Source organism: Sphingomonas sp. JC676, assembly GCF_014489075.1.
Taxonomy (GTDB): domain Bacteria; phylum Pseudomonadota; class Alphaproteobacteria; order Sphingomonadales; family Sphingomonadaceae; genus Sphingomonas.
Map to the genome: position 1 here is coordinate 1 of NZ_JACTGR010000003.1, position 57,121 is coordinate 57,121.

Below are 57,121 nucleotides of genomic sequence, written 5' to 3' on the forward strand. Positions count from 1 at the left end.
ATTCTGGCCATTCCTGTTTTTACACAGGACCGCCGGTCAGACGCTGGTCTCGAGCGCCTTCAGGACAAGGCCGGCCTGCGCACGGTCGCTGGTGACATCCTGGAACACGATGCCGGTGGCGCCGGCCGCCAGGACGCGGCCCGCAAGCGCATCGTCGACAACGATCGCACCGCTATGCACGACCCGGAACAAGGGCGCGTCGGCCACGAAATCGGTGCGCCAATATTGGCGGCGCTCCGGGGTCAGCAGGATATCCTCGCCGATCGATCCGTCGGCGCGCTGCACCGGGATGCGTTCGTACAGCGTGCGCTTGAGATCGACGAGCGGGCGGACGACATGGGATTCATCACGCGATAGTCGCGCGCAATCACCTCAGGACGCGATCGGCTCGCATCGACCGGCAGATATTCGACCACGCCGGGCGGCAGCGCCAGTGTCTCGCGCAGCGCCGAGACGAGGCTGAGCCCGCCCCACGCGAAATAATCGGGCGCGAAATCGGGGCAATCCGCGACCAGCTGGACCGGCGGCAGCGCCGCGAAAGGGTCGATGAAAGGGAGTTGCTTCCGATATCCAGCGACATGGCGATGCTCCGGCGGTCCGATGCCGAGCCTTATCGCCCATCCGGCATGCCGGCGCGCTAGACGATTCGATTAGGACGGATATTTCCCTCCATCGCCTGATCCAGAGCCCTTTTGTCGTCCCCCCGGACTTGGTCCGGGGTCCACCTGGCATTTCAGCGAAGCCGTGGAGCCTCGAGCCCATCCCGTGCGGCACGGTAGACCCCGGACTAAGTCCGGAGTGACGGGAGGAGAAGGTCCGCCGCTGGTCCCTACAATGTCGATCCGCCGTGCCGGCTCTCAGCCGTCGCCGACGCGCTCGATATCGGCGCCGACGCCCTGGAGCTTCTCCTCGAGCCGCTCATAGCCGCGATCGAGGTGATAGACGCGCTGGACCTGGGTCTCGCCCTCGGCGACGAGTCCAGCGAGGATCAGGCTCATCGACGCGCGCAGATCGGTCGCCATCACCGGTGCGCCGACCATCTTGTCGACGCCGCGCACCACCGCCGTGCGCCCGTGCACTTCGATGTTCGCGCCCATCCGCGCCAGCTCGGGCACGTGCATGTAGCGGTTCTCGAAGATCGTCTCGGTCAGCACGCTGGCGCCGTCGGCCTTGCACAGCATCGCCATGAATTGCGCCTGCATGTCGGTGGCGAAGCCCGGGAACGGCGCGGTGTTGAGCGTCAGCGGCCTGATGCCGTTGGCCGCGGCAATGCGGATGCCGTCCTGCGTCTCCTCGACGGTCACGCCCGCCTCGATCAGCGCGTCCAACGTCGCGCGCATGTCGCCCGCAGCAGCGCCGACCAATTCGACATCGCCGCCGGTGATCGCCGCGGCGCAGGCATAGCTGCCCGCCTCGATCCGATCGGGCATCACTGCATAGGTCGCGCCGTGCAGCCGATCGCGGCCCTCGATCTCCAGCGTCTCGGTGCCGATGCCGTGGATCGACGCGCCCATCGCGACGAGCATGTTGCAGAGATCGACGATCTCGGGCTCGCGCGCGGCATTCTCCAACACGGTGCCGCCCTTGGCGGTCACCGCGGCCATCAGCGCATTCTCGGTCGCGCCGACCGAGACCACCGGAAAGCGGTACTTGCCACCCTTCAGCCGCCCGCCGGGTGCGCTTGCCTTCACATAGCCCGCCGCGAGCTCGATCTCCGCGCCGATCGCTTCCAGCGCCTTCAGGTGCAGATCGATCGGGCGGTTGCCGATCGCACAGCCGCCGGGCAGCGACACCGTCGCCTCGCCCGCGCGGCCGAGCACCGGACCGAGCACCAGGATCGATGCACGCATCTTGCGGACAATGTCATAGGGCGCGACCGTCGAGCTGAGCCGCCCCGCGCGGATCGTCATCACCCGGCCGAAATCGGTGGGACGCGTCCCCTCGATCGCGGTCGATGCGCCGAGCTCGTTCAGCAGATGGCCGAAGCTGTCGACATCGGCGAGCCGCGGCAGATTGCGCAGCGTCAGCGGCTCGTCGGTGAGCAATGCGCAAGGCATCAGCGTCAGCGCGGCGTTCTTGGCGCCCGAAATTGCGATCTTGCCGGAAAGGCGGTTGCCGCCACGGATGAGGATACGGTCCATGACCGGGCTTCTAGTTCCTCTTGCGCCTCGCGCAAGCACAGCTCTCTTGCAGGTGCTTGATCGATTTTAATGCATTGATTCCTTTGGACTGCTTTGCATGCGCGGTGGGGGGAAGTCCAAAGCGTGTCTGGTAGTTGTTTCGCCGAAGTGTTGAGCGAGCTGGTTGATTTGACGCCGCCGGAAAGGGCGGCGCTCGAAAGGCTGGAGGAGCGTCAGCGGCACGTGCGCCGCGGCGCGGTGTTGCAACGCGAGAACGAGGCGTGCGGTGAATTGTTCATCCTCCGCAAGGGGCTGATCATGAGCTATGTGCTGCTCGACGACGGCAGCCGCCAGATCCTGCGCTTCCTGTTCCCGGGCGACATGCTCGGCGTCTCCAGCGCGATGTACCGCGAAGCGCCCGAGACCTTGTGCGCGCTGTCCGATTGCGTGGTCTGTCCGTTCGATCGCTCGGTGCTGTCCGATCTGATGGTCGAGCATCCGCGTCTGGCGGGGATGATCCTAGTCTATAGCCAGATTGAGCGCGTCGCATTGACCGATCGGCTGGCGGCGCTCGGCCGCACCAGCGCCAAGGCGCGCGTCGCCGCGCTGCTGCTGGAATTGCGCAATCGCCTTCGCGCGATCGACAAGAGCATCGCCAATGCATTCGCACTGGGCCTCACCCAGGAAGAAATCGGCGACGCGACCGGGCTTACCGCGGTCCATGTCAACCGCATGCTCCGCCAGCTCGAGGAAGAAGGGCTGATCGCCCGCGAGGCGGGCCGCGTCACCTTGGTCGACGAGCGGGCTCTCGCCCGAGCCGCGAATTATGTGAACCGGTATGAGGGGCTGGACCTGGGCTGGCTGCCCAAGCCGCGTAGCTGATCGGTTCAGCCCCTTCCCGTCACCCCGGAACAAATCCGGGGTCACGAAGGAGCTACTATCCCGGAACGCTCACGCCTTTTCGAGCGTGCATTGCAGCGGGTGCTGGTTCTGCCGGGCGAAGTCGATCACCTGGCTCACCTTGGTCTCCGCCACTTCGTAGCTGAACACGCCGCACACCCCCACGCCGCGCTGATGGACATGGAGCATCACCCGAGTCGCCTCTTCCATGTTCATCCGGAAGAAACGCTGCAGGCACAGCACGACGAACTCCATGGGTGTGTAGTCGTCGTTGAGCATCAGCACGCGGTAAGGCGTCGGTTTCTTGGTCCGCGTCCGCGTGCGCGTGGCGAGACCGACGGAGGGATCGTTGCCCTGGTCGTCATTGTCGCCGTCTTCGGCCATGCGGATCAGTGTTTCGGGGGTTTCAGCCATCTGTCTCGTGAAAATATGATGGCGCTGCGGTGAGGGCAAGGCCGGTGCTGCGCGATAACCCTGATTTCTCCCGCACCCTAACGCAGAAGGGGCGGCTGCCTCTCGGCAACCGCCCCTCCACGCTTTTTCCCGGATACGCGGGAAATAACTGTTACGCGGCGGTCTTCACCTTCTCGGCCGCAACCGCAACGCGGTTCGAAAGCGGCTGAGCGGCGTCGCCGGCGAGCTTGAGCAGCGCTTCGGTGTTCTTCGAAGCTTCGGCGACATACGAGTCGAACGCGCCGCGGACGAAATCGCTCTGCAGCTTGAAGAAGTCGGCCGGCGACTTGACGGTCGCGAGGGTCTTCATCGCGGCGGTCGCGGTCTCGAACGACTTGCGGCTGTACTCGGCGGCATCCTGGCCGAACGACTCGAAGCCCTTGGCGGCGATGCGGCCGCTCTCGACGAGCGCCTCGACATTGCCCTTGGCGAACTCATTGGCTTCTTCGACCAGCTTGGTCGACTTTTCGACGGCCGCCTTGGTGCGGTCGTTGAAGTCGGCGAAGAAGGCCTGCGCCTTGGCGGTGGTGTTCTCGACGGTGTTTTCGATGGTAGCCATTTTCACGGTTTCCTTGACGGTTTCCGCAGCCGTTTGCCCAACGGCGGCGGCGGTGGTTGCGGTTTCCGTGACGGCCTCGACAACGGGCTCGCTCACGGCTTCGACGGTCTCAATCACTTCCTGCGGTGCTGCTTCCACGGGCGGGACCGGCTCGGCGACCACGGCCGGGACGATCGGAGCGATCGTTTCGGCAACGGGAACCGGCGCGGGCTTCTCAACCGCGGGGGCAGCAATCTTAGCCACGGGCGCGACCGGCTTCTTCGAACGCGCCGCGGGCTTCGGAGCGGCAGGCTTCGCCGTACCGGACTTCGGACCCTTGCTCGCCATGATATGGCTCCCCTAGCTAATTGCTGCGTTGCAACATTTAAGGGATCGTTGCGCGGATTGCAAGAGGAAAATGTTGCACCGCAACATGAGACATTTCCGTTACGGAACCGTGGCTTCAGCGTGTCCGAACGTAGCTGCCGGGCGCATCCTCGATCGGCTTCAATTTGCCTTTTCCGGGTACACGTGCAGCTTTTGCAGCCAGCTTCGCGCTATCCAGTGCATCGATCCAACCGATCCAGTCGGGCCACCAACTCCCCTTGGTTTCTTTTGCTCCCGCAAAAAATTCGGAAAGCGTGCTCGCAGGCGCCTCGTTGGTCCAATATTGGTATTTGCCCGCCGCCGGCGGATTCACCACGCCGGCGATATGGCCCGAGCCCGCGAGCACGAACTTGAGCGGTCCCTTGAAATAATGAGTGATCTTCCAGACGCTCTGCGCCGGCGCGATATGGTCCTCGCGGCCCGCCTGGATATAGGTCGGCGTAGAAACCTTGGTCAGGTCGATCGGCGTGCCGGCGATCGAGAGCGAGCCCGGCGTCACCAGCTTGTTGTCGCGGTAGAGGTCGGTCAGGTAGCTCAGATGCCAGGCCGAAGGCAGGTTGGTGACGTCCGAGTTCCAGTGGAGCAGGTCGAACGGCGCATAGTCCTGCCCCATCAGATAATTGTTGGTGACATAGTTCCAGATCAGGTCGCGGCCGCGCAGCAGGTTGAACGTCGTCGCCATGTAGCGCCCGTCAAGGAACCCGTCGGCGCCCAAACTCTTGATCAGCGCGAGCTGATCGTCGTCGACGAACAGGTTCAGGTCGCCCGCTTCGGAGAAATCGACCTGCGCGGTGAAGAAGGTCGCGCTCTTCACCTTGTCGGCCTGCTCGCGGGCGGCAAGCACCGCCAGCGTCGCCGCGAGCGTCGTCCCCGCCACGCAGTAACCGATGGCATGCACCCCATCGACCTTGAGCAGATCGCGCACCGTGTCGATCGCGTCGATCTGGCCGCGCTCGACATAATCGTCCCAGACGACGTCCTTCATGCTCGCGTCAGCGGATTTCCACGAGACGACGAATACGGTCAGTCCCTGGTCCACCGCCCAGCGGATGAAGCTCTTCTCGGGGGTCAGGTCGAGGATGTAGAAACGGTTGATCCAGGGCGGGAAGATGATCAGCGGCGTCTTGTAGACCTGCTCGGTCGCCGGCGCGTACTGGATCAGCTCGTAGAGCGGGGTGCGCTTGACGACCTTGCCCGGCGTCATCGCGAGATTGCGGCCGAGCTCGAACGCACCTTCGGCGGTCTGCGTCATCTGCCCCTTGGCGAGGTCCGACAGCATGTGCTGCAGGCCCTTCAGAAGGCTCTCGCCCTTGGTCTCGACGATCTTCTCGATTACCTGCGGATTGGTCGCGGGGAAGTTGGTCGGGCTGACCGCGTCGATGAAGCCCTTGGTCGCAAAGCGGATCTGATCCTTCTGCTTGGGATCGATGCCCTCCAGCGAGTCCACGCCCTTCAGCAGATGATCGGCGATGACGAAATAGCTCTGCCGCAGGAAATCGAACACGGGCTCCTCGCGCCATTGCGGCGCCTTGAAGCGCTTGTCACGCGCCTGTTCGGGCGTTTCCTCGAAGGGCTCGGCATGCGCCGGATCGAGGAAGCGCTGCCAGAGCTGCATCGTGTCTGCCCAGAAGCCCGCGCTCGCGCGCATCGCCGCGGTAGGATCAAAGGCGCCGAACGACGGCGCTGCGGGCGCATGCTCGAACATGTCCAGCCCGTTCTCCAGCATCATCTGCTGCGCGCGGCCGAGCACCCAGGTCCAGTGCTGCAGGTCTTCGAGGCTGGTGGTCGGCGGAGTCGCGGTTTCTGCCATGCTATCCTCTTCAAGCCATGCTTTAGCGCACCCCGCGCAACTCGTCATTCCCGCAGCGCCGCATATCGCGTAGAAACCGCCTTACGACACATTCGGGTGTCGCGCTCCAACCCCTGAGAGACGAGGAAATGTCCGAAGAGTTCTACCGCATCAAGCGCCTGCCCCCTTATGTCATCGCCGAAGTGAACGGGATGCGGGCAGCGGCGCGGGCGGCGGGCGAGGACATCATCGATCTCGGCATGGGCAATCCCGACCTGCCACCACCAGAGCATGTCATCGAGAAGCTGATCGAAGTCGCGCGCAAGCCCGACGCGCACGGCTATTCGCAGTCCAAGGGCATTCCGGGTCTGCGCCGCGCCCAGGCGAACTATTATGCCCGCCGCTTCGGCGTCGATGTGGATCCCGAGACCGAAGTCGTGGTGACGATGGGATCGAAGGAAGGGCTGGCCAGCCTCGCCACCGCGATCACCGCGCCGGGCGACGTCGTGCTGGCGCCGAACCCGAGCTATCCGATCCACACCTTCGGCTTCATCATCGCCGGCGCGACGATCCGCGCGGTGCCGACCACCCCGGACGAGCATTATTTCGAGAGCCTCGAGCGCGCGATGAACTTCACCGTGCCGCGGCCGTCGGTCCTGGTGGTCAACTATCCGTCGAACCCGACCGCCGAAACCGTCGACCTCGCTTTCTACGAGCGGCTCGTCGCCTGGGCGCGCGAGAACCAGGTCTGGATCATCTCAGACCTCGCTTATTCCGAGCTCTATTTCGACGGCAAGCCGACCACCTCGATCCTCCAGGTCAAGGGCGCGAAGGACGTCGCGATCGAATTCACTTCGCTCAGCAAGACCTATTCGATGGCCGGCTGGCGGATGGGCTTCGCGGTCGGCAACCAGAAGCTGATCGCAGCGATGACGCGGGTGAAATCCTATCTCGACTACGGCGCCTTCACCCCGATCCAGGCTGCCGCCTGCGCAGCGCTGAATGGTCCGCAGGACATCGTCGAACGCAACCGGCAGCTCTATCACAAGCGCCGCGACGTGCTGGTCGAGAGCTTCGGCCGCGCCGGCTGGGACATCCCCAGCCCGCCCGCATCGATGTTCGCCTGGGCGCCGCTGCCGCCGGCACTCGCCCATCTCGGCAGTCTCGAATTCTCGAAGCAACTGCTGACCGAGGCCAAGGTCGCGGTCGCGCCGGGCGTTGGGTACGGCGAAAATGGCGAGGGCTATGTCCGCATCGCCATGGTCGAGAACGAGCAGCGCCTGCGCCAGGCTGCGCGCAATGTGCGGAAATATCTGCAGTCGATGGGCGTGAACACGCCGAACGTGACCGCGGGCTAGGCCACTTCGTGCTCCTGCGAAAGCAGGAGCCCAGGAGTCGCGGGCGCTCGGTTTGTAGCCCTGGGCCCCTGCTTTCGCAGGGGCACGGGTTTCGCTTTACCGATCCCGCCGCCCCAACAGCCGCAGGCGCAGCGCATTGAGCTTGATGAAACCCGCCGCATCGCGCTGGTCATAGGCGCCTTGGTCGTCCTCGAAGGTCACGACCTTCTCGCTGTAGAGCGAGTAAGGCGACTTGCGGCCGGTGACGATCACGCTGCCCTTGTAGAGCTTGAGGCGGACGGTGCCGGCCACCTTCTCCTGGCTATGGTCGATCGCCGCCTGGAGCATCTCGCGCTCGGGGCTGAACCAGAAGCCGTTGTAGAGCAGCTCCGCATAGCGCGGGGCGAACTCGTCCTTCAGGTGCGCGGCACCGCGATCGAGTGTGATCTGCTCGATGCCGCGATGCGCGAGGTGATAGATCGTGCCGCCGGGAGTCTCGTACATGCCGCGTGACTTCATCCCGACGAAGCGGTTCTCGACCAGGTCGAGCCGGCCGATGCCGTGCTTGCGGCCGAGCTCGTTGAGCGCGGCGAGCAGGGTCGCCGGGCTCATGCCGACGCCGTTCAGCGCGACGCCGTCGCCGCGCTCGAAATCGATCGTGATCGTCTCAGGCTGGTCGGGCGCGTCCTCGGGATTGACCGTGCGCGAATAGACATAGTCGGGAACCTCATCCCACGGATCCTCGAGCACCTTGCCCTCGGACGAGGTGTGGAGAAGGTTGGCGTCGGTCGAGAACGGCGCCTCGCCGCGCTTGTCCTTGCTCACCGGGATCTGGTGCTGCTCGGCGAACTCGATCAGCTTGGTGCGTGACGTCAGGTCCCATTCGCGCCACGGCGCGATCACCTTGATGTCCGGATTCAGCGCGTAATAGCCGAGCTCGAAGCGGACCTGGTCGTTGCCCTTGCCGGTCGCGCCATGGCTGACCGCATCGGCATTGACCAGTTTGGCGATCTCGATCTGGCGCTTCGCGATCAGCGGCCGGGCGATCGAGGTGCCGAGCAGGTACAGTCCCTCGTACAGCGCATTGGCGCGCATCATCGGGAAGACGAAGTCCTTGACGAACTCCTCTTTCAGATCGTCGATGAAGATATGTTCGGGCTTCACGCCTGCCATCTCGGCCTTCTTGCGCGCGGGCTCGAGCTCCTCGCCCTGGCCCAGGTCCGCCGTGAAGGTCACGACCTCGCAATTATAGGTCTGTTGCAGCCATTTCAGGATCACGCTCGTGTCCAGCCCGCCTGAATAAGCGAGGACGACGCGGTTGATCTGATCGGACATGGGCTTGCGACTCCGGATGGGGGAACGGGGGGCGCTCTAGGGTCCACGTGCCGCTTCCGCAACCTTTGCAGCGGGCGCATCCTGTAACCCACGCGACTCAGGGGAAAGAGCGATGGCCGAACTCAAGACCAAGCCGACGGAGGTGCGCGTCGACGCCTTCATCGAAGCGGTGCCCGACGCGACTCGGCGCGAGGATGCAAAGACGCTCGTGGCGCTGATGGAGCGCCTGACGGGCGAGCCGCCGGTGATGTGGGGTCCCTCGATCATCGGCTTCGGCAGCTATCGCTACAAATATGACAGCGGCCATGAGGGCGAGATGTGCCGGATCGGCTTCAGCCCGCGCAAGGCGGAGCTCGTGCTCTATGTGCTCACCGCCTATGCCGACCAGAGCGCTGAGCTGGCGAAGCTGGGCAAACACAAGACCGGCAAATGCTGCCTCTACATCAAGAAGCTCGCCGACGTGGACATGGCCGTGCTCGAAGGGCTGGTCCAGGGCGCGCTCGACCGGATGAACGCGGTCTATCCGGCCTGAAGTCCAAGCTTCCGTTCGCCTTCGAACATATAGTCGCGGGTGATCGGCAGCGTGTGGCGCGAGCGCGAGAACTGGAGCTGGTAATTGACCATGCCGCCGGTGCGGAACGCCACGCACGAGCCCGCCAGGTAGAAGGTCCACATTCGGAAGAAGCGCTCATCGTAGAGCGCGACCACCTGGTCCTTCGCGGCAACCGTCCGCTTGAACCAGTGCTCCAGTGTATAGCCGTAATGGAGCCGCAGCACTTCGAGATCGGTCAGGAAGAAGCGCATCCCCTCATAGCCGCGCGCGATCTCCGAAAGCGCCGGGATATAGCCGCCCGGGAAGATGTATTTCGAGGTGAAGCGATCGGTGATCCCCGGCCGTCCCGCGCGTCCGATCGTGTGGAGCAGCATCACGCCCTCCGGCGTCAGCAGCCGACGGCATTGCGCGAAGAAGGCGCGGTAGAATGCCGGGCCGACATGCTCGAACATGCCGACCGAGACGATCCGGTCGAACTGGCCGGAGACGTTGCGGTAATCGATCAGCTCGAACTTGACCTTGTCGGCCACGCCCGCCTCGTCGGCGCGGCGCCGGGCGACCTTCAACTGCTCTTCGGACAAGGTGACGCCCAGCACTTCGGCGCCGGTCTTTTCGTGGAGATACAGCGCCATACCGCCCCAGCCACAGCCGATATCGAGCACCTTCATCCCCGGCTCGAGCGCCAGCTTGGCGGCGATATGCGCCTTCTTGTCGAGCTGGGCCTGCCCGAGGCTGTTGGCCGGATCGGTGAAATAGGCGCAGCTATATTGGCGATCGGCATCGAGGAAGAGATCGTAGAGCCGGTCGTTCAGGTCATAGTGATGCGCCACATTGCGCTTCGAGCGACGCTGCATGTTGAAGCGCCCGATCCGGTGGGCCACGCCGTCGATCGCGCTGCGGATCGGGCCGGGCATCAGATTGGCCGATCCCTGCTCCCACAGATTGTTGCCGGTCATCAGCGTCAGCAGGTCGAGGATGTCGCCCTGTTCGATGACGAGCTTGCCGTCCATGAACGCCTCGGCCGCGCCCAGCGACGGATCGCGCAGGATCGCCCGTTCGGCGCCCGGTCCAAAACGGATCGTAACCGGCTTGAATGCCGGATCGGGTACGCCGTAGCTTCGCGTAGAGCCGTCGGTGTGGATGACTGAGAGCGGACCGCGCGTGATGGCGCGCGTGAGAAAACGATCGATCAACGCCATGAGCGGAAGTTAGGCACTCGTGCTGCGCCGCGCCACAAGGATTTTATGTCCGACCGATATCAAATTCCGGCGTACCATTCGTAGCCGGCCACATCCTCCCAGAAGCCGCCCTTGCCGCCGCCGATTCCGGCGAGCGAAGCGACCGCTTCGATCCGCATGACATATTTGGCGTGCTTGTAGCCGAGCTGCCGCTCGACGCGCAGCCGTATCGGTGCGCCATGCCCGACCGAAAGATAGCGGTCGTTGAGCGCCCAGGCGAGGATGGTCTGCGGGTGGAAGGCGTCGACCAGGTCGATCGACTCGTAATAGGGCCTCCCGCCGAGTAGATCTGCGCAGTGGAAGACGAGATAGCGCGCGGTGTCGCGCATGCCCGCCAGGTCGAGCACCGTCTCGAGCCGCGGCCCCTGCCACTTGCCGATCGCGCTCCAGCCCTCGACGCAATCGTGCCGCGTGATCTGCGCGCGCTGGGGCATCGACTGAAGCTGCGCAAGCGAGAGCGAGAGCGGCCGCGCCACCAGCCCGTCGACCTTGAGCCGCCAATCGGCGAAGCGGCCCGCAGCGAGCGCTTCATATTCGGGCGTGTTGGGGTTGGCGGTGCCGTTGGTCCGGAAGAACGGGCTGCGCTGCTCGGCGCGGAATTCACGCGCCTTCGCCGCGCGGCCGGTGATCGAGCGCTGGAGAAAGCGGTGCGCGTCCTCGGCGCTCAGGAGCCAGGGATCGTTGGTGAAGCGGTCGCAGCCTGCCAGGAGCCCGCCCGCACCGAGGATGAGCGCGTTGCGGCGCGTGATCATGCCGCGTCCTCCGGCACGCGCCACCAGCCGGTGATCATCGAACGCACTTCGTTGATCGGGCCGGCGAGCAGCACCAAAGTCAGGTGGACGAGGATGAACAAGGTCGTCAGCGCCATCGCGATGAAATGGACCGAGCGCGCCGATTGGCGGCCGCCGAATATCTCGGTCAGCCATGGCCAGGCGGCATCCATGTTGGGCGACAGCGCCAGGCCGCTCAGGATCAGCAGCGGAATCAGCACGAAGATCATCCCGGCGTAAGAGAGCTTCTGGAAGATGTTGTAGGCGCGCGGGTTCTCCGGATCGTGGAAACGCAGCGCCAGGTGCGCCTTGAAATCGGCCCATAGATGGCGCGGTCCCAGCTCGGCGCGGCGGATGCGCAGGTCGCGGGCGAAATGCCGGTTGAGCAGGCTCAGCGCCATGTAGATCAGCAGCCCGAACGCCAGCACCAATGCGAAGAACAGGTGCCAGTGCCGCGCGCCCGACAGGCTGTAGTGCGAGGGGATCGTCGCCCAGCCGGGGAAGCGCGGAAGCGCGAGCCAGGCATGGTCCCAATTCGCGCCATATTGCCCCCAATAGAGCCGGGGATGCGCGTTGAAGATCATCAGCCCGCTGCCGATCATGATGAAGATCGCCAACGCATTGATCCAGTGCCAGAGCCGAGTGGCGAGGGCGTGGCGATACAGCATGGGTGGGGGCGCCGGATCGGGATCGTCTGCCATTTCCGCGCTCTCCATGGGGCGGCAATATAGGCTATCCGGCCGCGGGCCAAAAGGTCTCCTCCCGAATCACTCTTTTCCTGCGAAAGCGCCGATGACCGCGGATTTCCACTTCTACGAACCCACCCAGGGCCACCGCCTGGCCCATGATCCGCTCAACGCGATCGTCGCCCCGCGCCCGATCGGCTGGATCAGCACCGTCTCCACCGACGGCGTGCGCAACCTCGCGCCCTACAGCTTCTTCAATCTGTTTAACTATCGTCCGCCGCTCATCGGCTTCTCGTCGACGGGGTGGAAGGACAGCGTCGCCAATGTGGAGGCGACCGGCGAATTCGTGTGGAACCTGGCGACTCGCGCCCAGGCCGAGGCGATGAACGCGAGCTCGGCTATCGTCGCGCCCGAGATCGACGAGTTCGTCCACGCCGGTCTCGCGGCGCTGCCGTCACGGCTGGTGAAGCCCGATCGTGTCGCGGGCAGTCCGGTCCAGTTCGAGTGCAGGCTTACCCAGCTTATCCGGCTGGAGACCAAGGAAGGCCATGCGATCGACCAGTGGCTGGTGATGGGCGAGGCTGTGGCGATCCATATCGATCGGGCGATGCTGGAAAACGGCGTCTACCAGACCGCGCGCCCGCACCCGATCCTGCGCGGCGGCGGACCGGCCGATTATTTCGAGATCACCGAGGGTGCGCTGTTCCGGATGCGCCGGCCCGGCTGAGCGGCGCTATCCATAGGCGCGCAGGAAGAAGACGAGCGTGGTAACCCCGGTCACCGCGAGCGTCCACCACCGCACCAGCCCGTGCGGTAGCTTCTTGCCCAGCTTGGCGCCCAGCCACCCGCCGAGGATCGCGCCGACCAGCATCGGCAGGCAGAACAGCCAGCGCACCAGCCCCGCCGCGACGAAAACGATCGCGGCCGCCAGATTGGCGATCGCCAGCATGAGCGTGCGGATCGAGAAGAGCGAGCGCGGATGCGCGCCCGCGAGCAGGCCATAGGTGGCGGTGGTCATCAGCCCGACGCCGCCGCCGAAATAGCCGCCATAGATGCCGAGCAGCGACTGGACGATCATCAGCGTGCGCGGGCCGATCGTCACGCGGGCGCGCAGCCAGTCGGACGCCTTGCGCCCGAGCAGCATCGCCAGGAAGCCGATCAGCAGCAGCCAGGGAATGATGAAGTCGAAGGCGCGCGACGGCGTGATCACGAGCAGCACGCTGCCGACCAGCCCGCCGACAAAGGTGATTCCCGCCAGCACGCGGACGTCCAGGCCACCCACCGGCGCGAGCTCGTCGCGAAACTCCCACGCGCTGGCCGCCGCGCCGGGCAGCAGCGCGACGTTTGAGGTCGCGTTGGCAATATTGGCCGGCAGCCCCAGCGCGATCAGCGCCGGCAGGGTCGCGAAGGTGCCGCCCCCGGCAAGCGCGTTCATCGCGCCGCCGAGCATGCCGGCCGCGAGCGGCAGCGCTATATCTCCGAGACCAGACAAGCTTTGATTCCGTTTGCCCTGAGCTTGTCGAAGGGCCCTAGCCGTTATCGCCAGCCGCGCAAGGAAGACGGTGCTTCGACAGGTTCAGCACGAACGATATTGTAAGCTCACCCGAGCGCGGCGAGTTTTTCCTCGGCCTGCCGATCGAGCTCGGCGCGGCTCTTCTTCTCCGACGCGGTCTTGAGCTGGCCGCAGGCGGCGTCGATGTCGCGGCCGCGCGGCGTGCGCACCGGGGCGGATATGCCCGCTTCGAATACGATGCTCGAAAAGGCCCGCACCCGCTCCGGCGTCGACGTTTCATAGGGCGCACCGGGCCAGGGGTTGAACGGGATCAAATTCACCTTGGCGGGCAGCTTGTACTTCTTGATCAGCCGGACGAGCTCGTGCGCCTCGGCGTCACTGTCGTTCTTGTCCTTCAGCATCACATATTCAAAGGTGATGCGACGGGCATTGTTGGCGCCGGGATAATCGGCACAGGCCTGGAGCAGCTCCTCGATCCCGTATTTGCGGTTCAAGGGCACGATCTCGTCGCGCACTTCCTTGGTCACCGCGTGGAGCGAAACCGCGAGGTTGACACCGATCTCCTCGCCCGCGCGCGCCATCATCGGCACGACACCGGAGGTCGACAGCGTGATACGGCGGCGCGACAGGCCCAGCCCGTCGCCGTCCATCACGATCCTGAGCGCATCCCGGACATTGTCGAAATTATAGAGCGGCTCGCCCATCCCCATCATCACGATGTTGGTGAGCATGCGCCCCTCGGGCTGGCTCGGCCATTCGCCCAGCGAATCGCGCGCGAGCATCACCTGGCCGACGATCTCGGCCTGGGTCAGGTTGCGCACCAGCCGCATCGTGCCGGTGTGGCAGAAGCGGCAATTGAGCGTGCAGCCGACCTGCGAGGATACGCAGAGCGTGCCCCGATCCGCATCGGGGATGAAGACCATCTCATAGTCCTGGCCGTCGTCCGAGCGGAGCAGCCATTTGCGCGTGCCGTCGGTCGAGACCTGCGCCTCGACCACTTCGGGCCGCGAGATCACGAAGCGCTGCTCCAGCCAGGGATGCATCGCCTTCGAGATGTCGGTCATCCTCGAGAATTCGGTGACGCCGCGATTATAGATCCAGTGCCACAGCTGCTTAGCGCGCAATTTGACCTGTTTCGGCTCAAGCTGCGAGGTCTCCAGCGCCATGCGGAGATCGGCCTTGGAAAGTCCGAGCAAGTCGATTCGGCCGTCCTGGCGCGGCACGAAGGCGCGCGGGACGGGCACGGGATCGATGTGCCCGGGGATGGGCATAAGGGCGGCCGACACTGTCTGCATGGCGCGCCATGTAGGCGATTTCGCGCCGGAATTCCACTCCCCGCGCCGCGTCATAATTTCTACGCCCGCATTTACCTTGTCCTGCATATGCAACGCCATGCCGCGTAGTGGGTTGTCTAGCAGGACACCCGCTGTCCAGCTTGGCGCGGGGCAACCCTAGTTGGAGTAGGATATGAAGCTTCGCAATTCGATGATGGTGCTGGGCGCTACGCTGTTGTGCGCACCGGCAGCCTTCGCGCAGAACACCCCGCCGGCCCAGCCGGCAACGCCTGCGCAGACCACGCCGGCGCCCACCACACCGGCCGCTCCGGCCGCGGTGACGGACGCCGAAGTGACCCAATTCGCCACCGCGGCGCTGGCGGTCGAGAAGGTCCGCAAGGACACGACGATCCCCGAAGCCGACAAGAACACCAAGATGGCCGATGCGGTGAAGATGGCGGGTCTCGACCCGAACCGCTTCAACGAGATCGGTCAGGCGATGCAGGCCGATCCGGCGCTGAACAAGAAGATCCAGGCGGCAGCGGCAGCGCAGCAGCCCGCTACGCCGGCACCGGGCGCTTCCTCGCCGGCTCCGGCACCGGCACCCAAATAAGCTGTGGGCGGCGGCATGACCGCCGCCGCCCCGGCTTTCAGGCGGGAGTGCAGCCGAGCGCTTCCAGCGTGACCGGCAGCGCTTCGGCGAGCGGCGTGTGCGGTTCCTCGCCGAGGAGTTCGACGAGCTCGCGATTGTCGAGCCGCAAGGGATGGCGCCAATAGGTGCGCATCTCGATCAACTCCTTCAGCGTCGTGCTGAACAGCGCCGCCAGGGGCAGCAGCGCCCAGGGAAGCCCGCGCACCTTCGCGTCATTGCCCGACGCGTGCGCCACCGCCGCGGCGAACTGTGCGCCATCGGCGTCCCAGGTTCCGGCGAAGTGATAGCGCGCGAAACGCGGTAGTTCACGGTCGCGGTCGAGCAGCCGGGCGAAGGTCTCGCCGACATCGGGCAGATACGCCCAGGCATGCCCGACCCCCTTGCTCGCCGGATTGGTGACCGCACGCACCCGCTTGCCCGGCGTCACCATGCCCTGCGACAGCCAGCTATTCCCCGGCCGCGGCCCGAAGAAGTCGCCCGCCCGCAGAATCACCACCCGGGCGCCCGACGCCTCCAGCCTCTTCTCCATCTCGCCCCGGATGCGGCCCTTGCGCGTCGAGGGATGCTGCGGCGAATCGGGCTGGGCCACCGGCGTTTCGGCGGCGTCGTAATTATAGATGGTGCCGGGCAGCGCGACCCGGGCATCGTTGGCGAGCGCTGCGGCGATGCTGTTATCGATCATCGGCAGCACCAGCTTTTCCCATTCGCGATAGCCCGGCGGGTTCACGGCATGGACGATCGCGTCAACACCCTTCGCCGCGCGCAGCACGGCGTCGCGGTCCATCGCGTCGCCCTGCGTCCATTCGATTTCCGTATCCATGCCCGGCTTCATCTGGCGAGCGAGCCCGCGCACCTTCCAGCCGTGCCGCAGCAATGCCCGCGCGGCTTCGCCGCCCACGCCGCCGGTCGCGCCCAGCACCAGAACCGTCTTTGCCATTTCGACCTCCTTCAGTGGTGGCCACGAGATGGCCCAGGCGAGCTTCAAAGAAAATTGCCTAACCTTTGCGAGCGGCCTATAAGAATTTTATGAGCCAGATCGATTGGGAGCAGCAGCGCGCCTTTCTCGCGGCGATCGAGGAAGGCAGTCTCTCGGGCGCGGCAAGGCGCCTCGGCCTCGCGCAACCCACCGTGCGCGTGCGGATCGAAATGCTCGAAAACGCCCTCGGCACGCCGCTTTTCACCCGCTCGCCGGGCGGCTTGATCCCCACCGAACGCGGCGAGGCATTGCGCGAGCACGCCCGGGCGATGGCGCTCGCCTCGGATGCGTTCGTCCGCTCGGCTTCCGCGGCGCCGGACCAGGTGGCAGGCACGGTGCGGGTCAGCGCCAGCGACATGATCGCGATCGAGGCACTCCCGCCGATCCTCGCCGATCTCGCCACGCGGCATCCGTCGCTGGTGATCGAGCTCTCGCCCACAAACCGCAACGAAGACGTGCTCCGCCGCGAGGCCGATGTGGCGGTCCGCATGGTGCCGCCGAACCAAGACGCTCTAGTTGCGCGACGCGTTGGCGTGGTCGCGCTGGGCCTTCACGCGCATCCGGCTTACCTGGCGGGGCGCGAGATCCCGCGCCACTATGCGGATCTGGCCAGGCACCGCATCATCGGTCCGGCAAGCGATTCGCCGGTGCTCCGATCGGTGCAGGAGCAGGGCTTCCCGGTCGGTCTCGCCGATTTCGGTTTCCGTACCGATAGCGACATCGCCCAATATGCCGCGATCCGCGCGGGGCTGGGGATCGGCGTCTGCCAGGTGCCGCTGGGCAAGCGCGACGGGCTGGCGCACCTGCTCCCCTTAAGCTTCTCGCTCGATCTCGAGACCTGGGTCGTCTGCCACGAGGACCTGCGGAATGTTGCCCGCGTCCGCGCGGTGTTCGACGCGCTGGTGGTCGGCCTCACGGCCTATATCGCCGGCAGCTAGCGCCCGGCGCAGCCCAAAGCCGCCGCGTCGATCGCGCTCGCCGCGCCCTTCAGCGCGTAGCTGTCGGCAAAGGGCGCGCCGTTCGCGTCAACGCTCTCCACGCTCATGCTGCGGCCGTCGCGCATCGCCGCGACGATCGCCGCGTCGGTGCGAGCGTCGGGCGCCCAGGCATCGCTGTCGCCCGCCATCAGCTCGAATCGCCGCTCGCCCACCGACAGCGTGACGCGCGCATTAGCGGCGCGCGCGCGGCTCAGGCGGATATGGAGCTGGTCACGCACGCGGTTGCGCGGCCAGGTGGCGATGCTGACGAAGGGCTGGGCCTCGCGATATTTCTCGACCGGCCGCGCGATCGCGAAGCAGCGCATCGGCGCCGCGTCGCGGAATGCGCCCCATCCGTCATAGACGCCGAGCGCTTCGCGTCCCTGCCCCTGCAGGGCGGCCGCCAGCGCGAGAAGCGCCACGATCATGCCGGAGCCGCGCCACGGCCCGATCCCCGATGGACCACGGTCTCGACGCCCTGCTCGATCCGCACGATCGATCCCTGGGGCAGGTCGGGCGCCACCGGCGCGCCGAACTGCGGCATCGCGTCGCGCGCCGTCATCACGCCGCGCAGGATGCGGCTCGACATGCCGTGCATGATCACCAACCGGTCGCCGGGATCGTCATCGGTGTCGGCGAGCCAGCCCGAGACGCGCATCGCAATCGCATCATACCATTCGCCGCCCGGCGGCGGCCGCGTGTAGAGCCCATGCTCGAAATCGAGGAAGCCCGGCGCCTCCTCCAGCAGATCGGCATAATAGCGCCCGCTCCATTCGCCCATGCCGATCTCGACGAGCCGATCATCTGTCTTCGCCTGGTGCCAGTCGAGCTCGAGATGCTCAGCGACGACCGCCAACGTCTGGAGCGCGCGGCCCGCGCTCGACGACCACAGGGTCAGCTTCGGCTTGGGGCCCAATATCTCCCGGAGCGCGGCGCCCATCGCATCGGCCTGGGCGAAGCCCGCGCGCGTCAGCGGCGTGTGCGGATGGTCGCCCTGCATCCGGCGCGCGGCGTTGAACACCGTCTCGCCGTGCCGCGCGATGAAGTCGCGTCCCTTGCGGTTGCCTGCCATGCCACTCTCTCAGCGGTTCACGTTGGGAAACGCAATGCCTCAGTTCGGCCCCGTTTCGTTCATTCGCCCGACAGGTGTAGCGGCGCAATAGCACACCAGCCCGGAAACGGGCCGCCGAGGATAAAAGGGAGTGTCCCAAGGCCCAGCGTCAGATCTGCCGACTGTGCCCAAAAAACCACGGTTTTCCGCGTTTATCTGAGGTTAGTGAAACCGAGACTTCCCGTCTCCGGTTGTGCCCCGGCCTGTCCGTTAAACAGGCCTGTACCCAAGGAGTGAGTTATGCGTACCAAGCTTTTCGCCGCTGCCCTGATCGCCTCCACGGCCATCGCCGCACCGGCCTTCGCGCAGGATTCGGATTCGACCTTCACCGGTCCGCGCGCCGAAGGAATCGTCGGCTGGGACCATGTGAAGGATGATTCGATCTATGGCGCATCGAAGGACAGCGTCGTCTATGGCGGTGCCATCGGCTACGACTATCAGATCGGCCGCGCCGTCGTCGGCGTCGAAGGCGAAATCACCGGCGCATCGACCAAGGACAACGCTACGGGCGTGCTCGTCGCGGGCGATTCGCTGCGCGTGAAGGCCGATCGCGATCTCTATGTCGGCGGCCGTCTCGGCTTCGTCGCGGCGCCCCGGACGCTGATATATGCGAAGGCGGGCTACACCAATACCGGCTTCGACACGCACTACACCGCGGGCGGCACGACCCCAATCGACATCCACGACAAGGATCATGTCGATGGCTGGCGCGTCGGCGCCGGCGCCGAATACCAGATCAACAAGCGCGTCTATCTGAAGGGCGAGTATCGCTATTCGGACTATAGCTCGGACGATAACGGCATCGACGCCAAGCGCCACCAGGTGGTGGGCGGCGTCGGCGTTCGCTTCTGATACGCAGATCACGCCAATTTTGGTGTGGACGAAGGGCCGGAGCGGGTTGCTCCGGCCCTTTTTGCCGTTAAGGATAGAGAACGGCGAACTGCCACCGGCCGCTCGGCACTTGGTGGAAAAAGGGCGGCGGCCCGGGGGTTTGAATACATGAAGGCGACGATCGAACGCGCGACTCTGCTCAAGGGCCTCAGCCACGTCCAATCGGTGGTCGAGCGGCGCAATACGATCCCTATCCTCTCGAACGTGCTGATCGAGGCGCAGGCTTCGGGCGCGGTGCGGCTGATGGCGACCGATCTGGATCTCCAGATCGACGAGACGATCCCGGGCGCGGTCGATCAGGCCGGCGCGACGACGATCTCGGCGCACACTTTGTTCGATATCGTGCGGAAATTGCCCGAGGGCTCGCAGGTCGAGCTGACCGCGGCCGAGGGCAAGATGGTGATCCTGGCGGGGCGCGCGCGCTTCAGCCTGGGCACGCTGCCGCGCGACGATTTCCCGATGATTGCCGAGGGTGAGCTGCCGACGGTGTTCGAGCTGCCGGCCGAAACGCTCAAGCAGATCATCGACAAGACTCGCTTCGCGATCTCGACCGAAGAGACCCGCTATTATCTGAACGGCATCTTCCTGCACGTCACCGACGAAGCGGTGCCCTTGCTCAAGGCCGCGGCGACCGACGGCCACAGGCTGGCGCGCGTCACCGTGGCGCGCCCAGACGGCGCCGAGGCGATGCCCGACGTCATCATCCCGCGCAAGTGCATCGCCGAGTTGCGGAAGCTGCTCGACGAAGTCGATGGATCGGTGGGCGTTTCGCTCAGCAATTCGAAGATCCGCTTCGATCTTGGCCAGGCGATCCTGACCTCGAAGCTGATCGACGGCACCTTCCCCGATTACAGCCGCGTGATCCCGACGGGGAACGACAAGATTCTCAGGATCGACCCCAAGAGCTTCATGGAAGGCGTCGACCGCGTCTCGACCATCGCCACCGAGAAGACCCGCGCGGTCAAGATGGCGCTCGACCGCGACAAGGTCATCCTGTCGGTCACCAGCCCCGAAAACGGCGCCGCCGCCGAGGAAGTCCCCGGCGAATATGCCGCGATGCCGTTCGAGATCGGCTTCAACAGCCGCTATCTGATGGACATATTGGCGCAGATCGAAAGCGACCTGGTCGAGGTCCATCTGGCCGATGCCGCGGCGCCGACGCTGATCCGCGAGAATGACCAGTCGCCCGCGCTCTACGTGCTGATGCCGATGCGGGTGTAAGCTCGGTCCCGCCTGTCATTTCGGGCAGCTAAATCGCGGTTATCAGGATATTAAGCTACGTACCCGCGCTTTTCCCAGCTTTGCCGCAGGGCAGCATTTCGGCATTGAGACGATGAGCCCCGAGGGTTCAGAACCTTACGGGACTCGAGTCGGGCGGTGGACCCTCCAGTACGCTGCCCGGCTCCTTCCCGAGACCTGTCGAGCTGCGAATGCCGGGAATTGATCTTTAACCGGCACAGTGTTATTTACACTGATGTCAGTTAAACGGATTCGCTAGATGGCCACCCAAGCTCCCGAGCAGTTCAATCCCGGTATTCCGATGAAGCGCGAATGGGGCACGGCGCTCGGCGCGCTGCGCCAGCTGCTGGCCAATGGCGATGACACCACCCAGGTCTTCCGCATCATGCGCGCGCTCAACGGCGACGTGACCCAGCGCAATTATCGCCGACTGCTGACGCTGCCCAATGGCGGCCGTCTCGCCTATCGCCGCCTCGAACTGGCCGATCGGCTGTCCGATCGCGGCTGGGTCGACAGCTTCGCCGAAGGCACCGTGGGCGCGGCGTACCGCGCTTTCCTCGATTCGACCGGCTACACCGCACAGGGCCTCGCCGAAGTCAGCATGGCCGAGGGTGCCTTCCAGGGCGTCGATGTTGAGCATCCCTATGCGTGGATGGGCCGGCGCGAGCGCGATATCCACGACATCTGGCACGTCGTCACCGGCTACAAGGCCGACGAGCATCTGGGCGAAGCGTGCCTGGTCGCCTTTTCCTATGCGCAGACCGGTGGACTCGGCTGGGCGTTCATCGCGCTCGGCGCGTCGCTCAAGAGCATCCGCATCACCGGCAAGCTCGATTTCATCCGCGCGGTCCGCGAGGGCTATCGCAACGGCAAGCGCGCCGGCTGGCTCCACGGCGAGGATTACGAGGCTTTGCTCAACGAGCCGCTCGACGCCGTGCGCAAGCGGCTCAATCTCGTCGAACCGGTCAAATACCGCATCGCCCAGAAGAGCCTCGCGGCTGCGGGCCTTACCGGGATCTGACGCACTTACGGAGTGGGTTGCTCCGGCGTCGTCGGCGCTCCCGGCGGCGCGTCGGAACCCAGAGCCTTCTGCAATGCCTCCGCGGATGCGACCGGCCCGGGCAGATCGAAGCGATGCGGGTCGATCTCCTTGTGATCGAGCGATTGCAGCTCGATCAGGGGGGCGATCTTCACCGGAGTCCCCTTGGCGAGCAGTTCGTGCAGGCGCGGCCCGAATTGCGACGAGGCGGGTATGACCGTGCCTTCCAGCGCCAAGAGCGCCGAATCGGCCAGCCGCCGGAGCAGCTCGCCGACCGGCACCAGCTCAAGGTCGGCGCTCAGGGCGACATCGAGCATCTCGTCGCCTTGCGGCCCGAACTGCCAGGAAGTCGCGACATAGCCGGCGACCTGGACCTCCGCGCCGCCTGTCACGAACAGCGGCTCCTTGGCGTCCGACGAAACCCGCGTCTTCAGCACCTTGATCGCGTCGTCTAGGCGGGCAACGATCCGTTTGTCCGGCATGTCCAGAGCGACATAATCGACGCCGCCTCGGCGGATCACGCTGAAAATGCCGTCGACGCCGACTCGCGAATCGCCGCTATCGTCGATCTCGACGACGAGCATCTGCTTGCCTTCGCCGATGGCGTAGCGCGCCGTTATGTCCGCCAACGCGGGCAACGGCGCCGCGCCCAGCAGGATGAGTGCGAGCCGCGCTGCCGCGGCTCGCCTCTGGATCAATTGGCCGGTGCCTTGGGTGCCGGCGAAGGCGATGCGCCGGGCGCGGGCGCCGGGGCCTCCTCTGCGCGCTTCTTTGCAGCGTTCGCCATGGCCTCGGCCTCGGCCATGCTGCGCTGGCGCATCTCGTTCAGGTGCTTCTTGAGCGCGGCCTTGTCGAGCACCTTGGGCAGCGCGAATTCGCTCGCGGCGATCGGCGCTTTCTCGACGCCGTCGAGCTTAAGCGCGTCGCCGAAGCGTAGCACCATGCCCTTGTCGAGCACTTCCTCGAGCTTCTTCTCGATATTGGGCACGCGGCCGGCGACCTGCTGCATGCCGGCGCTGCCGAACCGGGCCTGCATTGCAATCGCCTTGCCCACACCGGCAAAGGCCGGGTCACTGCTGACCACCACATCGATGCTCTGCGCGCCGGCGGCGGGCTTCGGGCGCACCTTCCATACCGCGCCCTTCAGGCCGGCGATGGTTTCCTCGCCTTCCTGCACCGCCTCGAACTCGGGCTCGTTGGCCTGCTGCGGCGGCACGCCGCCGCTTTCGCGGATCAGCTCGCCCATGCTCGAGACGAAATCGGGAACCGTAGCTGCGAAACGGTCATTGCCCTCGGTGACCACGACATAATCGGTGCCGCCGTGGCGAATGAAGGTCTGCGGACCGGCATCGAGGCGCGTATCGCCATTGCCGGCAGCCTTGACCGTGATCGTGCCGCGGCCGTTCGCGACCGAATAATGCGCAGTGACGTCCTCGGGCGCCTTCGAACAGGCAGCTGCGAGCAGGAGGGTGGCGGCGGCGAGATAATTGCGGATCATATGATTCCCCTTTTTGCCCTCATCGGCGAAGTGGTGTTCGTCGGCAAGGGGGTGCGCTAAGGGCACTGGCATGGCCGTGTCCCGCCTCGTGCTCACCGATTTCCGCAACCATGCCGATGCCGTGCTCACGCCCGGCACCGGATTCGTAGTGCTCACGGGCGAGAATGGTGCGGGCAAGACCAATATCCTCGAAGCGCTTTCACTGCTCGCGCCAGGCCGCGGACTGCGCCGCGCCGGGCTTTCGGAAATGGCACGGCAAGGCGGAAGCGGCGGCTTCGGGGTCGCGGCTGCGCTGGGCCCACCCCAAAATGATGTCGAGATCGGCACGGGCGTCCAGCCCGATGCCCCCGAACGCCGGGTCGTGCGAATCAACGGCGCCCCCACGGCCGCGACTGCGCTCGCCGAATGGGTGGCCGTCCTGTGGCTCACGCCCGCGATGGACCGGCTGTTCGTCGAGGGGCCCGGTGAACGGCGCCGCTTCCTCGACCGGCTGACCCTCGCTTTGTCATCCGACCACGCCCATCAATCGACTCGCTACGAAGCCGCGATGCGCCAGCGCAACCGGCTGCTCGCCGACGAATCACCCGCCGATCCCGACTGGCTGAACGCGCTCGAGGCGCGGATGGCAGAGCATGGCTCGGCGATCGACACCGCCCGCCGCGAGACCGTCGCGCTGCTCTCCGAACGTCTCGCCGCGCAACCCGAGAGCGTGTTCGCCCGCGCGGGGCTGGCGATCGAGGGCTGGCAGGGCGATGCCGAGACGCTCGCGCGCGAACTATGCGAAGGCCGCCGCCGCGATGCCGCTGTCGGCCGCACGCTCGCCGGCCCGCACCGCGCCGATCTGCTGGTCACCCATCTCGGCAAGCTGCAGCCCGCCGGCCTCTGCTCCACCGGCGAGCAGAAGGCGCTGCTGCTCGGGTTGGTGCTGGGCCATGCCGAGCTGGTCGCCGATCGCATCGGCCGTGCGCCGATCCTGCTGCTCGACGAAGTCGCGGCCCATCTCGATCCCGGCCGGCGCGCGGCGCTGTTCGACCGGCTCTCGGGCATGGGCCAGGTGTGGATGACCGGCACCGAGCCCGGCCTGTTCGACGCGATCCCCGATGGCGCGACGCGCTACCGCGTGGCGGACGGCGCGATCCTGTAACTCCTTCCTTCCTGCCGTAGTTTGTGCCGTGGGATTCGAGTGCTACGCTGGTCACGGAGGGGAAGATGCCCGAACTCGCAGCGTCCAGTATCGCGGCGATCAGCCGCATCGACGTCGTCCCGATGCTGCTGGACCTGTGCTGCCGCGTAACCGGCATGGGCTTCGCCGCGATCGCGCGCGTCACCGAGGACCGCTGGATCGCCTGCGCGGTGAAGGACGACATCGCCTTCGGCATGAAGCCCGGCGACGAACTCAAGGTCGAGACGACCCTGTGCAACGCGGTGCGCGATCGGCGCGAGGCCATCGTGATCGACGACGTCGCTTCCGACGGCATTTACGACGCCCACCAGACGCCCGGGACGTACGGCTTCCAGAGCTATATCTCGATGCCGATCTTCCGCGGCGACGGCAGCTTCTTCGGCACGTTGTGCGCGCTCGATCCGAAGCCGCACAAGGTCTCCGATCCGGTCGTCACCGGCACGTTCACCGCCTTCGCCCAGTTCATCGCGCTTCACCTCGATGCGCAGGTACGGCTCGACGCGAGCGAGGCCGCACTCCTGGAGGAACGCGCGACGGCGGCGCTGCGCGACCGCTTCGTCGCCGTATTGGGACACGATCTACGCAATCCCCTGGCAGCAATCGAAGCCGGCACGCGGCTGCTGAGCGAGCGCGATCCGCTGACGCCACGACAAGCCCAGATCGTCAAGCAGATGGCGGCGAGCAACCGGCGCATGACACAACTGGTCGATCACGTCCTGGATCTCGCGCGCGGCCAGCTGGGTGGGGGACTGTCAGTCGACCGTGTTGACGATATGACGCTGGCGGAATCGATCCAGCTCGTGGTCGCCGAACTCCGCGCGGTGCATCCGGATCGCACGCTCGAAGCGCGGATCGATATCGGCGAGCCGGTGACATGCGATCACCAGCGGATCATGCAGCTCGTCTCCAATTTGCTCGGCAATGCGCTGACATATGGCGATCCGGTCAAGCCGGTGCAGATCGCCGCCGAAACGGCGGACGGCTGCTTCCGGGTCGAGGTCGCCAATGGTGGCAGGCCGATTCCCCGGACGCGGCTCGCCAAGCTGTTCGAGCCTTTCACCCATGCCGGCCAGACCAAGGGGCTCGGGCTTGGGCTGTTCATAGCGATGGAGATCGCCAAGGCGCATGGCGGCATGATCGACGTGGTCTCGGACGCGGCCGAGACGCGTTTCACCTTCGCCATGCCCTGCCTGGCGCAACCGGCCACAGACTGAGCCCAAACGAAAAGGGTTGCCCCACCGGAGTGGAGCAGCCCTTTTCGTTTGCCGGTTAGGGCGTATCAGACGCGCGCGAAGCGCACAGCCGGACGACGGCGCAGCGAGAAGCCGGCCAAACCGAAGCCGCCGATCATCATGCCCCACACTGCCGGCTCGGGAACCGCGGTGACCGCGACGCCGTCGAGCGCCGGGCCATAAGGTGTGCTGTCGAGCGACGCGAAGCTCAGCGTGGTCGAGGTGCCGCTCGCGACGAAGTCATAGGTGAACTGCATCCAGTTCATCGTCTCATGGTGAACGCCGGTCGAGTCGAGCGTATAGTTGGTGGTGGCACCGCCCGTGGCATTGACCGCGAGATTCTTGACCGTCGGCGCGCCGTCCGGATTGCCGGAGAGCCAGAAGCTGACCTGATAGTGCTGGCCCAGCACCGTGTCGAAGGTCTGCGCGATGGTGCCGGGGCCATTGCCCGACAGATCGATGCTGCGAGCGCCTTCAGCCGCCAGCCAATAGGCACCGATATAGTCGATGGTGCCGCTGGTCACGGTCCAGCCGGTGATCGCGGTCGATCCCGTACCCTGCGTGGTAAAGCCGCCGGGATTCGGACCGGTTTCGAAGCCCCCATTCTGGAACGCCTGCGCGTTGGCGGCGAAAGGCAGGACGGCTGCGGCGATTGTCGCGACGATGAGCTTACGCAAGATCAGTACCCCTTCTGTAAATGTACGTAGCCCTCTACTCTTTCGAAAGCTTCAGGTAAATGAATAATAAAGGGTACCTCGGTCTCGTAGCGGCACGGAAATTAACCCGCGGGCCGCCGCCGCCGGCCTCCCCGGCCGCCTCTCCGGCCCTGCGCTGAAGCGCCGCAACAGGCTTTCGTTGCGTGGCGCTTATGCCTATATGCTGGGCATGACAGACACTCCGAAGCAGAATGAATACGGCGCCGATTCGATCAAGGTGCTGAAGGGCCTCGACGCGGTTCGCAAACGTCCGGGCATGTATATCGGCGATACCGACGACGGTTCCGGCCTCCACCACATGGTGTTCGAGGTCAGCGACAACGCGATTGACGAGGCGCTCGCTGGCCATTGCGACCGGATCATTATCCAGCTGAACCCGGACGGTTCGGTCTCGGTCGAGGACAATGGCCGCGGCATTCCCACCGGCATCCACAGCGAGGAAGGCGTTTCGGCGGCCGAGGTCATCATGACCCAGCTCCACGCCGGCGGTAAGTTCGAGAATACCAGCGACGACAATGCCTATAAGGTTTCGGGCGGTCTGCACGGCGTCGGCGTGTCGGTGGTCAACGCGCTCAGCGAGTGGCTGGATCTGACGATCTGGCGCGACGACGAAGAGCATTACATGCGCTTCGCGCATGGCGACGCGGTCGCCCCGCTCAAGATTGTCGGCCCGGCGAACGGCAAGAAGGGCACCCGCGTGACCTTCCTCGCCTCGCCGGCGACGTTCAAGATCACCGAATATGACTTCGAGAAGCTCGAGCATCGCTTCCGCGAACTCGCCTTCCTGAATTCGGGCGTCCGCCTGCTGCTGCGCGACGTGCGGCACGAGGAGATCAAGGAAGTCGAATTATTCTACGAGGGCGGTATCGCCGCGTTCGTAAAGTATCTCGATCGCAACAAGGTGCCATTGATGCCCGATCCGGTGGCGATCTCGGGTACCCGCGACGACGTGACGATCGACGTCGCGCTGGAGTGGAACGACTCCTATTACGAGAACGTCCTCGCCTTCACCAACAACATCCCGCAGCGCGACGGCGGGACGCACATGGCGGCGTTCCGCGCGGCGCTGACCCGTACGCTCAACAATTATGCGGAAAAGTCGGGTGCGCTGAAGAAGGAGAAGGTCTCCCTCACCGGCGACGACATGCGTGAGGGGCTGACCGCGATCGTCTCGGTCAAGTTGCCCGATCCGAAGTTCAGCTCGCAGACCAAGGACAAATTGGTCTCGTCCGAGGTGCGCCAGCCGCTCGAATCGCTGATGGCCGACAAGCTCGCCGAATGGCTCGAGGAAAACCCCGCCCATGCCCGGATGATCATCCAGAAGGTGATCGACGCGGCGGCGGCGCGCGAGGCTGCCAAGAAGGCGCGCGAGCTGACCCGCCGCAAGGGCGTGATGGACATCGCCAGCCTGCCCGGCAAGCTCGCCGACTGCCAGGAGCGCGATCCCGCCAAGTCCGAACTGTTCCTGGTCGAGGGTGATTCGGCGGGCGGATCGGCCAAGCAGGGCCGCGACCGCCATTTCCAGGCGATCCTCCCGCTGCGCGGCAAGATCCTCAACGTCGAGCGCGCGCGCTTCGATCGGATGCTGGGCAGCCGCGAGATCGGCACGCTGATCCAGGCGATGGGCACTGGCATCGGCCGCGACGATTTCAACGTCGAGAAGCTGCGCTACCACAAGATTGTCATCATGACCGACGCAGACGTGGACGGCGCGCATATTCGCACGCTGCTGCTGACCTTCTTCTATCGCCAGATGCCCGAGATCATCGCCAACGGGCATCTCTATATCGCCCAGCCGCCGCTCTATAAGGCGACCAAGGGGCGCTCGGAGGTGTATCTCAAGGACGACAATGCGCTCGACCAGTATCTCGTCGATGCCGGCGTCGGCGGCACCTTGCTCGAGGGCGCCGGCGGCCAGCGCAGCGGAGACGATCTGCGCGACCTAGTCGAGCATGCCCGCCGCATGCGCACCCTGATGCGCTACGTGCCGCGCCGCTACGATCCCATGATCATCGAAGCGCTCGGCCTGGGCGGCGGGCTCGATCCCGCGGCATCGCGCGAGCAGCGCGCCGAGAGCCTGACCACCGTCGTCCATCGCCTGGACGCGGCCGATCAGGATGCCCGGTGGTCTGCGCGCGTCACCGAGGATGGCGGCTATCATTTCGAGCGGCGCTGGCGCGGCGTGACCGACCACCACATCGTCGAGGCCAATTTCCTGGTCTCGGCAGAGGCCCGCAAGCTCCATGCGCTCGCGACCGAACAGGCGCCCAGCTACCTCCTGCCCTCCAAATTGGTCTCGACCAAGGCGAGTGCAGCGGCCGATGCCGAAGTTGCGGCGGCCGCTGCAGCTGCCGCCGAAGAAGCCGATGAGCCGGTGACGCTGGCCAAGGGTGAGGCCCTTGTCTCGCGCCCCAGTCAGCTGCTCGACGCGATCCTCGCGTTCGGCCGCAAGGGCCTGGCGATCCAGCGCTACAAGGGTCTCGGCGAAATGAACGCCGAGCAGCTCTGGGAAACCACGCTCGATCCGCAGAACCGCTCGATGCTGGTGGTACAGGTCGACCAGGCCGATGTCGCTGACGCGATCTTCACCCAGCTGATGGGCGACGTGGTCGAGCCGCGCCGCGAGTTCATCCAGGAGAATGCGCTGAGCGTCGCCAATCTGGACGTGTGAACTGCTGGTGTAGGGCGACTCAAAAGATTGCGAATTGGACCCAATAGATTGCGAAATTGGGCTTAAATGGTTGCGCATTCCTTGGTTCGAGTGGGCCGTCTGGCGACGGCCGCATAAATTCTGCGCCCGGCCGCCATGGAGCGGTAATTGGCCGCAAATCCGCTGTTTTGCGACAAGCGCGCGCATTGCGAAACGGAATCGGAGACTGGCAGTCGCCCGCCTCGGCTGCGCGGAAGCCATGCGGATCGCCGCAATATCGAGCATTGCGGAAACGCAAAGCATAAAGATCTGCGCACCCAGCAGAACGCGGCTCGAAAGGGATAGGGCTCGGACCTTCATGCCGGACTAGCCACCCAGCCATGCGTACCCTGACCATGGTCTAGGGTCCATGATACCAAGCGTCGCTTCCGATAGCGCTTAGCCAGATTGTCCCATCGGCCTTGGCGGCACATTCCATGCGAGTATCATGCGAGCGTTGCATTGCCGGAGAGAGCCCCACTGGACGGCAAGCAACCCGAACACAGGATGCAGCGCGTGAGCATGTCTTCGCGAAGACCGGCCCGGCTCGATCAATCCCGGGAAACACCGTCTCAGATGGCGATGCCCGTCAGCGCGAAAGCGGGAAGCCCTCCCGGCAAGCCCATTCTTCGGGCCAGAATCGGCAATCTTCTCAAGCCGGCCACGAAACAGATTTCCGCTCGACCGACAGACCCTTTGAGCGTCTCGCTTAGTTACGAGATTCTCCGCAACGGGATCGGCGTGCTCGGTCTGGCACTGCCGATCGTCCTGCTGGTGGGGGGCGGGCTTGATGACATCCAGCGCTCGCTCAGCGCCTATTATCATTTTTCCCGAGCAGCCCCCGGCCAATATGGCGCCGGAACGATGCGCGACGCGTTCGTGGGCATATTATGCGCGATCGGCGCCTTCCTGTTCTTCTACCGAGGCCACTCGCTTCAGGAAGACCTGGCACTGAATGCCGCGGGAATTTCGGTGGTTCTCGTCGCTCTCGTCCCGATGGAATGGCCGTCCTATACGGTCTACGCAACGACCGTCGCGGGCAAGATCCATTGGATCTCCGCGACGGTCTTTTTCATCATGATTGCTTATGTCTGCGTGTTCCGTGCACGCGACACCCTCTGCCTGATGAATGATGCCGGACGCCGGCGGATCTTTGAACGAATCTATGTCGTCCTCGGCGCTCTGATGCTGGCAACGCCGGCCGCAATCGCCGCCGTGGGACAGATGTCATCCGTGCGGAATGGCTACGCGACGCTCGTCATCGAGATTGCCGGCATTTTCGTTTTTTCGGCTTTCTGGTTGATCAAGGGTTTCGAGATCAGATCGTCGCTGCACTTGCCCGCGCGCACGGCCGCATGACGCGCGCAATGGCCGGAACGGGGCGCAACGCGACTCGAACGTCCGCAATTGCGTCGTTGGCGGTAATTCGGTCGAGCCGCCGGATAGGATCGTCCAGCCCCGCGCTGATCCCACTGAACCACCGTGAAGTAGTCCTCCAGGGATGCTGGAAGGTCTAGGCCATCGGCATTACGACCGAACCGGGACCGCCATGGATGTAGATCCGTGGGCTTTGAAGAGCCGGACAGGTTGGACGCTCGACTACCATTTCGTTGGTCGCAGGGTGAAATCGGAAAAACCCCTGCATTCATCATCCCTGCCTCGTCCGATTAACACGGCTCGACAAGCCGGTCCCGCGCGCCGTTCAGCCAACCGGCGGACGGGGCGATGCCTTCGACATAACGGCGATATGGCGGCGTGGAACATCCTGGGCCACCTGCACAAAGGAAGAGCTTCGCTCATACATGTGGCAGCTGCCGGCCGCCCGATTTTCGAGACGATGCCCCCCGCTGGGCGTGTTCGACCCATACCTGAGCATAGCTGCCGGAATCCGGGCAGGTTCAGGGTTCGCCAAGCCGCCGCCCACCTGACCCTCAGAGTTCGATGATCCCGCGCCGAGCAGCGACGGTCACGGCATGGGTGCGGTCGGCGACTTCGAGCTTGGCAAAGATGCTCTTCAGGTGTGCCTTCACGGTTTCCTCTGAAAGGGACATGGCGCGCGCGATCTCCTTGTTGGCCTTCCCGATCGCGACAAGGCGCAGCACCGCCACCTCGCGCTCGCTCAGGCTGTCGTCGACGATGTGGAGCGCGATCTCGGCGGCAACGTCGCCATGGACGTGCCGCCGGCCGCGATAGACGTTCTGAATAGCATCCAGCATCTCGGTTCTGATGCTGCTCTTGAGCAGATAGCCGGTAGCGCCCGCCTTAAGCGCGCGCACGGCCTGCACATCGCCGGCATATGTGGTGAGGACGAGAATGCGGGCGTCAGGGAAATCAGCCCGGATCGCCATGATCGCCTCGAGGCCGTTCATGACCGGCATCTGCAAGTCCATCAGCGTCACGTCCGGCTTGAGCGCGCGAAATTGCGTGATCGCCTCCGCGCCGTCGCGTGCCTCGCCGACCACGATCATGTCCGCATGATCCTCCAGGATCGAGGTGACGCCTTCGCGCAGCACCGGATGATCGTCCACGACGAGGATACGGATGGGCGATGGGTCTTTGTCAGGCATGACCCGATACCTTACTTCTGCGGAAAAGCTTTGAGAACAGCCGCCGCGGTGCCTGATCGGCAAAGGCGAGGCGAGCGGGCAACGTCATCGTCACGGCGGAGCCCATGCCGGGACTGCTCTCGACCGAGAAGCTGGCGCCGACCCGCTCCGCGCGTTCCCGCATCCCGATCAAACCGAAATGGCCAGGCTTGTGACCCCTTACGAGCACGTCTTCAGGGATTCCAACGCCGTCGTCGCGGATTTCCACGCCGAGCTGTCGGGCCGCGAAGCGGACCGTGATCTCGACATTGTTCGCCTTGGCGTGACGCGCGATGTTGAACAGAGCTTCGCCCGCGATCCGCCCCAGCTCGACCGAAACAAGCGGGTGAACCCGACGCGGTCTGCCTTCGACAACGATGCGAATCGGAATAGCGGGATCGAAGCCGGCCCCGACGGCGCGCTCCCGGAGCAGCGCCGGCAGGTCGTGGGAGCCATCGGCTACCCGCAGATCCTGCACGCGATTACGTCCCTCGGCGATGATTTCGTCGGCGCGGCTGAGCGCTGTTTCCAGTTGCGCCCGCGCAGGCCCTTGAGCGGGCATTTTGTTGGCCACCGACTGGAAACGCAGGATCAGGCCCTGGACGCTCTGCAGCAAGGTATCGTGCAATTCCCGGGCGATACGCTCGCGTTCGCCCAGGCGCTCCTCAAGCCGATTCCGAATCCTGCCCGCGACCTGGGCCAGGTGCAGCCGGTAGATCAGCCAGAGTGCGATCAGCGCGAGGACAACACACAAGGCGACGAACCACCGGGATTGCATGAAGGTCGGCGGAATGACGAAGTCGACGGTAGCGCCCTGCTCGTTCCAAACGCCATTGTCGTTCGCCGCGATCAGCCGGAAGCGATAGGTGCCCGGTGCAAGGTTGGTATAAAAGGCCTGCCGGCGCATTCCGGCATCGATCCAGCCTGGATCCTGCCCTTCGATCCGATAGCGGACGCGCCCCGCGCGCGGGTTCGAGAAGCTCAGCACGGCGAAATCGATCTGGATGTTCGACGTCCCCGCCGGCAAGGTGAGGTTGTTCGGATCGCGGTAGACCTTGTCGGCGACAAGGGCACCGACCGCCACCTTGGGGCGCGTTCCGCTCCGGGTGAGGTCGTTCGGATCAAGCCATAATGTTCCGCTCTGGGTGGCGATCCAGAGTCTCCCGTCGCCGCCCCGCACGATGGCATGTCGGCTGTGCGAATGGGGGCGGCTCCGAAGTCCGTCGACCGGGCCGAAGACCTGCATCGCCAACGGCTCTCCGGGGTTGGAGAAGGCGCGTTCGAGCTGTGCCGAAGCGATGCGCAGGACGCCACCGGGGGCGGTGAGCCAGGTTTCGCCGGCGGGCGTGCGGACCATGCCGTTCACGCCGCTGAACGAGGGCACGCGGCGGGCGGAAATGCTTTGGAATTGCCCATCGTGAAGGCGGGCGAGCCCGAACCGGCCGGCGACATACACGGTGTCGGGCGATGCCGGATAGAGTGCCACGTCATAGGGTTGGTAGCCGCCAAAGGGTATCGGAGTCGCATGGCGCACTGCCCCGTCAAGCCAGCTCAGCGTGCGATCGTTCCATTGGACGATGATCCTGCCATGCGCGTCGGCTACCATCGACTTGGGCAGGAACCCGTCGCCCGTCGGCTCGCGCATCCGCTCCCAGCGCCCTCCGCCGAATCGGACCATCCCGCCGAGCGCCGCGGTAACCCAATAATCGCCCTTGGCGTCGAACGCACAGTCGTAAATGGTATCGAAGACCGGCACCTTCTGCCCCAGGCGACGCACCCGGCCGTCTCGCCAGACCACGACCTCCCTGTCGTCGGTTCCGATCCAGATCGCACCGTCCGGGGCCTCGCACAGAGTGCGCGGCTCAATTCGCGTCTTGAAGATCGGCGTCGGGCGTTCGTGAGGGCGCACCCTGTACACCGTCGACGCCTGCCCGACATAAACGCTCCCATCCGAAGCCTGCAGCAGCAGGTCGCCGAACGCAGCCGGGTCGCGGAGCACGGGCTCGGAACGCAGCGTGGCGGGCCAGAACCTGTCCAGACCGTTCTCGGTGGCGGCCCAGACATTGCCCTCCGCGTCCTGGAATATCTGCGTCGTCGCATTCGAAGAGAGACCGTCGGGCGCGGTGAAGCGCTCGACCTCGGCAACGGCTTCGGCCGGCGACGCAGCGCCGCGCGGATCGGGGTGCGCCACGCGCTGCAACCCGTCATAATAAGTGGCGATCCAGAGATTTCCCTCGCGGTCGAATATGGGCCAGCCGCGAATTTGCGCGGCATCGGTCGCATAGGCATGACGGAGCGGCGGCGGGCTTCCGCGCCCCCCGGGTCCGGTGATCGGATAGGTTCCGCGGCGCTCCGTCAGCCAGATCCGCTCCTGTGGATCCATCGACAGGCGCCCCGTAGCGCCCCTGTCATGCCGCACGAACTCGAATCGATGGCCGCCCGGGGTCAATCGCCCCACCGACCCCGTGAACGAAACCCAGACCGTGCCGTCGCTCGTCACCACCATGCTGAAGGGATTGTCGAGCGGGGCCCCGGCGTCGATGCCGAACGATGTCCATAGGCCGTCGCGAAAACGCATGAGTGGAACTCCGATGCGCTCGGTCAGCACCCAGACCGTTCCGTCCCGCATTTCCTTCATGGCTATGACGCGATGCGGCGCCCGCGGCGCGCGCATGAATTGCAGCCGGCCGTCGCGATAGACCGCAAATCGCCCGGAACGTTCGAAGTTTGTCCAGACCTCGCCATTACGCCGAACGAGCAATGCCGATGGCGCGCCATGAACAACAAGGTCCACGCCGGCGCTGATCTGCTCAAAGCGCATGCCATCAAAGCGGAACACGCCGGTAGCGGTCGCGACCCAGAGATAGCCGCGCCCATCCTGGGCCAGGGCGGTAACCGGCCTCGGTGCGTCGCTTTCCTCGCTCCAGCGCTGATGCGTATAATGGGCTAGGTTGCGCCCGGGATTGGTGGTCGGATCGGCGGCCGACGCGACGAATGGCAGCAGCAGCATCGCCGCGACGAGAAGCGCCTCGATCAAGCTGCATCGCCGTGCCTGCAATTTCCGGTGAGTCTCCGCCAAGTTCTAAGTCAACGCACCCCTTCGGGAGCCCGGAAGGATGCTACCCCCGAACGGGGGAACGGAACATCCCCGGACAGAAGGCTGACCGGAATTTGCCGTGCGGCTATCGCTGGCCGGTGCCAAGGCTCATTTCACGCTATCCGGACGGCGCCATCGGCGTCGCCTTGCTGTTGATGCGAATCTCCTATGCATGGATCGCATTTCCCGCGCTCGCCCGTCTCTGGCCGACCTCTTCCAGTTGGTGGCTGGCGGCGACGGTTTCCACGGTCATCGCCTTGGCCGTCGTGACTGGCTTCGGTACGCGGATGGCGGCGCTACTACTCCTTTCGGCCCTGGTCGCCGATCTTCTCACCGCCCGGGGAGAGGTAATCCTTTTTATTCTGGGTTCCGTCGGCGGTGCTGGAGCGTTAGCGTTGCTTGGCCCCGGGGCCTATTCGATCGATGCACATCGTTACGGTCGCCAGGTCATCCGGCTTGAGCCGCGCTCCCCTGATCGGGGAAGCCCAGGCTAACCTTCTTCGGGATTTCGCTCCGCCGAGCACCGTGAAACAATCGCCTATCTCCAGCCGCAACAGCCCGGAGGTCACATGATGAACCAAGGATTCCAATTGAACCGTGAAACCCCGGCGCCGTCGAGATTGCCTGGCCGATCTGATGTTATCGCTCGGTCCTCCGGCTCGATCGTGCAGGACCGTCCGCTGGTGCTCATCGTCGACGATGACATAGCCGTCCGCACCTCGATCGAGGAACTCATGTTGTCCGTCGGAATCGACGCAGTCGGCTTCGGTTCGACGCGCGAGTTGCTCGACGCTGAGCTTTCTGAGAGGCCGGGCTGCTTGGTGCTCGATGTGCGCATGCCCGGCTCGAGCGGGCTTGATCTCCAGCAGCACCTCTCCGCGACGGGCAACCCGAAACCGATCGTCTTCCTCACCGGCCATGGCGATATCCCGATGACGGTCCAGGCGATGAAAGCCGGCGCCGTCGACTTTCTGACCAAGCCGTTCCGCGACCAGTCGCTGCTCGACGCGGTGACCGCTGGCATCGAGCGGGATCTTGCCCAGCGCGCCGATGCGCAATTGGTGAAGCAGCAAGCCGACCGTTACGCCACGCTAACCACGCGCGAGCGCCAGGTGCTACGGCTCGTGGCGCAGGGACGCCTCAACAAGCAGATCGCGTTCGAGCTCGGCATCAGCGAGGTCACGGTCAAGCTCCATCGCAGTGGCATGATGAAGAAGATGCGGGCCATATCGGTCGGCGAACTTGTTCGCGCCTGGGATATGCTTCCTACCGAACTTCGTGAGCGGGTGACCTAGACCATGGTATGGTTACGTTCCCGCCTGAATTCAGCGACATCCGGGGTTGGCCGCGCCGGTCAGGTCACTGAGGGCTCCTCGTTTGTCCAACCCGCCCCTTATCGCGATCGTGGATGACGACGATGCCGTGCGCGAGGCTCTTCTCGATCTCCTGCAGGTGGAAGGCCTTTCCGCGCGGACCTTTGCTAGCGGTACCGCTCTTCTTGCCGATGCGGCGGCCAACCATTTCGACTGCATCATCACCGATCTCCGGATGCCGGAAATCACCGGGATCGAGCTTCAGCAGCGGCTGCGCGCGCGCTGCCTGGCCATGCCGATGATCTTCATTACTGCCTCAGTGGATGAAGCGGCGCGCGAGCGCGCACTGCGGGGCGGGGCCGCCGGCTGGTTCACAAAGCCGGTCGCCGACGAGGAACTGCTGGATGCGCTGTGGGCCGCGCTGGGCCGCAACGGGGCCCCGATCCAGGAGCGGCCGGGGGCCTGACATGGCGGCCGCGTTCCCTTCCCTCCTCGAGGCCCGACGAAACAGCGTTGCTCCGTCGCAGGTACCGCTGTTGCCGAGACCCGATGGTGCAGGCCATGCCGGGATGCACGACGACAGGGCGGCGCGGTGGGCGCTCGACGTTTCGGGTGCGCGCGATCTGATCGATTCGATCGTCGGCGGAACCCGACCGCTCGATTGGATCGAGAGGCTTCTCGGCGGCGTCCATGTTGCCGATGTCGACCAGAACGCCGCACATCTGGTCGGCCCCTATGCAGGGCGCGAGCGGATGATCGGCCAGCCGTTCAGCGCCTATGCGCCGCGAGAGGGCTGGCCAGGTTTTGCGGAACTCATTCTCGCCGCCGTGGCGAACCACCCACCGGACGCTGCGCGGATCCGCGAGATCACCTCGCTGGTTTTTGGCGATTGCCTCATCGGCATGTCGACCGACGATAGGCATCCCGACATCGTGTTCGTGTCCGTCAGCGGCACCGTCATCGACGACCGTTCCTTCTGGTCGGTTCGCGCCAGCGAGGAGCGATACCGCAACCTCATTCACTACCTGCCCCACGCGCTGGTGCAGGTCGATTCGACGCCGATGCTCGGCATCTTCGATGATCTCCGGCGCAAGCGCATCACCGATATCGCCCGTTATCTGCACGAGACGCCCGAGTTGCTCGTCCATTCGAGGAGCGTCGTTCGCGTCACGGACGTGAACCGAAATGCAGTGGAGCTGCTCGGGGCCGACAGCGCGGATCAGCTTCTCGGTTCGTTGGACTTTCTGTTCACGGCCTCTCCCGAAACCGCCGGGCGGATAGTCGCCGCACGTTTCGAAGACCGGCGCAACTATATCGAGATCATGAAACTGCGCACCTTGGACGGACGGCTGTGCGACGTCCAATTGTCAGTGACCTATCCCAGACCGCCTGATCGTCTCGACGTGACGATAATTGGCCTGGAAGACATCACCGAGCGGCTACGCACCGAAGCACAGCTACGCCAGCTCCAGGCCGATTATTCACGGGCTGCGCGGATCTCGATGCTCGGCGAATTGGCCACGTCGATCGCGCATGAGGTCAACCAGCCCCTCTCTGCGATCGTCACCAATGCCGAAACCAGCCTGCGATGGCTCTCGCGCGACGATCCGAACCTGGCCAAGGTCGGCCAACTCACGACCCGGATCGCAGAAAATGCCCGCCGCGCGAGCGACATCGTGCAGCGCATTCGCGGCATGGCCGCCCGGCGCGCGCCCGAGCGCGTGCCCCTCGATCTGAATGAAATCATCGACGAGGCTCTGCTGTTCGTTCGATACGAGGTCGAATCGCGGTCGATCGGCATGTCGACTTGCCTTGAACCCAATCTTCCCAAGGTGCTGGGCGATCGGGTGCAGCTGCAGCAGGTCGTGGTCAATCTGCTCGTCAATGCCGTGCAGGCGCAGTGCGGGCCAGGCCGGATCGACCTGAGCACCGCCAGGGGCGCGGACGGCGAAGTCACCTTCACTATTCACGACGGGGGCCCCGGCATCGCGGAAGAAGATCTGGACCGGATCTTCGGCACTTTCTTCACCACCAAGGATGACGGCATCGGCATCGGTTTGGCACTTTGTCAGTCGATCATCGCGGCGCATTGCGGCACGATCTCGGCTTCCAACCACCCCCGAGGTGGCGCACTCTTCCAATTCTCGCTTCCGGCCATCGCCGAGGCCTGACCCCGGACTGTGCGGCGACCCGCAAGCGCCCGCTGGACAGCCGAACAACCGCAAACGCGAGACAAGTGGATCGGCGTTGAGCCGCTCCGATACCGCGCCACACCTGCTGACCTGCACCAAAGGCGAGGTTTGCCTGTCATTTGGTTGGCGAGGCGCAGCCCTCCGTACGATGGCGGTCGGACACCGGTCTGCGCGATTTTCGCCCTCGTTCCTGAAACGTCGCGAGAGGTAGCAAGCATGAAGATCGTCGTCATTGGCGGAACCGGGCTGATCGGTTCGAAGGTCGTCGCGTCGCTGGGCCGGGAAGGTCATGATGTGTTCGCCGCCGCACCGAACACCGGTGTCGATACTCTCACCGGCGAGGGCCTCGCCAAGGCGCTGGAGGGCGCGGAGGTGGTCGTCGACGTCTCGAACTCGCCTTCATTCGACGCGCAGCCCGCGATGGATTTCTTCCAGACGGCGGGCCGCAACATTGCCGCAGCCGAGAAAGCCGCCGGGGTGCGTCATCACCTGGCGCTTTCAGTCGTCGGCACCGAACGGCTGCAGGACAGCGGCTATTTTCGCGCCAAGCTCGCCCAGGAACAGCTGATCAAGGCTTCGGCGATCCCCTACACGCTCATCCACGCGACGCAGTTCTTCGAATTCCTCCGCGGAATCGCGCAATCGGCGATCGAGGGCGACACCGTCCGGCTATCTCCTGCGCGCTTTCAGCCCATGGCTGCACAGGACGTCGCCGCCGCAGTCGCGGAAGCCGCGCTCGCCCCGCCCCTCAACGGCACCCGCGAAGTCGCCGGTCCCGACAGTTTCCGCATCGATGAGCTGGTCGCGCGCGTGCTCGACTATGACAAGGACCCGCACAAGGTGATCGCTGATCCGGAGGCGCTCTATTTCGGGGTGCGGCTGGACGACAGCTCGCTGATGCCGGGTCCGGATGCTCGCCTGGGCAGCACCAGCTTCGACTGGTGGCTCGCCAACGTTCCGCCGCCGCCGAAGAGGTAAACCGGGGCGCCTTCACCGCAATCCGCACAGCGAAGGATCCGAATAAAATGAAGCAGACCTGCATCATAACCGCGATCGTGCTCGGCCTCCTCGCCCTGGCGAACGGCTTCTTCATGCTCGTATCGCCCGCCAACTGGTATTTCGCGGTACCCGGCGTCACGACCACCGGGCCGTTTAACCAGCATTTCCTGCGCGATATCGGCATCATCTTCGTGTTCCTGGGCACGGCATTCCTGATCGGCGCGTTCCGCCCGGAGTTTCGCGTCGTCCTTTGGACCGCGGCGACGGTGTGGCTCTGCTGCCACGCGCTGTTCCATTTCTGGGAAGTCGCCGTCGGCATCTGCGGACCGTCGGCGCTGGCTCGCGATTTTGCCGCCGTCACGCTTCCGGCGCTCATCGGAGTGGCGCTGAGCCTCTGGGCGATCCGCGATCGCCATGCCGGACGCGCAGCCATCTAGCCAATTCCCCCATGGAACCATCGGTTCCCCACTTGCAGGAGAAGACCATGACCCCCCGTATGAACATCTTCCAGGCCGCGCCCGAAGGCTCGAAGGCGATGGTCGCCGTCGAGGCCGCCATCGGAAAAAGCGGCATCGAGCACAGCCTGCTCGAACTGGTGCGGCTGCGCGCCTCGCAGATGAACGGCTGCTCCTATTGCATCTACATGCACGTCGCGGATGCCATCAAGAACGGGGAGAGCAACATGCGCCTCCACATGCTGGACGGCTGGCGCGAGTCGTCGCTGTTCACCGACCGCGAGCGCGCCGCCCTCAACTGGACCGAGTCCCTGACGCGGATCGCCAAGACCCACGCACCGGATGCCGACTATGCGCTGCTGCAGAGCCAGTTCAACGAGACGGAGATCGCCTATCTGACGCTGCTGGTCGGCGCGATCAATCTCTGGAACCGCGTGCAGATCGGCCTTCGCGCCGCGCATCCGGTCGAAACGCCGGCGGCCGTGGCTGCCTGACCGGCGGTGGATGCGAGGTACGTTGCCTCCCCTCCGGCGTGCCTCGCATCCCATTTCGCAATGGAAAACCAATGAAGCCGCTCCAGACCTTCCACGCACCGGGCACCGCGGATCCCGTGGTTTTCGACGCGACCGATCACGGACCCCCAGGCCGGAAAGATGGTGCCGGCCGGCCGAACGGGTTTTCCACCATGTCCGTGGCCGGAACCGTCCACGACCTGGGCAACCTGATCCAGATCGCGGCTTCGGCGATCAATATCGTCGCCCGCGCGCCGGATATGCCCGCGATTCACTCGGGACCCGTGCTGGCCCGCGCGATGGCTTCGCTGGATCAGGCGGGGGCGATCGTCCGGCAGACGATCGGCGACATTCGCGACCGCGCGCGTTGCGTTGTAGAAACGGATGTGGCGGCATGTCTCGTGGACGTCGCGATGCTGATCGAGGGAATAGGTGAGCCCGGGCTCACCCTCGAAATAGATGCCGAGCCGAAGCTGCCGATACTGCCCTGCGATCCTGTCGGCTTGCGCAGGGCCGTTCTGAACCTCGTCTTCAACGCGCGCGACGCGGTGGCCGGAACCGGTATCGTTTCGATCCAGGCGCGGACGATATGGCGCGGGGCCGTCGCGGCGGGAGTCGAGATCAACGTCGCAGACAATGGCCTCGGTATGTCGCCCGCAATCGTCGCGCGCGCTTTCGATCCCTTCTTCACGACCAAGCGGGACGGCCTCGGCGGAATCGGCTTGCCGATGGTCGAACGCTTCGTCCGCGATGCGGGAGGGGAAATCGCCATCGAGAGCGAGCTCGGAATCGGCACGATCGTCACGCTGCGGCTGCCCGCGACCGCCCCGACTGCCGAAACCGACCCGACTGGCCGGACAGAATTCAATCGAGAGGAGTCAGATCGATGAAGCTCTATTACTCACCGGGCGCATGTAGCCTTGCAGGCCGCATCTCGCTTCACGAAGCCGGGCTCGAAGCCGAATTCGAGAGGGTCGATCTCAAAACGAAATTCACCGAGCAGGGATATGATTTCAACGCCCTCAATCCCCGGGGCGGTTATGTCCCCATGCTCGTGCTCGACGACGGGGATACGGTAACCGAGAATGTCGCTGTCCTGGAGCTGATCGCCGATCGCGAACCGAAGCTTGCCCCGGGAGGGCCGCTGGGACGCACCCGATTGCTCGAGATCCTCTCTTACCTCTCGACCGAACTGCACATCGCCTTCAAGCCCTATTTCCACGACGCAAGCGAGGACGAGAAGGCCGCAGCCGGGGAAGCGGTCGCCAGGCGACTGGACGTCATCTCCGAACGGATCAACGAACTCTATCTGTTCGGTCCGCGCTTCACCGTGGCCGACGCCTATCTCTTCGTCATGCTACGCTGGGCGCACGGGTTCGGCGTGCGGATGTCGCCCGACATGCATGCCTATTTCGAGCGCGTCGCCGAACGCGAGACCGTGCGCCGGGCACTTGCCGAAGAGGGGCTGCCCGACGGCCGGCCGGCAGCAATCGACATCACATCCTTCGAGGCACTGACATGAAGATCGTGGTCATCGGCGGCACCGGCCGCATTGGCGAGAAACTCGTCAGCAATCTGCGCCAGGAGGACTGTAGGGTCTTCGCGGCCTCGCCGACCGTCGGGGTCGACACCGTCACCGAGGTCGGGCTGGCCGAGGCGCTGACCGACGCCGAGATCGTCGTCGACGTCTCGAACTCGCCCTCGCTCGACGGTGCGGACGCGATGCGGTTCTTCGAGATTTCGGGCCGCAACCTCCTGGCCGCCGGCCGCGCAGCGGGCGTCCGGCACCACATCGCGCTTTCGATCGTCGGCATCGATGGGCTCCTTTCCATCGGCTATTTCCGTGCAAAGAAAATCCAGGAAGACCTGATCAAGGCGTCGGGAATTCCGTTCACGATCCTGCGCTCGACCCAGTTCTTCGAGTTCATCCGGGACGTGGTACAGGACGGCACGGCGCGCGAAATCCCGATATCGCCCGCCCTGGTGCAGCCGATCGCGGGCGAGGACATCGCCGACGCGCTGGCGGACGCGGTGTTCAGCGACGCGTTCAACGCCACTCTGGAAATAGCGGGTCCCGAGCAGTTCCATCTCGACTATGTCGCGACCGAAATCGCGACCGCTTTCGAAGACGGTCGCCACGTCGTGGCCGATGTCCACGCCCGTTATTTCGGCGCCGAGCTTACGGAGCGGGCGCTTCTCCCGGGCCCGGACGCCCGCATCGCCTCGCTCAGATTCGAGGATTGGCTGCGCAACAGCCTGCAACCGAAATGGTCGACGTCCTCGGCGGACTGACCGTCGCATCATGGAGAATTCAATGCCGAGCCAAATCTCGATCCAGACCGACGACGGCGCATTCGACGCCTATATTGCGCGGCCGGACCAGCCGATGGCGCCTGCCGTCGTCGTCCTGCACGAAGCGTTCGGCGTCAACGCCGACATGCGCCAGACCTGCAACGAACTCGCAGCACAGGGCTTCGTCGCCCTGTGCCCCGATCTCTATTGGCGACTGGAGCCCGGGGTCGACCTGAACGTGACGACCGATGCCGACTGGCAGAAGGCGCAGAAGCTCTATGCCGCATTCGACCGCGACACGGCTGTCCACGACATCGCCGCCACGGTGCGCGCTGCGAGCGCATTGGAAGGAACCACCGGCAAGGTCGGCCTACTGGGTTTCTGCCTTGGCGGCCTGATGACCTTTCTCACCGCGGCGCGGGAGCGCATCGACGCCGCGGTCGCCTATCATGGCGCGGAGACCGACAAGTATCTCGACGAGGCATGCCGGATTTCGGCGCCGATGCTGATGCATCTGGCCGAAGAGGACGAGTTCATTCCCAAGGCGGCGCAGGCGCAGATCAAGGCGACGCTTGCCGGCCGGCCGAATGTCGAGATCTACAGCTATCCGGGCTGCGCCCATGCTTTCGCCCGGCACGGCGGCCTTCACTACGACGCCGATGCCGCCGCCTTGGCCAACGGCCGCAGCTGGCAGTTTCTCCGGGATCATTTGCGTTCGAGCGCAGTCTAGGCACTCGCAGGCGGCCGCATTCCAATCAAGCAAGGGTCGCAGCTAAGTTCGGCACCGACCTCTTCGAGAAGGCAAGCGTGCCGAGCCGACCGACTGCGCCGCGTCGGTCGGCGCGCGATTCAAGATTTTTTGGGATTCACCCGATGCAGATGTCGGGGAACGCGTCGAGAAACGGTGCCGATATTCGCGCGGCGAAATCGTGAGGGCGTCAGCGGCTATCCTCAGCGATCATTCCCCGGCGCAGATCCGGTCCGACCCCGCCTTCGCGAGCGAGCGCGAGATCGGCGACGGCGATAGCACCGAGTGGCCCCGCTCTGTCCCCGAGCGCCGGCGCAACGATGTACGGGGTCGTGTCGGGCAACCGCATATAGCCATTGAGGCTGGCAATGAGCTTAGCCTCGATCTTCTCGAGCAGATGCGGTTGGCCAGCGACCACCCCGCCGCCGAGTGCGATGCGGTGCGGGCCAGTCGCACACACGATCGCGTGGCACATGGCAGCCAGAGTATGCACGACCGGCTCCCAGACCGGATCGTCCGGATCGACATCGCCCACCGACCGTCCGCGGAGCCGCAGCACGAGCGCCGATCCCGACGCGAGCCCCTCGACGCAATCGTCATGGAAGCGGCAAAAGCTCGGCTGGTCGTCCCCAGGCAGACGCGGGACGCGGATATGGCCGAGTTCGCTATGGCCGATGCCGCGTGTCGGCAGGCCATGTACGACCAGCCCGACGCCCACCCCGGTGCCCACCGTGACATAGGCAAAATCGTCAATCCCTTTCGCGCAGCCCCATGCAATTTCGGCAAGCGCGGCACCATTCACATCGGTATCGAAGCCGACTGGGACGGCGAAAGGCGCGGAGAGAATGCCGCGTACATCGGTGCCGGGCCAAGCCGCTTTGGTCGTCGCCAGGATCTGGCCGAAACGGGAAGAGCTGGAGTCCAGTTCGAGCGGACCAAAGGAAGCGATGCCCAGCGCAGCAAAACCGCGTGCCGCATGCCATTCCTGGAGGATCGCCAGGATCGCCGGCAGCGTTTCGTCGGGCCGGGTGGTGCGCACCGTCCGTTGATCAAGTATCTCTCTGGGACCGCGCGCCAGAGTGCAGACGCATTTGGTGCCTCCCAGTTCGATGCCAGCACGCAGCCGCGTCTCGCCATCACGAGCCATCACGCCGGCAGAGCCCGCATCGACATCCGAACGCCAACCAACCCGTGCATCCTGTCCTCCCGACCGTTATCCGGCGCATATCGACCGTAGGCCGCTTGTCACCCTTCTGGCTGGCATTAATATTTCAATTTGTATAATTCAATCACAGGAGAGGGGAACTGCGATGGAAGCGCAAACCAGAGCGTTCAATCGATCGGCCATCGTCGCAGCCAGTCTCGGCGGGCTGCTGTTCGGCTTCGACACTGCAGTGATTGCCGGCGTCACCGAGGCGCTGCGCGGCACCTTCGGCCTCAGTGCCGCGCAGCTCGGCGCGGCAGTTTCCGCCGCACTGGTCGGCACGCTGATCGGAGCGCTCGGCGCAGGCCCGCCCGGCGACCGCTATGGCAGCCGCACCATGCTCTACTGGATTGCCCTCGCCTATATCGTCTCGGCGATCGGGTCGGCGGCGAGCAATGGACTAGCGATGCTCGTCGCGTTTCGCTTCATCGGCGGACTGGCAATAGGTGGCTCCTCCGTTCTAGCACCGGTCTATATCGCCGAGGTGAGCCCGGCCGAACGACGCGGGCAGCTGGTTGGTCTGTTCCAGCTCAGCATCGTCGTCGGAATCCTTGCGGCATATGTCAGCAATTTCCTCATCGCGCGCGCGATCGAGGGCGACCTTGCCTGGCGGCTGAAGTTCGCGGTCGCCGCAGTTCCAGCGGTGATCTTCTTCGCGATGCTGCTGCGCATTCCGCACAGCCCGCGCTGGCTTGCGCAACACGGCCGCGTCGCAGAGGCAAAAGATGCTATTCTCAAGCTTTCGATGGGCGCCCCCGATCGCCTGCTTGCCCAATTCGGTGCCACGACCTCGAGCGCCCGGGATCGGCTCGACTGGAGGTTTCATAGGCGCTCGATCCTTCTCGCGATCGCGCTCGCATTGTTCAACCAGCTCTCCGGTATCAACGCGATCCTCTACTATCTGGGAGACATCTTCGCGGCCGCGGGGTTCAGCGCGGTGTCCGCAGACCTCCAGGCGGTGGCGATTGGCCTCGCCAATCTTCTCGCCACGTTGCTGGGCATGGCGGTAATCGACCGGATCGGACGCAAGCCGCTGCTGCTGATCGGCGCGGCCGGCACCGCGTTCGCCCTCGCCGCAGTGGCGCTCATCTACACCCTGGGCCGCGGACAGATGCTCCTGCTGCCGGCGCTCATCCTGTTCATCTTGTTCTTCGCTGTGTCGCAGGGCGCAGTGATCTGGGTCTATCTCTCAGAGATATTCCCCACCGCAGTACGCGCGCGGGGCCAGGCGATCGGCAGCGCGACCCATTGGGGCATGAATGCGCTGCTCGCCTTCGGATTTCCCATAGTGGCACAATATACCCAGGCGCTGCCATTCTGGCTGTTCGCGGCAGCGATGCTGGTACAATTTGTCGTAGTTTGGAGATATTTCCCCGAAACGCGCGGCGTCTCGCTAGAGCGGCTGGAAGGGACCTACGAGAGGAAGTGAATGGCCCGCCTGCACGCAGCGACCTGCACCGCAACGGAGATAAGCCCGACATGACCAGCCGCAGTTCCGGTGCGCGCCCGCGCCTTTCCGGTACCAATCTCGAGCGCGCCGCCGATCACAACCAGCGCGTGACGCTCCACGCGGTGCGAGTGCTCGGGCCGCTCACCCGCGTCGAGCTGGCAAGGGTCACCGGCCTCACCGGGCCGGCGATCGCCAACATCACCAAGCGATTGCTGCAGGATGGCCTGATCGAGGAAGCCGGCCAGCGCCGCGGCGGGCGCGGACAGCCGCCGACCAAATTGATCGTCAAGCGCGACGCCTGCTATTCGATCGGCGTCAATATCGACCGCGACCATATCACGATCGTGCTGGTGGACTTCTCGGGAGAGACGCTCATGCGCGTCTTCGAGGAAGTCGATTTCGCACTCCCGGCCCAGGTCCGCGCCCTGTATCGCCGGTCGATCCGCAACATGCTGCGCAAGGCGAATGTCGATGTCGGGAAAGTCGTCGGTCTCGGCGTCGCCGTGCCCGACGATCTCGGGCTCGTCGATCTGCCCGGCCGCCCCGCGAACTATGCCACCTGGGAAAATATCGACATATCGGCACTGTTCGATGAGCCGTTCGACCTGCCGGTCTTCGTCGAGAACGACGCCACCGCCGCCGCGATGGGCGAGATGCAGCTCGGCCATGGCCAGAACAATCACAGCTTCTTCTACATCCTGCTCTCGTCCGGCCTTGGCGGGGGCCTCGTGGTCGATGGCTCCTATATCCGCGGGGCCGACGGCCGCAGCGGCGAACTCGGCTTCATGCGGGTGCCCCAGTCGGGCGCTGCCGCCGGCGAGCAGATCCAGACTTTAGTGTCGCTTTCCGGCCTTGCCCGGTGCCTCGAGAAACAGGGCTATGCCCTGTCCGATGTGATGCGGGCCAAGCCCGATGCCGGGGTACAGGCGTGCCTCGACGACTGGATCGAGCGCGCCGCGCAGGAACTCACCGTGGCACTCGACGCGGTAAACTGCCTGATCAATCCCGCCGCGATCCTGCTCGGCGGCCGCCTGCCAACCGCACAGCTCGACGCGCTCGCCGCGCGGACGGATGCGTTGATGCGCGAGCGGGCGCCGCTGCTGCCGGCGGTCGCGCCGGTCACACGCGCGGCACTATCCGAGGATGCGCCGGCAGTCGGCGCGGCGATCCTGCCGTTCAGCCACTTCCTGCTGCCCAAGCCCGGCGCTCTGTGGAAGGCGCAGGGCAGCCCGGACGCGGTGATCGACCCGGCCTAGCCCGCTAGGCCGGAGTCCTGCCGAACGAGGGCGGCCTGTCCGCCTTTGCTGCGCCGAACCGCGACGGGCTCGCCCCCAGCTCGAACACCAGTTCGCCGCCCCGCACCAGATCGGCGTGCGAGATCCAGTTGCGCGTCCAGGGCTCGCCGTTCCACGTCACCGACTGCACATAGGGCCGGTCCGGCGCATTGCCACGCGCGATCACGCGAAGTTCGCGCCCGTCGCCGAGCGCGACTTCAGCGCGATCGAACAGTGGCGAGCCGAACACGTAGATCGTGCTTACTGGATCGACCGGATAGAAGCCGAGCGCGCTGAGCACGAACCAGGCGCTCATCTGCCCGCAATCGTCGTTGCCGATCACCCCGTCGGGATCGTCCTTGTACATTTCGGTGAGCAGGCGGCGCACCATCGCCTGCGTCTTCCACGGGACGCCGGCATAGGCATAGAGATAGGCGACGTGTTGATCGGGCTCGTTGCCGTGCGCATATTGGCCGACCAGTCCGCTGATGTCGGGCGGCGCGTTCGCCGGGAGCGTCGACGGCGCGTTGAACAGAGCGTCGAGCTTCTTCTCGAACGCGGCGTCGCCACCGAACCATTCGATCAGGCCGTGAACATCGTGCTGATTGAGGAAGGTCGCCTGCCAGCCGTTCGTCTCGGTATAGTCGCGATACTTGTCGGGCTGGTGGCCGATCTGGATCGGGTCATAGGGCGCCCACCATTTGCCGTCCGAGAATTTCGGGCGCGCGAAACGGATCGTGGGATCGAGCACATTGCGATAGTTCAGGCTGCGCTTGCGCAGCGCCGCGGCATCCTCCTTCGCGCCCGCCGCTTCGGCGAGCACCGCCATCGCCCAGTCGTCATAGGCATATTCCTGGGTGCGGCTCACCGACTCCCAGATCTTGTCGGCGGGGATATAGCCGAGATCGTAATAATAGCCGCGGCCGAGCGAGCCGTCACTGTCCTGGTAGGTGCGGTCGAAGGCGCGGCGCCGGATATTGGGCCAGGCAGCGGCATAATCAGCCTGGATCCCCTTGGCGCAGGCTTCCGCCATTACCGAAACCGAGTGCCAGCCGATCATGCAGCCGGTCTCGACGCCCTGGAGCTGCCAGACCGGCGGGCCGTAGGGGCTCTGCTGGGTCTGGCGCACCAGATCCCGCGTGAACATCGCCGCACGCTCGGGCTGGACCAAAGTGAGCAGTGGGTGGAGCGCGCGATAGGTGTCCCACAGCGAATAGGTGCTGAACGCCGGCGCGTCCTCCGCCGCCTGATGGACCTGGCGATCGAGCCCGACATAGCGGCCGTCGCGGTCGGTGAAGAGCGTCGGCGCGAGGAAGCAATGATAGAGCGCGCTCGCCATGATCGTGCGCTGCGCTTCCGTCCCGCCCGCGACGCGGACGCAATCGAGCTCTTTCGACCAGCGCCGGCGCGCGGCGCGGCGCACCTCGTCGAACGTGCGATTCGACGTTTCCGCTGCCAGTGCTGCCTTCGCGCCCGCCACGTCGATCGCCGAGATCCCGGTGCGGATCAGGATCGGCTCGCCGCCGGCATCGTCGAAGAACAATGCAACCTTCAGCTTGTTACCGGTGACGCTGCTGCCGTGCGCGGCAGCGAGCTTGTTGCCGTCACCAAAGAACTGCACCCGATCCGGTTTGCGCGAGAACTGCATCGCGAAATGGATCTGCCGACCCTTGGCCCAGCGGTGCACGCGGCGGCTGCCGGTGAGCATCCCGTCCGCGTCCAAAGCGAGCGAGGCATTGTCGATGATCGTGCCCTTGTCCCACACGTCGAGGATCATATGGGCAAGGTCGATCAGGATATGTCCGGGACCCTTGGGGAAGCGATAGCGGTGCAGCCCGGTGCGCTCGGTAACGGTCAGCTCGGCGCGCACGCCGGATTCGAGCAGGACCCGATAATAGCCGGGCTCGGCATGTTCCTCGGAGAAGCGCTGGCGATAGCCTTTGTCCGGATCCGCAAGCGGGCCCGGTTCCAGCTCGAGCGGCCCGCGCGTCGGCACGACCAGCACGTCGAGCATGTCGCCGATGCCGGTGCCCGACAGGTGCGTGTGCGAGAAGCCCATGATCGAGGTATCGCTGCGGTGATAGCCCGAACAGGCATCCCAGCGCGTATTGTCGGTATCGGGACCGAGTTGCACCATGCCGAAGGGCAGCGACGCGCCCGGATAGGTGTGACCATGCCCGCCGGTCCCGATGAACAGGTCCGGCTTGCCCGTCTCGACCGACTGCGCGCGCGCAATCCCGGGCATCGCGCCGCCAAGCGCGGCAAGCCCCGTACCGGCCAGCAATTGGCGACGGCTTGCGGTGATCATGGCCCCCTCTCTTCCTGTTCTATGGTCAGAAACGCTCGGCGAGCAGCGCCGGTTTGCGCTTCGCGACATCGAGGATCAACTCGCCGAACAAGCCGTTCGCCCAGGCGAACCAGCTCCGCGTGAACTTCGCCGGATCGTCCTTGTGGAAGCTCTCGCGCATGAAGCCGGTGCCGCCATGCGTCGCCTTGAGCCAGTGCAGGCATTGCCGGATCACCGCATCGTCGTCGCTGTTGCGGGCATGGACGACGATCGACATCGGCCAGATCATGTCCATGCCAACATGCGGGCCACCGATGCCCTGCGCCGCCGAGCCTTCGAAAAAATAGGGATTGCGCCTGCTCCATGCGAGCGCCGCGCTCCGGCGGAACAATGGGTCATTCCGATCGGCGGCGCCGAGCAGCGCGAGCCCGCACAGGCTCGGCACATTGGCGTCGTCCATGAAGATGGCGTTGCCATAGCCGTCGACCTCATAGGCCCAGACCTCGCCGCCCCGCCCGTCCGGCATCTTGCCATGCGCATCGAGCGCGGCTTGGACCTCGGCGGCGAGCGCCAGGCAGTCCCGCGCTGCCGCGGCATCGCCCCGCGCCTCGTTGTGCACCTGCGCCAGCATCCTGAGCGCCGACACGGCGAACAGGTTCGACGGGATCAGGAACGGCAGCACGCAGGCATCGTCCGAAGGCCGGAACATCGAGTGGATCAGCCCGACCTTGCGCGTCGGTGCGCCTAGGCCGCCGAACATCAGTGTCTCGGTCGGCGACGGATCGATGCGCTGGAAATGATAGGGCCCCGGCCCGTCCTTGCGCTGCTGCTCGCGGAAGGTGGCGACGGCACGCGCCGCGCCTTGCGCCCAGAGCGCGTCGAACGGCGTCTTGTCGCGCGTCGCGGTCCAGTAACTGTGCGCGAGGCGCATGGTGTAGCAGAGCGAATCCACTTCCCATTTCCGCTCGGCGACGCCGGGCTTCATGTCAGTCTTGTCATTGACCGCCGAGAGGCTCGATCTGGCGTTCGGATCCTCCATGAAGGCGTTGGCGTAGGAATCGATCAGGATGCAGCGCGCCTGGCGCTGGATCAGCCCCTGGAAGACCCGGCGCAGATCGGCGTCCTTGCCCGCGAGATGCACATAGGTCTGCATCTGCGCCGAGCTGTCGCGCAGCCACAGCGCGTCGATGTCGCCGGTGATGACAAAGGCGTCGGGCTTGCCGTCGATTGTGCCGAGCTTGACCGTGGTGTCGAGCGTGTTGGGATAACAATTCTCGAACAGCCAGGCGAGTTCGGGGTCGGCGATCTTCGCCTGCACCGCCTTGATCTCGGCCTCGACGGCCTTGCTGGTGACGCGACGCGCTCTGACCGGCGGACGCTTCGAGACGAACGGGTCGGCTGCCAGCGCCCGGTTCGGCAGCGCCGCCGAAACGGCGATCGCACCGGCCCCCGCCATTACTTCGCGACGATTCATGGCGCTCTCCTGTTCCTCGTTGCGATCAGCGCGCTGCCGGCGCGCTGATCGAGAAGGGCGCGTTCGCCTTGGCGCTGCCCCATTGCTTGTTGGGCGTCGGTCCCATCACGAAGCGCAGCGTGCCGCCGGCCTGCAGCGCCTCGCGCGAAAGCCAGGGCTTGTCATGACGCTTGCCGTTGAACGTGACCGACTGGACGTAGACGTTCTTCGCGGAGTTGTTCGCCGCCTCGATCGTCAGCACCTTGCCCCCTGGCATCTTGACCCGGACCGAGCGGAACAACGGGCTGCCGATCGCATATTGGCCGACCGTCGGCGTCACCGGATAGAATCCCAGCGCCGAGAAGACATACCAAGCCGAGGTCTGGCCATTGTCCTCATCGCCCGGATAGCCGTCCGGCGTCGCCGAATAGAGCTTCGCCATCACGTCACGGACGTGCGCCTGCGCCTTCCAGGGCTGGCCCGCCCAGTCGTAGAGGTAGATCATGTGCTGGATCGGCTGGTTGCCATGGGCATACTGGCCCATATTCACGATCTGCATCTCGCGCGTCTCGTGGATCACCTGGCCGTAATAGCTGTCGTCGAAGACCGGCGGCTGGGTGAAGATCGAGTCCAGCCGGTCGGTGAACTTCGCGTCGCCGCCCATCAGGTCGATCAGGCCCTGCACATCCTGCATCACCGACCAGCTATAGTGCAGCGCATTGCCTTCGGTGAACGCATCGCCCCAGGCATAGGGGTTGAACGGCGTCATCCAGCTGCCGTCCTTGTTGCGCCCCCGCATCCAGCCCGACTGGGCATCGTAGAGCTTGCGGTAATTCTGCGCCTGCGCCGCGTATTTCTTCGCATCCTCGGTCTTGCCGAGCGCCGCGGCGAGACGCGACAGCGAGAAGTCGGCGGTCGCATATTCGAGCGTGCGCGCGGCATTCTCGTTGATGCCCACATCATAGGGTACATAACCGAGCTTGTTGTACCACTCGACGCCCTCGCGGCCGACCGCGCTCAGCACATTGCCCTTCTTGTCCCTGGGCCGCCCCTCGGACGTCGTCGCGTTCTTGACCATCGCCTCGTAGAGCGTCTCGACATCGAAGCCGCGCACGCCGCTAAGATAGGCGTCGGCGATGATGTTGGTCGAGTTGGAGCCGATCATCACGTCGCGCTGGCCGGGGCTCATCCATTCGGGCAGCCAGCCGCCCTCCTTATAGGCATTGGCGAGGCCCTGCATGATCTGGCTGTCGAGATCGGGACGGACCAGCGCGAAATAGGGAAATACCGCGCGCCAAGTGTCCCAGAATCCGTTGTCGGTGAACAGCGGGCCGTCATGCACCTTGCCGTCATAGGGGCTGTAATGGACGGTCTTTCCCTGCGCATCGACCTCGTGGAACATGCGCGGGAACAGCAGCATGCGGTACATCGCCGAATAAAAGGTGCGGCGATTGTCGATGCTGGGGTCGCTCACCTGGATATGGCCGAGCTCGCTCTCCCACGCCGCCTTGGCCTTGGCCTCGGTCGCGGCGAAGCTGTCGCCGCCGATCTCGCTCGCGAGATTGCGCTCGGCCTGTTCGGGGCTGATGAACGACGAGGCGACCTTCACCCCGACCTGTTCGCCGTCGCGCGTCTTGAAGCTGACCACCGCGCCGACATGGCCGCCTTCGCGCGCCAGATCGGCCGAGAGCTGCCAATTGTCGTCCCAGGTGCGGGTGACGGTGAAATCGTGATCGAATTCCGCGACGAAATAATTGTGGAAATTCTCGGGCACGCCGCCGTGATTGTTGCGGACATAGCCGATGATCCGCCGCTTCTCGGGCTCGATCTTGACCATCGATCCACCGGCCAACCCGTCGAGCAGGATGTGCGCGTCGTCGCTCTTGGGGAAGGTGAAGCGGAACTGCGCGGCACGGTTGGTCGGCGTCACCTCGGCGGTCACGTCATAGTCGGCGAGATAGATCTGGTACCGGTACGGCCGGCTCTCCTCCGCCTTGTGGCTGTACCAGCTCGCCCGCTCCTCTTCCTTCAGCTTGAGCGGCCCCGTCTCCGCGAACAGCGCGAAGGCGGCATAGTCGTTCATCCAGGGACTGGGCTGGTGGGTCTGCTTGATGCCGTTGATCTTCAGGTCATCGTACATATAGCCCCAGCCGCTGCCGGGCTTGCCGGTCACCGGCGTCCAGAAGTTCATGCCCCAGGGCACGGCCACCGCCGGATAGGTGTTGCCGTAGGAAAGCTCGTAATTCGAGTCGGTCCCCATCAGCGGATTGACCAGATCGGCGAGCGATTCCGCCGGCTGCGCCGCTTCGCGCGCGTTCGCCTGGGCGATCAGCAGCGGCGTCGGCAGGCACAGGCCGGTGATCGCAAGCATCGCGACGCCGCGGCGCAGCGTTTGGACAAAACGGTTGTTCAACGCAGGTCTCCCCCTGAAATTCGAAATGGGCACTCCGCCCGGATCATTTGCGTCCGCCGATGGGCCGCGCCGCGACGCCCTCCTTGGTCATCACCACCGGCCTGATCGTGCCGTCGGCGGCGAAGACCATGCGGTCGATCGCCATCTGGCGATGCTCGCCCTTGTCGTCGCCGAGCGGGCGGCGGTGATAGGCGATGTACCAGTCATCGGTGCCGGGTACATTGACCACCGAATGATGGCCCGCCCCGCGCGCGATGCGGAAGTCCTGCTGCAGGATCTTGCCCATCGGCTTGAACGGACCCGTAGGGCTCGGCCCCATCGCATAGGCGACACTATAGTCCGGCCCGGTCCAGCCGCCTTCGGACCACATCAGGTAATAGACGCCGTTGCGCTTGATCAGGAACGAGCCCTCCACATAGCCGGGCGGCGTGATCTGCTTATAGGTGCTGCCATCCGGGAACGGGATCACCGAGCGCATGTCCGCGCTCAGCCGCACGACGTTGCAGTGCTGCCAGCCGCCATAATAGAGATATACCTGCCCGTCGTCGTCGCGATAGACGAAGGGGTCGATCGGCTGCGCGCCGTTGTGGAAGGCGCCGATCAGCGGCTTGCCCAGCGCGTCCTTGAACGGGCCCTCGGGCCGGTCGGCCACCGCCAGACCGATCCCGCCCAGTTCCTTGTCGCTTTGGATGTCGTTGGCGCCGAAGAACATGTAGTAGCGTCCCTCGCGCTCGATCACCGAAGGCGCCCAGACCGCATAGCCCGCCCAGGGGATGTCCGCGACATCGATCACATGCTCGTGCTTGGTCCAGTGGACCAGGTCCGGCGAGGAAAAGGCGTTGAAAAAGGTCTGCTGGACATAGGACGGGCGCACCGTCTTCTGCTTGCGCATCGCCTGCTGCTCGGGCGTGAATTGCCGCGAGACGTCGGGCGCCCCGTAATCGTCGGAATAGGTCGGATAGATCCAGTAGCGTCCGCCGAACACGCGGATCTCGGGATCGGCATACCAGCCGGGAACGATCGGATTGCTCGCAAAGGCGGCGCCGGCGCCGACGACAGCGACCGCGGCAATCAATGCGGCCCGGACTTTCCTCATGCTAAGCCTGTGCTCCACTTGGTCGTGCTGCCCGGCTCGATGGATACCGAGCCGGGCGGCCGAACGATACCGGCCTGTTTCAAAAGTGGTGGAGGTGGCCCCGGGGGGGAAGGACCACCTCCTGAGTCAGGGGGCTGACTCATGGGTTCAGGTCAGAAGTTGAACGACAGCCCCATGTAGAAGCGGCGACCCGAATAAACGTTCGAGATAAACCGATCCTTCGTGTCGTTGCCGAGGTGCTGGCGCTGCTCCGACTTGGTCAGGTTGATGACCGAAGCGGTCAACTGCAGGTTCTTCATGATATTGAAGGCCCCGTTCAGATCGACCTGCTCGTAGGGGTCGTCGTAAACGTTCAGACCCGATTGCAGTCCTTCCACTTTCTCGCCGCGACGGTTGTACGACGCGCGCAGCAGCACCGGTCCATGCTCGTAGAATATCGAGGCGTTGATCTGCGTCTTGGCGCTGCCGACCAGCGCCGACTTGCCGATGTTCGCGCCGTTCAACGAGACGTCGGCCTGCGAGGTATCGTTATAGGTGAAGTTCACCTGGGCGCCGAGCCCGAAGTCCAGCGTGTGCTGGGCATAGAGTTCGACACCCTGCGATACCGCGCTGGAGCCGTTGGCCTGCGTCGCATATTGCTGCACCGTCACGGGCTGGCCGGCGACGTCCTGCACGAGATCGATCACCACCGGCACGATGAAGTCGTGCACGTCCTTGCGGAACGCCGTCGCGCCGATGACCGAACCGCGGTGGAAATACCATTCCACGCCGACATCATATTGCCAGGCGTTGAACGGCTTCAGATCGAAATTTCCGCCGTTGCCGAACCAGCCCGGCAACGCGCCGAACTGCGCGCGGTCATAGACGAACGCATCGGAATTGAAGGTCAGCGAGCGCGCACCGGCAAGATCGCCGTAGCCGGGACGGGCGATCACCTTCGAGACTTCCCCGCGAAGCAGAAGATTCGGCGTCACTTCCCACGCGATGTTGAAGCTCGGAAGGACGTCGGTGTAGTTCTTCGACTCGTTGTTCTGGCTGAATACCTTCACTTCTCGCTGATTTTGCGGAAGCACGAGGCAGTTTCCATCCGGGCCGACCGGCGGCGGTATGAACGGATCGCCGTTGGTGTTAACGCAATAGTCGTTCTCATAATAAAGAACGTCGGTAGACACACCGCTCTGCTTGGTGCTGGCGACGCGGACGCCGATATTACCACGGATGTTGTCGGTCTTGAAGTTGATCTGGCCGTATCCCGCCCAGATCCGCTCCTTGATGTTGTAGACATTCTCCGGCTCCGGAACACGAACCGGCCCGTTATAGGTCGAATTCAGATAAGCCAGGTAATTGTTCATGTTGAACGCCGGGAACACGTTCGTCGTAAAGCCGCCCGCGATGTTGCCGATCGGATTGCTCAGGAAGAATTCCGGGCGCGTGACCGCAGCGCCGGCGGTATCCTGATAGCGCAGCGTGTTGGCCGCATCCGAATACCATTCGTACCGTCCCGTCTCGCGATGAACACGCCCGTCACGCCATTTGGCGCCGACCTGGATCGAGTCGATGAAGCTGTCGAAATGGCGCGTAACATCGACCTGGGCGTAGGTCTGCTCGATCGAGCTGTTGGTGAATCCCGAGCCGGTCGAACCCAGATCGATCTGCGAGATGCCATTCATCAGATTCTGCTGCAGATCCGGTGAGAACTGCATCGCCGCCGATTGATCGGTGAACGTCCACTGGCTCAACGTATTGCCGTTGACGTTGCCCGCCGCGCCGGTGCCGGTCACCTTGCGCGGCTTGGCCTGCGCAAAGAACTGGAACGACGGGCCACCGGTGGCGCGGGTCTTGCCCACCGCGAAGTTCACATTCAGCCGGCCGACCGTCCAGTCGCCATGCAGGTCGAAGGTATCGGAGACGCTCTTTTCGCGCGCATAATAGCTCTGCAGCGCCGGCGTCTCCATCGTGCACGGCGAGGGATTCGTGGTCACGTCGCGGCAGCCGGTGCCTTCGGCCGGTACCTGGAAAGTGGCCGATTGCAGGATGGTGCCGCTGGGATCGAACTTCGCGCCGGTGAAGAAGTTGCCATATCCCCATTCGGGGATTTTGACCACGTTGTTGACGTTGTTGCCGTCCAGCTGGAACCGGAAATAATTGGCGGTGAGCTCCAGATTGTCGAACGGCCGCGCCTGCACGGTCCCCTGGATGCCGAGCCGCTTGCGCTTCTGGACGAAGACCGTTTCGTCCACCGATTGCGGCGCCCAATAGCCGTTATAGTGCGTGCCGCCCTGCGTGGTCGTGCCACCGTCCCAATAGGAAATCGCGTCGTTGTTCGAATAGGTGTTGCCGTGAATGTCGGTCGCCGGCGTCGCAGCGGAGTCGTCGGCCCACCAGTGCCAGCTCTCGGTGCTGGCGCCAAGCGTGCGGTTGGTGCGCTCCTGATAGGTCGCGCCGACCAGGACGCCGAACGTCTTGTCCTTGTTGTGCCAGGAGATCAGGCCCGAGACGCTCGGCTCGATCTTGTCTGACACGTCCGCATAGGAACCTTCCGCCTGGACGTTGCCCGACCACGGCTCGAGATCGAATGGCTTGCGCGTGTGATTGATGATGACGCCGCCGACACCGCCCTCATCGAGCCGCGCCTCGGGTGACTTGAACACCTCG

General features: G+C 64.9%; 51 protein-coding genes (1 of these 51 cut by a window edge). 26 read left to right on the forward strand and 25 right to left on the reverse strand.

Annotated elements, in window-relative coordinates:
* Positions 1–36: 36 nt before the first annotated feature.
* Positions 37–285, reverse strand: a complete 249-nt coding sequence (locus tag IAG41_RS23545) for an imm11 family protein (protein WP_187728642.1) — start codon at positions 283–285, stop codon at positions 37–39.
* Positions 286–857: 572 nt separating this feature from the next.
* Positions 858–2,141: a UDP-N-acetylglucosamine 1-carboxyvinyltransferase gene (murA, locus tag IAG41_RS10675; RefSeq protein ID WP_187728643.1), complete on the reverse strand. Its 1,284-nt coding sequence runs from the start codon at positions 2,139–2,141 to the stop codon at positions 858–860.
* 123 nt (positions 2,142–2,264) lie between these two features.
* Between murA and IAG41_RS10680 the strand changes: the two genes are divergently transcribed.
* Positions 2,265–3,002 (forward strand): Crp/Fnr family transcriptional regulator, encoded by a 738-nt coding sequence (locus tag IAG41_RS10680; RefSeq protein ID WP_316251138.1) that lies wholly within the window; start codon positions 2,265–2,267, stop codon positions 3,000–3,002.
* Positions 3,003–3,071: 69 nt separating this feature from the next.
* Here IAG41_RS10680 and clpS read toward each other — a convergent pair whose 3' ends face one another.
* From clpS to IAG41_RS10695, 3 genes are all read right to left on the reverse strand, one after another.
* Positions 3,072–3,404, reverse strand: coding sequence for an ATP-dependent Clp protease adapter ClpS (gene clpS / locus IAG41_RS10685; protein WP_187729114.1), 333 nt, complete (start codon positions 3,402–3,404; stop codon positions 3,072–3,074).
* Between the two features lie 181 nt (positions 3,405–3,585).
* A complete protein-coding gene (gene phaP / locus IAG41_RS10690; protein WP_187728644.1) occupies positions 3,586–4,359 on the reverse strand; it encodes a phasin family protein in 774 nt (257 codons plus the stop codon).
* 115 nt (positions 4,360–4,474) lie between these two features.
* On the reverse strand, positions 4,475–6,208 hold the full coding sequence (locus IAG41_RS10695; protein WP_187728645.1) for a PHA/PHB synthase family protein: 1,734 nt from the start codon (positions 6,206–6,208) through the stop codon (positions 4,475–4,477).
* Between the two features lie 128 nt (positions 6,209–6,336).
* Between IAG41_RS10695 and IAG41_RS10700 the strand changes: the two genes are divergently transcribed.
* A complete protein-coding gene (locus IAG41_RS10700; protein WP_187728646.1) occupies positions 6,337–7,545 on the forward strand; it encodes an LL-diaminopimelate aminotransferase in 1,209 nt (402 codons plus the stop codon).
* A gap of 96 nt (positions 7,546–7,641) precedes the next feature.
* Here IAG41_RS10700 and IAG41_RS10705 read toward each other — a convergent pair whose 3' ends face one another.
* Positions 7,642–8,859, reverse strand: a complete 1,218-nt coding sequence (locus IAG41_RS10705) for an argininosuccinate synthase (RefSeq protein ID WP_187728647.1) — start codon at positions 8,857–8,859, stop codon at positions 7,642–7,644.
* A 112-nt stretch (positions 8,860–8,971) separates the two neighbouring features.
* Between IAG41_RS10705 and IAG41_RS10710 the strand changes: the two genes are divergently transcribed.
* A complete protein-coding gene (locus IAG41_RS10710; RefSeq protein WP_187728648.1) occupies positions 8,972–9,391 on the forward strand; it encodes a DUF1801 domain-containing protein in 420 nt (139 codons plus the stop codon).
* On the opposite strand, the gene IAG41_RS10715 is transcribed toward IAG41_RS10710, so the two are convergent.
* Genes IAG41_RS10715 through IAG41_RS10725 form a run of 3 tightly spaced genes read right to left on the reverse strand, consistent with a single transcriptional unit; the run spans position 9,379 to position 12,121 of the window.
* Positions 9,379–10,611 carry an SAM-dependent methyltransferase gene (locus IAG41_RS10715; protein WP_187728649.1) on the reverse strand — a complete coding sequence of 411 codons (1,233 nt, stop codon included), beginning with the start codon at positions 10,609–10,611 and terminating at the stop codon, positions 9,379–9,381. The genes IAG41_RS10710 and IAG41_RS10715 overlap by 13 nt on opposite strands.
* Positions 10,612–10,670: 59 nt before the next feature.
* The gene (locus IAG41_RS10720; protein WP_187728650.1) at positions 10,671–11,402 is read right to left on the reverse strand and encodes a molybdopterin-dependent oxidoreductase; all 732 of its coding nucleotides are present in this window, start codon (positions 11,400–11,402) and stop codon (positions 10,671–10,673) included.
* Entirely contained in the window at positions 11,399–12,121 is a 723-nt protein-coding gene (locus IAG41_RS10725; protein WP_187728651.1) for a cytochrome b/b6 domain-containing protein, read from the reverse strand. The genes IAG41_RS10720 and IAG41_RS10725 overlap by 4 nt, the downstream gene beginning before the upstream one ends.
* A 91-nt stretch (positions 12,122–12,212) precedes the next feature.
* Here IAG41_RS10725 and IAG41_RS10730 point away from each other — a divergent pair, with 91 nt between their 5' ends.
* Positions 12,213–12,833: a flavin reductase family protein gene (locus tag IAG41_RS10730; protein WP_187728652.1), complete on the forward strand. Its 621-nt coding sequence runs from the start codon at positions 12,213–12,215 to the stop codon at positions 12,831–12,833.
* A gap of 6 nt (positions 12,834–12,839) precedes the next feature.
* On the opposite strand, the gene IAG41_RS10735 is transcribed toward IAG41_RS10730, so the two are convergent.
* Positions 12,840–13,598, reverse strand: a complete 759-nt coding sequence (locus IAG41_RS10735; RefSeq protein ID WP_262408610.1) for a sulfite exporter TauE/SafE family protein — start codon at positions 13,596–13,598, stop codon at positions 12,840–12,842.
* Between the two features lie 107 nt (positions 13,599–13,705).
* A complete protein-coding gene (rlmN, locus tag IAG41_RS10740; RefSeq protein ID WP_262408611.1) occupies positions 13,706–14,890 on the reverse strand; it encodes a 23S rRNA (adenine(2503)-C(2))-methyltransferase RlmN in 1,185 nt (394 codons plus the stop codon).
* Positions 14,891–15,086: 196 nt separating this feature from the next.
* On the opposite strand from rlmN, the gene IAG41_RS10745 reads away from it, so the two are divergent.
* Complete coding sequence (locus IAG41_RS10745) at positions 15,087–15,506, forward strand: DUF4168 domain-containing protein (RefSeq protein ID WP_187728654.1); 420 nt, start codon at positions 15,087–15,089, stop codon at positions 15,504–15,506.
* A gap of 37 nt (positions 15,507–15,543) precedes the next feature.
* Here the strand turns inward: IAG41_RS10745 and IAG41_RS10750 are convergent, their stop codons facing one another.
* Positions 15,544–16,482, reverse strand: a complete 939-nt coding sequence (locus tag IAG41_RS10750) for an NAD(P)H-binding protein (protein WP_187728655.1) — start codon at positions 16,480–16,482, stop codon at positions 15,544–15,546.
* A gap of 89 nt (positions 16,483–16,571) precedes the next feature.
* Between IAG41_RS10750 and IAG41_RS10755 the strand changes: the two genes are divergently transcribed.
* The gene (locus IAG41_RS10755) at positions 16,572–17,459 is read left to right on the forward strand and encodes a LysR family transcriptional regulator (RefSeq protein WP_187728656.1); all 888 of its coding nucleotides are present in this window, start codon (positions 16,572–16,574) and stop codon (positions 17,457–17,459) included.
* Here the strand turns inward: IAG41_RS10755 and IAG41_RS10760 are convergent.
* Both IAG41_RS10760 and IAG41_RS10765 read right to left on the reverse strand, forming a co-directional pair.
* Positions 17,456–17,926: an invasion associated locus B family protein gene (locus tag IAG41_RS10760; RefSeq protein WP_187728657.1), complete on the reverse strand. Its 471-nt coding sequence runs from the start codon at positions 17,924–17,926 to the stop codon at positions 17,456–17,458. The genes IAG41_RS10755 and IAG41_RS10760 overlap by 4 nt on opposite strands.
* On the reverse strand, positions 17,923–18,570 hold the full coding sequence (locus IAG41_RS10765) for a histidine phosphatase family protein (RefSeq protein WP_187728658.1): 648 nt from the start codon (positions 18,568–18,570) through the stop codon (positions 17,923–17,925). Before IAG41_RS10765 ends, IAG41_RS10760 begins: the two co-directional genes overlap by 4 nt.
* A 279-nt stretch (positions 18,571–18,849) precedes the next feature.
* Here IAG41_RS10765 and IAG41_RS10770 point away from each other — a divergent pair, with 279 nt between their 5' ends.
* The 3 genes from IAG41_RS10770 to IAG41_RS10780 all read left to right on the forward strand — a co-directional run bounded on the left by IAG41_RS10770 (position 18,850) and on the right by IAG41_RS10780 (position 21,760).
* The gene (locus IAG41_RS10770) at positions 18,850–19,461 is read left to right on the forward strand and encodes an outer membrane protein (protein WP_187728659.1); all 612 of its coding nucleotides are present in this window, start codon (positions 18,850–18,852) and stop codon (positions 19,459–19,461) included.
* A gap of 147 nt (positions 19,462–19,608) precedes the next feature.
* Positions 19,609–20,721, forward strand: coding sequence for a DNA polymerase III subunit beta (dnaN, locus tag IAG41_RS10775; protein ID WP_187728660.1), 1,113 nt, complete (start codon positions 19,609–19,611; stop codon positions 20,719–20,721).
* 277 nt (positions 20,722–20,998) lie between these two features.
* Positions 20,999–21,760 carry a Coq4 family protein gene (locus IAG41_RS10780; RefSeq protein WP_187728661.1) on the forward strand — a complete coding sequence of 254 codons (762 nt, stop codon included), beginning with the start codon at positions 20,999–21,001 and terminating at the stop codon, positions 21,758–21,760.
* A gap of 5 nt (positions 21,761–21,765) precedes the next feature.
* Here IAG41_RS10780 and IAG41_RS10785 read toward each other — a convergent pair whose 3' ends face one another.
* Both IAG41_RS10785 and IAG41_RS10790 read right to left on the reverse strand, forming a co-directional pair.
* Positions 21,766–22,476, reverse strand: a complete 711-nt coding sequence (locus IAG41_RS10785; RefSeq protein ID WP_187728662.1) for a hypothetical protein — start codon at positions 22,474–22,476, stop codon at positions 21,766–21,768.
* Positions 22,473–23,276 (reverse strand): hypothetical protein, encoded by an 804-nt coding sequence (locus IAG41_RS10790; protein ID WP_187728663.1) that lies wholly within the window; start codon positions 23,274–23,276, stop codon positions 22,473–22,475. Before IAG41_RS10790 ends, IAG41_RS10785 begins: the two co-directional genes overlap by 4 nt.
* 70 nt (positions 23,277–23,346) lie before the next feature.
* Between IAG41_RS10790 and recF the strand changes: the two genes are divergently transcribed.
* Complete coding sequence (recF, locus tag IAG41_RS10795; protein WP_187728664.1) at positions 23,347–24,420, forward strand: DNA replication/repair protein RecF; 1,074 nt, start codon at positions 23,347–23,349, stop codon at positions 24,418–24,420.
* A 65-nt stretch (positions 24,421–24,485) separates the two neighbouring features.
* Entirely contained in the window at positions 24,486–25,673 is a 1,188-nt protein-coding gene (locus IAG41_RS10800; RefSeq protein WP_187728665.1) for a GAF domain-containing sensor histidine kinase, read from the forward strand.
* Positions 25,674–25,738: 65 nt separating this feature from the next.
* On the opposite strand, the gene IAG41_RS23175 is transcribed toward IAG41_RS10800, so the two are convergent.
* Positions 25,739–26,368, reverse strand: coding sequence for a choice-of-anchor C family PEP-CTERM protein (locus tag IAG41_RS23175; protein WP_262408612.1), 630 nt, complete (start codon positions 26,366–26,368; stop codon positions 25,739–25,741).
* A 199-nt stretch (positions 26,369–26,567) separates the two neighbouring features.
* On the opposite strand from IAG41_RS23175, the gene gyrB reads away from it, so the two are divergent.
* Positions 26,568–29,078 (forward strand): DNA topoisomerase (ATP-hydrolyzing) subunit B, encoded by a 2,511-nt coding sequence (gene gyrB, locus IAG41_RS10810; RefSeq protein WP_187729117.1) that lies wholly within the window; start codon positions 26,568–26,570, stop codon positions 29,076–29,078.
* A 594-nt stretch (positions 29,079–29,672) separates the two neighbouring features.
* Positions 29,673–30,455, forward strand: coding sequence for a hypothetical protein (locus IAG41_RS10815; protein ID WP_187728666.1), 783 nt, complete (start codon positions 29,673–29,675; stop codon positions 30,453–30,455).
* A 572-nt stretch (positions 30,456–31,027) separates the two neighbouring features.
* Here the strand turns inward: IAG41_RS10815 and IAG41_RS10820 are convergent.
* Together IAG41_RS10820 and IAG41_RS10825 are read right to left on the reverse strand one after the other, a co-directional pair.
* Positions 31,028–31,663: a response regulator transcription factor gene (locus tag IAG41_RS10820; protein ID WP_187728667.1), complete on the reverse strand. Its 636-nt coding sequence runs from the start codon at positions 31,661–31,663 to the stop codon at positions 31,028–31,030.
* Complete coding sequence (locus IAG41_RS10825; RefSeq protein WP_262408613.1) at positions 31,656–34,718, reverse strand: sensor histidine kinase; 3,063 nt, start codon at positions 34,716–34,718, stop codon at positions 31,656–31,658. The genes IAG41_RS10820 and IAG41_RS10825 overlap by 8 nt, the downstream gene beginning before the upstream one ends.
* A 158-nt stretch (positions 34,719–34,876) precedes the next feature.
* Between IAG41_RS10825 and IAG41_RS10830 the strand changes: the two genes are divergently transcribed.
* From IAG41_RS10830 to IAG41_RS10880, 11 genes are all read left to right on the forward strand, one after another.
* Complete coding sequence (locus IAG41_RS10830; protein WP_187728668.1) at positions 34,877–35,272, forward strand: hypothetical protein; 396 nt, start codon at positions 34,877–34,879, stop codon at positions 35,270–35,272.
* A 171-nt stretch (positions 35,273–35,443) separates the two neighbouring features.
* On the forward strand, positions 35,444–36,073 hold the full coding sequence (locus IAG41_RS10835; protein ID WP_316251139.1) for a response regulator transcription factor: 630 nt from the start codon (positions 35,444–35,446) through the stop codon (positions 36,071–36,073).
* An 82-nt stretch (positions 36,074–36,155) separates the two neighbouring features.
* Positions 36,156–36,557 carry a response regulator transcription factor gene (locus IAG41_RS10840; protein ID WP_187728670.1) on the forward strand — a complete coding sequence of 134 codons (402 nt, stop codon included), beginning with the start codon at positions 36,156–36,158 and terminating at the stop codon, positions 36,555–36,557.
* Between the two features lie 103 nt (positions 36,558–36,660).
* Positions 36,661–38,262 (forward strand): sensor histidine kinase, encoded by a 1,602-nt coding sequence (locus IAG41_RS10845; protein WP_187728671.1) that lies wholly within the window; start codon positions 36,661–36,663, stop codon positions 38,260–38,262.
* Between the two features lie 237 nt (positions 38,263–38,499).
* On the forward strand, positions 38,500–39,261 hold the full coding sequence (locus IAG41_RS10850; protein WP_187728672.1) for an SDR family oxidoreductase: 762 nt from the start codon (positions 38,500–38,502) through the stop codon (positions 39,259–39,261).
* Between the two features lie 47 nt (positions 39,262–39,308).
* Entirely contained in the window at positions 39,309–39,719 is a 411-nt protein-coding gene (locus tag IAG41_RS10855) for a hypothetical protein (RefSeq protein ID WP_187728673.1), read from the forward strand.
* A gap of 47 nt (positions 39,720–39,766) precedes the next feature.
* Positions 39,767–40,231, forward strand: a complete 465-nt coding sequence (locus IAG41_RS10860; protein ID WP_187728674.1) for a carboxymuconolactone decarboxylase family protein — start codon at positions 39,767–39,769, stop codon at positions 40,229–40,231.
* A 116-nt stretch (positions 40,232–40,347) separates the two neighbouring features.
* Positions 40,348–41,139 carry a sensor histidine kinase gene (locus tag IAG41_RS23465; protein ID WP_187728675.1) on the forward strand — a complete coding sequence of 264 codons (792 nt, stop codon included), beginning with the start codon at positions 40,348–40,350 and terminating at the stop codon, positions 41,137–41,139.
* The gene (locus IAG41_RS10870) at positions 41,136–41,771 is read left to right on the forward strand and encodes a glutathione binding-like protein (RefSeq protein WP_187728676.1); all 636 of its coding nucleotides are present in this window, start codon (positions 41,136–41,138) and stop codon (positions 41,769–41,771) included. Before IAG41_RS23465 ends, IAG41_RS10870 begins: the two co-directional genes overlap by 4 nt.
* Positions 41,768–42,541 carry an SDR family oxidoreductase gene (locus IAG41_RS10875; RefSeq protein ID WP_187728677.1) on the forward strand — a complete coding sequence of 258 codons (774 nt, stop codon included), beginning with the start codon at positions 41,768–41,770 and terminating at the stop codon, positions 42,539–42,541. Before IAG41_RS10870 ends, IAG41_RS10875 begins: the two co-directional genes overlap by 4 nt.
* 22 nt (positions 42,542–42,563) lie before the next feature.
* Positions 42,564–43,271: a dienelactone hydrolase family protein gene (locus IAG41_RS10880; RefSeq protein ID WP_187728678.1), complete on the forward strand. Its 708-nt coding sequence runs from the start codon at positions 42,564–42,566 to the stop codon at positions 43,269–43,271.
* Between the two features lie 208 nt (positions 43,272–43,479).
* On the opposite strand, the gene IAG41_RS10885 is transcribed toward IAG41_RS10880, so the two are convergent.
* The gene (locus IAG41_RS10885) at positions 43,480–44,436 is read right to left on the reverse strand and encodes an ROK family protein (RefSeq protein ID WP_187728679.1); all 957 of its coding nucleotides are present in this window, start codon (positions 44,434–44,436) and stop codon (positions 43,480–43,482) included.
* A gap of 163 nt (positions 44,437–44,599) precedes the next feature.
* Here IAG41_RS10885 and IAG41_RS10890 point away from each other — a divergent pair, with 163 nt between their 5' ends.
* Both IAG41_RS10890 and IAG41_RS10895 read left to right on the forward strand, forming a co-directional pair.
* Positions 44,600–45,922 carry a sugar porter family MFS transporter gene (locus IAG41_RS10890; protein ID WP_187728680.1) on the forward strand — a complete coding sequence of 441 codons (1,323 nt, stop codon included), beginning with the start codon at positions 44,600–44,602 and terminating at the stop codon, positions 45,920–45,922.
* Positions 45,923–45,972: 50 nt separating this feature from the next.
* The gene (locus tag IAG41_RS10895) at positions 45,973–47,199 is read left to right on the forward strand and encodes an ROK family transcriptional regulator (RefSeq protein ID WP_187728681.1); all 1,227 of its coding nucleotides are present in this window, start codon (positions 45,973–45,975) and stop codon (positions 47,197–47,199) included.
* A 4-nt stretch (positions 47,200–47,203) separates the two neighbouring features.
* Here the strand turns inward: IAG41_RS10895 and IAG41_RS10900 are convergent, their stop codons facing one another.
* The 5 genes from IAG41_RS10900 to IAG41_RS10920 all read right to left on the reverse strand — a co-directional run.
* Entirely contained in the window at positions 47,204–49,525 is a 2,322-nt protein-coding gene (locus IAG41_RS10900) for a GH92 family glycosyl hydrolase (RefSeq protein WP_187728682.1), read from the reverse strand.
* 25 nt (positions 49,526–49,550) lie between these two features.
* The gene (locus IAG41_RS10905; protein ID WP_187728683.1) at positions 49,551–50,978 is read right to left on the reverse strand and encodes a glycoside hydrolase family 125 protein; all 1,428 of its coding nucleotides are present in this window, start codon (positions 50,976–50,978) and stop codon (positions 49,551–49,553) included.
* A gap of 25 nt (positions 50,979–51,003) precedes the next feature.
* Positions 51,004–53,328 carry a GH92 family glycosyl hydrolase gene (locus IAG41_RS10910; protein WP_187729119.1) on the reverse strand — a complete coding sequence of 775 codons (2,325 nt, stop codon included), beginning with the start codon at positions 53,326–53,328 and terminating at the stop codon, positions 51,004–51,006.
* Positions 53,329–53,413: 85 nt separating this feature from the next.
* Positions 53,414–54,466 (reverse strand): glycoside hydrolase family 43 protein, encoded by a 1,053-nt coding sequence (locus IAG41_RS10915; protein ID WP_187728684.1) that lies wholly within the window; start codon positions 54,464–54,466, stop codon positions 53,414–53,416.
* A gap of 152 nt (positions 54,467–54,618) precedes the next feature.
* A protein-coding gene (locus tag IAG41_RS10920) for a TonB-dependent receptor (protein WP_262408614.1) crosses the window boundary here: on the reverse strand, positions 54,619–57,121 show its 3' portion. The gene runs 506 nt beyond the window's last position; only the last 2,503 of its 3,009 coding nucleotides appear in the window; its start codon lies off the right edge, out of view — the gene reads right to left on this strand; its stop codon occupies positions 54,619–54,621.

What these genes read in the sequence shown, in the direction of transcription:
- IAG41_RS10765 (WP_187728658.1), bottom strand. Translation starts at nt 18,570, where the DNA reads ATGGCAGGCAACCGCAAGGGACGCGACTTCATCGCGCGGCACGGCGAG.
- gyrB (WP_187729117.1), top strand. Translation starts at nt 26,568, where the DNA reads ATGCTGGGCATGACAGACACTCCGAAGCAGAATGAATACGGCGCCGAT.
- IAG41_RS10800 (WP_187728665.1), top strand. Translation starts at nt 24,486, where the DNA reads ATGCCCGAACTCGCAGCGTCCAGTATCGCGGCGATCAGCCGCATCGAC.
- IAG41_RS10815 (WP_187728666.1), top strand. Translation starts at nt 29,673, where the DNA reads ATGGCGATGCCCGTCAGCGCGAAAGCGGGAAGCCCTCCCGGCAAGCCC.
- murA (WP_187728643.1), bottom strand. Translation starts at nt 2,141, where the DNA reads ATGGACCGTATCCTCATCCGTGGCGGCAACCGCCTTTCCGGCAAGATC.
- clpS (WP_187729114.1), bottom strand. Translation starts at nt 3,404, where the DNA reads ATGGCCGAAGACGGCGACAATGACGACCAGGGCAACGATCCCTCCGTC.
- IAG41_RS10760 (WP_187728657.1), bottom strand. Translation starts at nt 17,926, where the DNA reads ATGATCGTGGCGCTTCTCGCGCTGGCGGCCGCCCTGCAGGGGCAGGGA.
- dnaN (WP_187728660.1), top strand. Translation starts at nt 19,609, where the DNA reads ATGAAGGCGACGATCGAACGCGCGACTCTGCTCAAGGGCCTCAGCCAC.
- IAG41_RS10710 (WP_187728648.1), top strand. Translation starts at nt 8,972, where the DNA reads ATGGCCGAACTCAAGACCAAGCCGACGGAGGTGCGCGTCGACGCCTTC.
- IAG41_RS10855 (WP_187728673.1), top strand. Translation starts at nt 39,309, where the DNA reads ATGAAGCAGACCTGCATCATAACCGCGATCGTGCTCGGCCTCCTCGCC.
- IAG41_RS10715 (WP_187728649.1), bottom strand. Translation starts at nt 10,611, where the DNA reads ATGGCGTTGATCGATCGTTTTCTCACGCGCGCCATCACGCGCGGTCCG.
- recF (WP_187728664.1), top strand. Translation starts at nt 23,347, where the DNA reads ATGGCCGTGTCCCGCCTCGTGCTCACCGATTTCCGCAACCATGCCGAT.
- IAG41_RS10820 (WP_187728667.1), bottom strand. Translation starts at nt 31,663, where the DNA reads ATGCCTGACAAAGACCCATCGCCCATCCGTATCCTCGTCGTGGACGAT.
- IAG41_RS10905 (WP_187728683.1), bottom strand. Translation starts at nt 50,978, where the DNA reads ATGAATCGTCGCGAAGTAATGGCGGGGGCCGGTGCGATCGCCGTTTCG.
- IAG41_RS10915 (WP_187728684.1), bottom strand. Translation starts at nt 54,466, where the DNA reads ATGAGGAAAGTCCGGGCCGCATTGATTGCCGCGGTCGCTGTCGTCGGC.
- IAG41_RS10860 (WP_187728674.1), top strand. Translation starts at nt 39,767, where the DNA reads ATGACCCCCCGTATGAACATCTTCCAGGCCGCGCCCGAAGGCTCGAAG.
- IAG41_RS10780 (WP_187728661.1), top strand. Translation starts at nt 20,999, where the DNA reads ATGGCCACCCAAGCTCCCGAGCAGTTCAATCCCGGTATTCCGATGAAG.
- IAG41_RS10695 (WP_187728645.1), bottom strand. Translation starts at nt 6,208, where the DNA reads ATGGCAGAAACCGCGACTCCGCCGACCACCAGCCTCGAAGACCTGCAG.
- IAG41_RS10885 (WP_187728679.1), bottom strand. Translation starts at nt 44,436, where the DNA reads ATGGCTCGTGATGGCGAGACGCGGCTGCGTGCTGGCATCGAACTGGGA.
- rlmN (WP_262408611.1), bottom strand. Translation starts at nt 14,890, where the DNA reads ATGCCCATCCCCGGGCACATCGATCCCGTGCCCGTCCCGCGCGCCTTC.
- IAG41_RS10890 (WP_187728680.1), top strand. Translation starts at nt 44,600, where the DNA reads ATGGAAGCGCAAACCAGAGCGTTCAATCGATCGGCCATCGTCGCAGCC.
- IAG41_RS10705 (WP_187728647.1), bottom strand. Translation starts at nt 8,859, where the DNA reads ATGTCCGATCAGATCAACCGCGTCGTCCTCGCTTATTCAGGCGGGCTG.
- IAG41_RS10895 (WP_187728681.1), top strand. Translation starts at nt 45,973, where the DNA reads ATGACCAGCCGCAGTTCCGGTGCGCGCCCGCGCCTTTCCGGTACCAAT.
- IAG41_RS10875 (WP_187728677.1), top strand. Translation starts at nt 41,768, where the DNA reads ATGAAGATCGTGGTCATCGGCGGCACCGGCCGCATTGGCGAGAAACTC.
- IAG41_RS10900 (WP_187728682.1), bottom strand. Translation starts at nt 49,525, where the DNA reads ATGATCACCGCAAGCCGTCGCCAATTGCTGGCCGGTACGGGGCTTGCC.
- IAG41_RS10790 (WP_187728663.1), bottom strand. Translation starts at nt 23,276, where the DNA reads ATGATCCGCAATTATCTCGCCGCCGCCACCCTCCTGCTCGCAGCTGCC.
- IAG41_RS10880 (WP_187728678.1), top strand. Translation starts at nt 42,564, where the DNA reads ATGCCGAGCCAAATCTCGATCCAGACCGACGACGGCGCATTCGACGCC.
- IAG41_RS10750 (WP_187728655.1), bottom strand. Translation starts at nt 16,482, where the DNA reads ATGGCAAAGACGGTTCTGGTGCTGGGCGCGACCGGCGGCGTGGGCGGC.
- IAG41_RS10720 (WP_187728650.1), bottom strand. Translation starts at nt 11,402, where the DNA reads ATGATCACGCGCCGCAACGCGCTCATCCTCGGTGCGGGCGGGCTCCTG.
- phaP (WP_187728644.1), bottom strand. Translation starts at nt 4,359, where the DNA reads ATGGCGAGCAAGGGTCCGAAGTCCGGTACGGCGAAGCCTGCCGCTCCG.
- IAG41_RS10870 (WP_187728676.1), top strand. Translation starts at nt 41,136, where the DNA reads ATGAAGCTCTATTACTCACCGGGCGCATGTAGCCTTGCAGGCCGCATC.
- IAG41_RS10755 (WP_187728656.1), top strand. Translation starts at nt 16,572, where the DNA reads ATGAGCCAGATCGATTGGGAGCAGCAGCGCGCCTTTCTCGCGGCGATC.
- IAG41_RS10725 (WP_187728651.1), bottom strand. Translation starts at nt 12,121, where the DNA reads ATGGCAGACGATCCCGATCCGGCGCCCCCACCCATGCTGTATCGCCAC.
- IAG41_RS10850 (WP_187728672.1), top strand. Translation starts at nt 38,500, where the DNA reads ATGAAGATCGTCGTCATTGGCGGAACCGGGCTGATCGGTTCGAAGGTC.
- IAG41_RS10910 (WP_187729119.1), bottom strand. Translation starts at nt 53,328, where the DNA reads ATGCTTGCGATCACCGGCCTGTGCCTGCCGACGCCGCTGCTGATCGCC.
- IAG41_RS10745 (WP_187728654.1), top strand. Translation starts at nt 15,087, where the DNA reads ATGAAGCTTCGCAATTCGATGATGGTGCTGGGCGCTACGCTGTTGTGC.
- IAG41_RS10845 (WP_187728671.1), top strand. Translation starts at nt 36,661, where the DNA reads ATGCACGACGACAGGGCGGCGCGGTGGGCGCTCGACGTTTCGGGTGCG.
- IAG41_RS10730 (WP_187728652.1), top strand. Translation starts at nt 12,213, where the DNA reads ATGACCGCGGATTTCCACTTCTACGAACCCACCCAGGGCCACCGCCTG.
- IAG41_RS10700 (WP_187728646.1), top strand. Translation starts at nt 6,337, where the DNA reads ATGTCCGAAGAGTTCTACCGCATCAAGCGCCTGCCCCCTTATGTCATC.
- IAG41_RS10770 (WP_187728659.1), top strand. Translation starts at nt 18,850, where the DNA reads ATGCGTACCAAGCTTTTCGCCGCTGCCCTGATCGCCTCCACGGCCATC.